This is a genomic window from Microbacterium sp. Bi121, from assembly GCF_918698005.1.
Taxonomy (GTDB): Bacteria; Actinomycetota; Actinomycetes; order Actinomycetales; family Microbacteriaceae; genus Microbacterium.
On record NZ_CAKKLJ010000008.1, the window covers coordinates 54,006 to 110,576 of the forward strand.

The window sequence follows — 56,571 nt, forward strand, 5'->3', positions numbered from 1 at the left end:
CGGAGTACACCTTCACCGGGACGTTCACCAGCCCGAACGTCAGGGCGCCCTTCCAGATCGACCTCATGAGACCAGTAGACACTGCCGAGGGCTCTGGGTGCCAGAGGTTAGTCTTTCGACATGCCGAGCGCGCCGCAGCAGGTCGAGGTCGACGGCAGGCGCCTGCGCCTGACGAACCTCGACAAGGTGATGTACCCCGAGACGGGCACGACCAAGGGCGAGGTGATCGCGTATTACACGCGAGTGGCCCCGCTGATGCTGCCCCTGCTCGCCGATCGCCCTGTCACGCGCAAGCGGTGGGTGGAGGGCGTCGGTACGGTGGATGCCCCGGCTGAGGCGTTCTTCGCGAAGCAGATCGAGCGCGGCGCGCCCACTTGGGTGCGGCATCTGCCGATCGAGCACTCGGGCGGCGCGAAGGAGTACCCGATCGCAGCCGATCTGCCCACGCTCGTGTGGATGGCGCAGATCGCGAGCATCGAGCTGCACGTGCCCCAATGGCGGTTCGGCCAGGACGGCGAGCGCCGGAACCCCGACCGCCTCGTCCTCGACCTCGACCCCGGGCCCGGCGTCGACCTCGCCCAGTGCGCGCATGTCGCCCGTCTCGCCCGCGAGATCCTCGGCGACATCGGCCTCGACCCCGTTCCCGTCACAAGCGGCAGCAAGGGCATCCACCTGTACTGCCACCTGGACGGCACGCAGTCCAGCGATCAGGCGTCGGCGATCGCTCGTGAACTGGCGCGTTCGATCGAGACGGACCATCCCGACCTCGCCACGAGCACCATGTCGAAGTCGGTCCGCGGTGGAAAGGTGTTCATCGATTGGAGCCAGAACAACGGCTCGAAGACGACGATCTCGCCGTACTCGCTGCGCGGCCGAGCCCACCCGACCGCGGCGGCTCCCCGTACCTGGGACGAGCTCGACGATCCGAAGCTCCACCAGCTCGATTTCGGCGAGGTCGCATCGCGCGTGGAAGAAGGCATCGACCCGTTCGCGGGGTTCGGCCCGTCGTCGGCGGATGCCGTGCTCGCCTCCTACCGGTCGAAGAGGGATGCCTCGCGCACACCGGAACCTGTCCCGGAGCGCACCGTCATCACTGGGGCCGGCGCCCTCCCCCGTTTCGTCATCCAGGAGCATCACGCCCGGGCCAAGCACTTCGATCTGCGTATCGAGCGCGACGGCGTGCTCGTCAGCTGGGCCGTACCCAAGGGCGTCCCCGAGACCCCCACCCGCAATCGGCTGGCGGTGATGACCGAACCGCATCCGCTCGAGTACCTGACCTTCCACGGCGAGATCCCGCACGGCGAGTACGGCGCAGGGACCATGACGATCTGGGACTCCGGCACGGTCGAGCTCGAGAAGTGGCGCGACGACGAGGTGATCGGCACGTTCACGGGGTCTGGGCCGCTCGGCCGCGCCCGGCTCGCGCTGATCCGCACGGAGGGCTCCGGCGAGAAGTCGTCGTGGCTGCTGCACCGGATGAAGGCACAGGATGCCGCGCCGAAACATGCCGCGCCGAAGCAGTACGCGGGGCACGCTCCGAAGCGCACATCGCCGCAGAGCACACCGATGCACAGCACGACAGGTGTCGTGAGTCCGATGCTGGCTGAGTCCGGCACGCCCGGCCTCGCCCGCTCGATCCGCGATGCCTGGACCGAGATCAAGTGGGACGGCATCCGCGCGATCGGGACGTGGCAGGACGGCCGCCTGCGACTGCACGCCCGCAGCGGCACCGACATCACCGCCCGCTACCCGGAGCTCACCGCCGACGGGGCGCCCCACTTCGCGGCGAATGAGGCGATCGTCGACGGCGAGATCGTCGCCCTGGATGCCTCCGGCCGGCCGAGCTTCGGGCTCCTCCAGCGCCGCATGCATCTCACGAAGGCGCGCGAGATCGAGCGCGAGGTCGTGCGAACCCCGATCGCGTATCACCTGTTCGATCTGGTCCGCCTGGACGGCCACGACCTCACCGGCGTGCCTCTGCGCGATCGCCGCGCGTTGCTCCAGACGCTCGGCGAGAGCGCGGATCGTCCGGTCATCGTGCCCCCCGTGTTCGATGATCTGGATGCCGCGATGCAGACCAGTCGCGAGCTCGACCTCGAGGGCGTCGTGGTGAAGTCGGCGGGGTCGAAGTATCGTCCAGGCATCCGTTCGGCGGACTGGCTGAAGCTCAAGCACACCCGGACACAGGAGGTCGCGGTCGCCGGCATCCGCCCTGGCAAGGGCAACCGGTCGGGGACGTTCGGCTCCCTGCTCCTCGGCGTCCCGGATGCCGACGGCACGCTCCGCTACGTCGGCAGGGTCGGATCGGGATTCGACGATCGGATGCTGCGCGATCTGCTCGCTCAGCTCACCCCGTTGCGCACCGACGACAACCCGCTGGAGGGCGTACCGGATCTCGATGCCCGCGACGCGCTCTGGGTGCATCCGGAGCTCGTGGGCGAAGTGGAGTTCGCCGGCTGGACGACGGATCGCTCGCTGCGCCATGCCCGCTGGCGCGGCTTGCGCCCGGACAAGGAGATCGCCGACATCCGCGTCGAGTGAGAGCTGCTAGGCGTGCGTCTCCGCGCACTCCGCCTGCCCGTCGGGTTCCAATTGGAATGTGGAGTGCTCGACGTCGAAGTGGTCGGCGAGGCAGCCCTGGAGCTGTTCGAGGAGTGCGCCCGCACGTCCCTCGGCGAACACGGCCTGATCGACGCCGACGTGCGCGGAGAAGACCGGCGCTCCCCTGGTGAGCTGCCACACGTGCACGTCGTGGACGCTGGTGACTCCGTCGAAGCCGAGCAGGTGATCGCGGATCTCGCTGACATGGGTGTCCTTCGGCGCGGACTCCGCCAGCACCGAGAACACCTCTCGCAGCAGGGTGATCGCCCGCGGAATGATCATGACGGCGATGAACAGGGAGGCGATGGCATCCGCCGGCATCCATCCGGTCGTGACGATGATGATGGCGGCGACGATCACGGCCGCCGAGCCGATCATGTCGCCGAGCACCTCGAGGTACGCGCCCCGCACGTTGATGTTCGTCCTCTGCGCGGAGCTGAGCAGCCACATCGCGATCGCGTTCGCCGCGAGACCGATGACGGCGACGACGAGCATGAGCGGGCCGGCCACCTCGGTGTCGGCGGGCTCGACGAGGCGCCGGACACCCTCGATTCCGACGCTCACCGAGAGCACGATGAGGATGATGGCGTTGACCAGGGCTCCGAGCACTTCGGCACGCTGATAGCCGAACGTGCGGCGGTCATCGGCGGGGCGGGCGGCGACCGTGCTGGCGATGAGCGCGATCACGAGCGCCGAGGCGTCGGTGAACATGTGCGCGGCGTCCGCGAGCAGCGCCAGCGACCCGGTGAGGATCGCGCCGACGATCTGCACGAGCATGACCGTTGCGGTCAGGCACAGCGAGATCGTCAGCAGGCGGCGGCTGCCTGAGCCTCTGATCCCGTGCGCGTGGTCGTGCATGTATCCAGGCTACGAGCGAAACCACGCGTCAGAGGCGTTTTCGCCTAGTCGGGAAGGGTAACGATTCTCACTAGCATCCGCTCTCCCGTCCGATGACGGGATGCCGTATCACTTCGGTCGGTTCTGGCGCTGAATAACCGACGAAAGTGATACAGCACGCGTCCGGTCGCGGCGCCTCAGAGGGTCTTCAGCAGCGGCACGAATACCTCGAAGGCGCGGGCCCGATGCGACTGCGACTGCTTCTCCTCGCTGGACAGCTCAGCGGTGGTGCGCTCGGCACCCTCCGCCTGTCCGTCCGGGATGAAGATCGGGTCGTAGCCGAATCCACCCGCACCGGCGGCGGAGTGCGCGAGTCGGCCCGGCCAGACGCCCTCGACGGTCTGCTCCACGCCCGCAGGCGTCACGAGCGCGATCGTCGAGACGAACTGAGCCGTGCGATGCGGATCGGCGATGTCGGCGAGCTGATCGAGCAGCAGCTCGAGGTTCGCCGTCGCGTCCTTCTTCTGCCCCGCCCAGTAGGCGGAGAAGATGCCCGGCGATCCGCCGAGCACGTCCACGCAGATCCCCGAATCATCGGCCATGGCAGGGAGCCCGGTGTGGGCGGCGGCCGCACGAGCCTTGATCAGAGCGTTCTCCGCGAACGTGACACCGTCTTCGACCGGCTCAGGACCGTCGTATCCGACGACCTCGAGATCCGGGCGGGTCATCGCCACGATCTGCTGGAACTCAGAGACCTTGTGCGGATTGTGCGTGGCGAGAACGACCTTCATCGTCACTCGCCTGCGAGCGCTGCGAGCTGGTGCTCCTTCAACGTCGCGCATCCGGCGACGCCGAGCTCGAGCAGAGCATCGAGTTCGCGCTTGTCGAACGGCGCTCCCTCGGCGGTGCCCTGCACCTCGACGAACAGCCCACGACCGGTGACGACGATGTTCATGTCGGTCTCGGCGCGGACGTCCTCGACGTACGGCAGGTCGAGCATCGGCTCGCCGTCGATGATTCCCACTGACACCGCGGCGACGGAGTCGATCAGGGGCGTGGCGTTCTTGCCGATGAACTTCTTGGCACGGCCCCACTCGATCGCATCAGCCAGAGCGACGTAGGCGCCGGTGATCGCCGCCGTGCGTGTTCCGCCGTCGGCCTGCAGGACGTCGCAGTCGATGACGATCGTGTTCTCGCCGAGTGCCTTCGTGTCGACGACGGCGCGCAGCGCGCGGCCGATCAGGCGCGAGATCTCGTGCGTGCGTCCGCCGATCCGACCCTTGACGCTCTCACGGTCGTTGCGGCTGTTCGTCGCCCGCGGCAGCATCGCGTACTCCGCCGTGACCCAGCCCTTGCCCTTGCCTGTGAGCCAGCGAGGCACGCCGTTGGTGAAGGATGCCGTGCACAGCACCTTCGTGCCGCCGAAGCTGATGAGGGCCGATCCCTCGGCGTTCGCGCTCCAGCCGCGTTCGATCGTGATCTCGCGGAGCTGGTCCGTAGCGCGGCCATCCGCGCGGACGATGTCAGACATGGGTTTCCTTCGGGTCGGATGCCGTGTTCTCGGCGAGTTCGGAGAGATCGGGGAGGGTGATGACGCCGGTCTGCACGTGCTGCACGTCGCGGACCTCTGTGCCCATCAGACGGTTGGCGAGCGCGGTGAACTCCTCGGTGGACTCCCCCGTCGCCTCGTACACGTACGTGGCTCGCGCGTCAGCAGGTGCGAGCAGGTCGCCGCGCATCAGTTGCCGGTAGACGTCACCGGCGGTCTCGTCGTCGCTCGAGACCAGCGACACGCCCTCGCCCATCACGTAGCTGATCGCCCCGCGCAGGAACGGGTAGTGCGTGCATCCGAGCACGAGCGTGTCGACGTCGGCATCGCGCAGCGGCGCGAGATACTCCTCGGCGGTGGCCATGACTTCTGGTGTACCGGTGACGCCGGCCTCGACGAACTCGACGAAACGAGGGCAGGCCGCACTGAACACCTCCAGCTGCTCGTTGACCTCGAGCATGTCCTGATAGGCCCGCGAACCGATCGTGCCGACCGTGCCGATCACGCCGACGCGGCCGTTGCGGGTCGTCGAGACGGCGCGGCGCACCGCGGGGCCGATGACCTCGACGACGGGCACGTCGTAGCGCTCGCGCGCGTCGCGCAGCATGGCGGCGGATGCCGTGTTGCAGGCGATCACGAGCATCTTGACGCCCTGGTCGACGAGCGTGTCGAGCACCTCGAGCGAGTAGCGGCGCACGTCGGCGATGGGCTTGGGGCCGTACGGCGAATGCAGGGTGTCGCCGATGTAGACGAAGGATTCGCGCGGCAGCTGGGCACGGATCGCGCGGGCCACGGTGAGTCCGCCGACACCGGAGTCGAAGATGCCGATCGGTGCCGCGTTCATGACTCACCAGCCTACCCTTCCCGGCGCTCGGCGGCCGGAGCGGCGCCAGTAGGCTGAGTGGATGACCTCGTCGACGGCGCTGCTCACCGACCGCTACGAACTCACCATGCTGGGCGCGGCCCTGCGTGACGGAACCGCCGCTCGCCCCAGCGTGTTCGAGCTGTTCGCCCGCCGGCTGTCCGGCGGACGTCGTTTCGGCGTCGTGGCCGGAACGGGGCGCCTGCTGTCGCTGCTGCGCGATTTCCGCTTCGGCGAAGACGAGCTGCGATTCCTGCGGGACAAGAACGTCGTGGATGCCGACACGCTCACGTATCTGGAGAACTACCGGTTCACCGGATCGATCCGCGGCTACCGCGAGGGCGAGCTGTACTTCCCCGGCTCCCCCCTCCTCACCGTCGAGGGCACCTTCGCCGACGCCGTGGTGCTGGAGACGATCGCATTGAGCGTCCTGAACCACGACTCGGCGGTCGCGACAGCGGCATCCCGCATGAGCATCGCCGCCGGCGAGCGCCCGCTCGCGGAGATGGGCTCACGACGTGCAGCCGAGCACTCGGCGGTGGCCGCCGCCCGCGCTGCGTACATCGCCGGCTTCGGCGCCACCAGCAACCTCGAGGCCGGGCGGCTGTGGGGCATCCCGACGATGGGCACCGCCGCCCACTCCTGGACTCTCCTGCACGACTCCGAAGAGGCCGCGTTCCGCGCTCAGATCGACAGTCTCGGCACCGGCACGACACTGCTCGTGGATACCTATGACATCCGCGAGGGCGTCGCCACCGCTGTGCGCGTCGCCGGCACCGACCTCGGCGGCGTCCGGCTCGACTCCGGCGATCTCCCGACGGTCGCCGCTGCCGTGCGCACCCAGTTGGACGAGCTGGGCGCTGTGAACACGAAGATCACCGTGACGAGCGACCTCGACGAGTACGCGATCGCGGCTCTTGCGGCATCCCCCGTCGACTTCTACGGCGTCGGGACGTCCGTCGTCACCGGCTCCGGATATCCGACGGCCGGGATGGTCTACAAACTCGTCGCCAGGCAGGATGCCGGCGGCGGCTGGGTCAGCGTCGCCAAGGCTTCGACGGACAAGGGTTCGAAGGGCGGCCGCAAGGCCGCGTTCCGCATGCTGCAGGGCGGGGCTGCCACGGCCGAGACCATCGTCGTCTCCGACGGGTTCGAAGCTCTGGGTTCGGCGGCGGAGCACCCGGACTCCCGGCCGCTCCAGGTCGCGCTGGTCGAAGCAGGAGACATCGACACCTCGTATGAAGGGGCGTCAGGGACGGCATCCGCTCGAGAGCACCACCTGCGCGTGCGCGAGGAGCTGCCCGTGCGCGCACTCGCGCTCAGCAAGTCCGACCCGGCGATCCCGACGGTCTTCGTCGATCAGGGGTGATGGGCGTCAGCCGACCATCGACTCGTAGATCTCCTTGCACGTCGGGCAGATCGGGAACTTCTCCGGGTCGCGACCAGGCGTCCACTTCTTGCCGCACAGCGCTCGCACCGGCTTGCCGGTGATCGCCGACTCGAGGATCTTGTCCTTCTTGACGTAGTGCGAGAAGCGCTCGTGGTCGCCCGGCTCGAGATTCTCTTCCTTGAGAAGTTCTTCCAGTTCGCGATCAAGCGTTGCCACGCCGCCCTGATCGGGGCTGTCCAGCGGAGTACTCATGCGCTGAGTCTAATCGCCGGGCGCGCCGTCGGGGTGGTCTCAAGCGGTCTCGACGAACTCCATGAGACGCGTCCCGCCGCGATCCCAGACGAGTCCGCCGATCGCGGCTCCGGCGGCGAGGAGCACGATGCCTGACGCCGTCCCCACCCAGAAGGTGGCGGGGTTGTACGAATCGTCCTCGATCACCGTCATGACGAACAGCCAGATGGTCGGAGCGCTCAGCACCAGGGCGCCGATGAAACCGATCGCCGGTGCGTATCCAGCACGGGATGCCGAACGCTGCGGCTGCTGGAACGGACTGTCACCAGGGCGCGAGACCGCGTAAGGCGAGGTGACCGACAGGATGCTGGAGACCCCGAGACCACCCAGGAAGAGGTTTGCAGCAAGACCGATCATCGGCATCAGCAGATACCAGCTGTCGACCAGGGCCAGGCTGACAGGGATCGCGATGGCGAGCACCGGGATCGCGACGAGCGCGATCGGGACGAGGCGGCCGAGCCGGTCGGCAGCACCGCGGATGCCGCTCGCGACGTGGACCCAGAGCGCTGTGGAGTCGTACGCGGCATCGTTGTGGGGTAGCCAGCCGAAGAAGAGCGCCATGACCGGAACCGGCACGAGGGCCGCGATGTACAGCGGAACCCCTGCCACCAGCAGCGGGAAGACGGTCAGCACACCGGCGATCGGCACGATCACGAAGTTGACGATGTAGCGGCGATCACGGAACCAGTACACGAGGCTCCGCGCGGCGATCGCACCGAACGCGTTCGCCGGCAGCAGCCCGAACCATCCGAGACCGGACCGCTCGCGGGCCATCGTCGGCCGATCAGTGGTCGTCAGCAGCCGCCGCACGAGCCAGGTCCAGCACATCCAGAGCGCGATCACGGTCGCGACAGAGATGAGGCCGCTCAGCCACGCTCCCGACTCGTCGCCGGCCGCGACGGCCAGGGCGAATCCGGGGACTGCGGCGAGCGGCGTGGATGCGATGACGTTGGCCGCCGCGGCGACGGCGTCCGGTACACGGCCGTCCCACTCCAGGGATCCGAGGAACACCGCTGCGGGGAAGGCGACGACGATCACGGCGAGCACGAACAGAGCGGTGAGTTCTCGGGAACGTCGTTCCGGCAGCAGCAGGGCGCTGATCGCCATGCCGATGCGCGCGGCGACAGCGAGGGAGATGACGCCGAACACGGCGGTGATCACGGCGCCCCAGACCGGTGTGCCCAGTGCGACGAGCGTGACGACGAAGCACGCGGCGACGGCGATGAGGGCGAATGAGGGCACGCTCACCATCGACGCGAAGCCGAGGATCCACGGCATCGCACGATCGTCGACGCCGAACACGCGGAACCGTCGCGGGTCGAGCTGATCGGCCGTGCCGGTGAGGATCGGACCGACGAGGAATCCCAGCACCGCCGCGGCGCTGCCCAGCACGATCACGGTCCTGGCTGCGGTCAGCGGGGCATCGGACAGGCTCAGCAGGGCGACGCAGACGACCGCGGTCGCCGCCACGAGCGCAGCCAGCCCGATGATCGTGCGCACCACTCGGTCGCCCCGCAGGGCGCCGAGCATGAGCGCGATCCTCAGTCGGAGAACGTGTGCAACCACTCGAGCCCCTCCACCTCGCCGGTGCCGCCGGACAGCTCGACGAAACGCGATTCGAGCGTCTGTCCAGCGCGCACCTCGTCGATCGTGCCCTCGGCGAGCACGTCTCCACCCACGATGATCGCGACGCGCGAGCACACGCGCTCGACGAGATCCATGCCGTGGCTGGAGAGGATGACCGTGCCGCCGTGGTCGACATAGGCGCGGAGGATGTCGAGGATCACGGCCGAGGAGACCGGGTCGACGGACTCGAACGGCTCATCGAGGATGAGCACCCGCGGCGAGTGGATCATGGCTCCGGCGAGCATGATCTTCTTCGTCATGCCTGCCGAGTAGTCGGACACGACACGACCGACGGATCCGGCGAGATCGAATGCGCGCATGAGGTCGGCCGAGCGCTTCTCGATGACGTCCGCAGAGAGCCCGCGGAGCAGGCCGTAGTAGTGCAGCAGCTGCCTGCCGGTCAGGCGGTCGAAGGTGCGCAGCCGGTCGGGCAGGACACCCATGACGCGCTTGGCGCTGAGCGGATTCTTCGCCTGGTCGATGCCGCACACCTCGATGTCACCGGCATCGGCTCGCAGGAGCCCGGCCAGGATCGACAGGGTCGTCGTCTTCCCTGCGCCGTTCGGACCGACGATGCCGTAGAACGAGCCGGCCGGGACCGTGAGGTCGATGCCGTTCACCGCGCGGTGGTCGCCGAAGTCCTTCACCAGACCGCGGACGACGATCGCATCGGATGCCGCGGGCGCATGCACATCGGTGACGACGGCTTCCGCGGCTGCGGCTGCGTCGATGTCCTGCTCGCGCTCCTTCGCCTGCTCCGGCTCGTTCTCCGGTTCCGGGGTCGGGTCGTTCTCCGATTCCGGGGTCGGGTCGGGCTCCGGCTCGGGCTCGGGAACGGGCTCCGGGTCGGGCTCGGGAACGGGCTTCTGCTTCGGTTCGGGTCGGAAGAGCGGCTCTGGCTCGGCGTCGACGATCGGCTCGGGGATCGCGACCGAGTCCGGGTCGAGGAGATCGGCGATCAGTTCCTCAGGGGCGGCATCCGGGGCTGCGTCGATCACCTCGCCGGCAGTGACGGCATCCGCCGCCTGCTCCTTGGCGCGCAGAGCAGCTTCCTGCTTCGCCGCCTTCGCTGCCTCTCGCTCAGCCTTCACCGCCGCAGCCTTGGTCGCTTTGGTGGCTGCGGCCTTCGCGGCGGCCGCCTTCGCGGCCGCGGACTTCGCCGCTGCGGTCTTGGACGCGGCGCTCTTCGTCTCCGACCGCGCAGCGGCATTGCGCGCGGCGGCCGCCTTCACGGCCGAGGTCTTGTCAGGGGTCGCCTTCGCCGTACTCGTGCGTGCTGCGGGTTGTCGCTTCGGACGCGCGGCGACGATCCGCACAGTCGAGGTGCGCGTCGTGGTCTTGTCTTCAGCGGGAGCGCTCGGGGCGGCATCCGGGCCTTCGAAGTCGTCATCCACTGGTGCAGTCACCGTCCTAAGGTATCAACGGGCAGTGGACTTTCCCCGGGCCACGCGAAACAATCGACGCAGGGGTCCACCACGATCCATGCGACCTGTGGATCCGGTGTGTACCTCATCACGAAATGGCAACGGCGGTGCCTCACCCCGGGGCTTCCCAGCGGGCATCGCTAGCATGAACGTCGGCACGAAGAAGTGTCCGGCCGGTGAACCGGCCATGAACACAGATTCTTTTTTAGGAGTATTCGTGACTCTTCAGACCGTCATCCTCGCCGCCGGCATGGGCTCGCGCCTCGGGCGCGCGCTTCCGAAGCCGCTGACCCAGCTCAGCGACGGCCGCTCGATCATGCAGCAGCAGCACGAGAACATCCGCGCAGCCTTCGGCAGCGACGCACGCGTCACCGCCGTCGTCGGCTACCGCGCCGAGACCATCATCGAGGCGTTCCCGCACGTCAACTACGTGCACAACGAGCGCTACGACGAGACCAACACGTCCAAGAGCCTGTTGCGCGCCCTCGGCGCGACGGGCAAGGGCGGCGTGCTCTGGATGAACGGCGACGTCGTCTTCGACCCGCGCATCCTCGGGCGCGCGATCGAGTACATCGAGCGCGACCAGTCGTTCGTCGCCGTCAACACCTCGAAGGTGAGCGACGAAGAGGTCAAGTACACCGTCACCGCCGAGGGCTTCATCAAGGAGCTGTCGAAGTCGGTGAAGGCCGGCCTCGGCGAGGCGATCGGCATCAACTACATCTCCTCCACGTACAAGAAGGCGTTCATGCGCCAGCTGTCGCGGGTCGACGATCAGGAGTACTTCGAGGGCGGCCTCGAGCTGGCGATCGCCGAGGACGGCCTGCTGCTCGAGCCGATGGACGTCTCCGACCTGTACGCGGTCGAGGTCGACTTCGCCGAGGATCTCGAGCAGGCGAACCTCTTCGTCTGAACCGCCGGAGCAAACGCGCGAAACCCCGACACCGATCTCATCGAAGGTGTCGGGCTTTCGGCATTCTTCCGGACCGCCTGCATAGGATCTGCCCATGGCCAAGAAGGTGCACAAGATCCACTCCCTCCCGGACGACTCCGCTTGGGACAAAGGAGTGCCGCCCGCCGGCTCGGAGGAGCATCCGCTGACCGTACGCGGACTGGACAAGGTGCTGGCCATCCAGCGTCCGCTCGTGCTCGCACACATCCGCAGCATCCGCCTGCGCAATCCGGATGCCACACCGGATCGCCTGGTTCGCATTCTCGAGCGCCGCTATCTGGCTGCCGTCACGACAGGTGGAGCTGCGGTCGGCGCCACCGCCGTCGTCCCAGGCATCGGCACCGGCGTCACACTGGCGCTGTCGGGTGTCGAGACTCTCGGCTTCCTCGAGTCCACCGCGCTGTTCGCCCAGTCGCTCGCAGAAGTCCACGGCATCGCGATCGAGAATCCCGACCGCGCACGCGCGCTCGTCATGACGCTGATGCTCGGCAAAGAGGGTGTCGACCTCGTCGGCCAGCTGGCCAATCAGGCGACGGGCAAAGGATCGAGCAGGTCGTCGTACTGGGGCGAGATCGTGACGAAGTCGCTCCCCCGAGCAGCCGTCGGCCCCGTCGTCGATCAGCTCAAGACCCGGTTCGTGAAGCATTTCGCCGCAGCGGGTGGCGCCTCGTTCCTCGGCAAGGCGATGCCGTTCGGCATCGGCGCGGCGGTGGGCGGCGCGGGCAACCACATGCTGGGGCGTCGCGTACTGACGACGTCGCGTCGCGCGTTCGGGGTGGCTCCTGCGGTTCTTCCCGCCGATCTCGAACCCGTCGAAGGATCGAAGAAGCTCGAGCTGCGGATGCTGAACGGCGCTCGCTACGCCGGCTCTGCGGTCGCCGGCGTCGCGGGCGTCGTCGCACGGAGCGCTGGCACGGTCGCGCGGAGCGCAAGCCGGGTGGGCGAGAAGGTCGGCGAGGTGACGCGTCGCAGGCGCAAGGATCACGAACTCGACCCGCCCTCCACGGACAGGACCTCCTGACACCTTGTCAACCGATCAGTGAAGGGGCTTCTCCAGCGAGGGTCCGACGTCGACGGTCGTTCCTACCGTTGCTCGCATGCTGCGACCGATCGATCCATCAGAGTCTCCTCCGCCTGCGGCGTACCGCGTGCCCTGGATGGTCCGCCGCGCCGATCCTGCTCACCCCGTCGTGATCAACGGCAGCGCGGAGAGCGCTGACTTCGTACGCGTGCTGCTGGATGACCCCAGCCGCGAGAACACCCAACTGTGGGGTCAAGTGCTGCCGTCTGAGGACATCGAACTGTGTCTGTGCGGGGCGGACCTCGACGACGCCGTCGTGACCATCGCCTGGTTCCGCCCGGCCGACGGGCTCGAGTACGTGTGGCGGTTCGTCGTGTGACGGCAACGACTGCACGCGCTGCGACGCGAGGCGACGCCGCACCTCAACGGAACCCGCCAAAGGATCCCCCGACCCGTTGTGCGAGGCATCCAACGCGAGGCGTGCGCGCGGCGCTAGGGTGGAATCCGTGACGGACACCCCTGACCTCTCCACGACCGCCAGTAAGATCGCCGACCTCCACGCCCGCCTGAACGAGGCGGTCACAGAGCCCGAGAAGATCGCGCAGGAGAAGCAGCACGCCAAGGGCAAGATGACCGCCCGAGAGCGCATCGAACTGCTCGTGGACCCTGGCAGCTTCGTCGAGTTCGACGAGTACGTCCGCCACCGCACCACGGCGTTCGGCATGGGCCGCAACCGCCCCTACGGCGACTCCGTGGTCACCGGAATCGGCACGATCCACGGCCGTACGGTCGCTGTCTACTCACAGGACTTCACGACTTTCGGCGGCTCGCTCGGCGAGGTCTCGGGCGACAAGATCATCAAGATCATGGAGTTCGCCCTCACCAGCGGCATGCCAGTGATCGGCATCCTCGACTCGGGCGGAGCCCGCATCCAGGAGGGCGTGCTGGCCCTCAGCAAGTACGGCGAGATCTTCAAGCTGAACACGCGCTCGTCCGGCGTCATCCCGCAGATCTCGATCATCATGGGCCCGGCTGCCGGCGGCGCCGTGTACGGGCCGGCGCTCACCGACTTCGTCATCATGGTCGACAAGACCAGCCAGATGTTCGTCACCGGCCCCGATGTCATCAAGACCGTCACCGGTGAGGATGTCGGAATGGAGGAGCTCGGCGGAGCCCTCACCCACAACACGCGCTCCGGCGTGGCGCACTACCTCGCAGACGACGAGGACGATGCGATCGACTACGCGCGCACGCTGCTGGGCTTCCTGCCCGACAACAACATGGCCGAGATCCCCGGCTACGAGTCAGGCTTCGAATGGGAGACGACGGATGCCGATCGCACCCTGAACACGATCATCCCGGACTCCGCGAACCAGCCCTACGACATCCACACTGTCATCGACCACGTGATCGACGACGACTTCCTCGAGGTGCAGCCGCTCTTCGCTCCGAATATCGTGATCGGCTTCGGCCGCATCGAGGGGCGCTCGGTCGGCATCATCGCCAATCAGCCCTCGCAGATGGCCGGCACGCTGAACATCGAGGCTGGCGAGAAGGCCAGCCGCTTCGTGCGCTTCTGCGACGCGTTCTCCATCCCGATCGTCACGCTCGTCGACGTTCCCGGTTACCTCCCCGGGACCGACCAGGAATGGACCGGCGTCATCCGCCGCGGCGCCAAGCTCATCTACGCCTACGCCGAGGCCACCGTGCCGCTGGTCACCGTGATCCTGCGCAAGGCGTACGGCGGCGCGTACATCGTCATGGGCTCCAAGCAACTCGGCGCCGACGTCAACCTCGCGTGGCCGACCGCCGAGATCGCCGTCATGGGCGGCCAGGGCGCCGTGAACATCCTGTACCGCAACGAGATCCGCAAGGCCGAGGAGGCCGGCGAGGACGTCGCCGCTGTCCGCACGCGCCTCGCGAACGAGTACACCTACAGCGTGACGTCTCCGTTCCTGGCGGCTGAGCGCGGCGAGATCGACGGCGTCATCGAGCCGGCGAACACGCGCGTGTCGATCGCGAAAGCGCTGCGAGCACTCCGCGGCAAGCGTGCCGAGCTGCCGCCCAAGAAGCACGGGAACATCCCGCTGTGACCGACGAGCACGCGGCTCCCGACCTTCGCATCGTCCGCGGCACTTCGAACGAGGAGGAGCTCGCCGCGCTGATCGCGGTGGTCACCGACGCGTACGAGCGCGAAGCGACGGCTGCCGTCGCCGATGAGCCGCGCGTCTCGGCGTGGCAGCGCACGCAGCGCCCGATCCGCAAACCCATGCGTCGGGACATCCCCTGGGGACGCTTCTCAGGCTGAACTATTCACCTGAATCCTTGTCCCCCGAAATACCTACAGACAAAGTTCTTGCACACCGACCAGACTGATACCAACGCTTCGCGTTCGATCGGTCTCTCTGCCCCAGGGTAGGCAGACGGTGATCGATCTCCGGCGGTCAGTTTTCGGGTAACTGCACCGCATCGGCGAGGGGCGGGCGGCTTCGCCGCCCCTCGCCCTCTCTCTCAGGGCGTCGCGTCCACGCTTCGTTCCCGCGGGATCTCGTGCCACAGGCCGACAGCGTCGTCGTCGGACGAATCTCCCGTCCCCGACCGCCCCACCACCGTCACGGCGGTGTGAGCATCTCGCGCGGCGCGGATGATGACGCGCTCGACATCGGCCTGCCCGAGCACATCGGCGAGCTCGTTGCGGATCTCGTCGCGCCGCGCCTCGCCGAGCTCGTCGAGCCCACCCTCGTCGAACACGGTCACTGCGATGCCGCGCAGACGCACGTCGCGGATGGCGGAGCGGACGGCGTCGTTCAGAAGACTCGCACCGCGCAGCTCATCACGCAGGCGCCCTTCGGCGAGCCGCGCCTCCAGCCGCTCCTCCTCTCTGAGTCGTCCTCGCGAGGCGATCGTGCTCGTCAGCACCGGCCCGGCGGCACCGAGCGCGTACTGCACGCGGATGCGACGCTCGCGCTGACGGACGAGCTGCGTCGCGTGCCACGCCGATACGGCTCGCTGAATGTCTGCCAGGTGCTCGGTGTCGCGCACTGCCCGATCCCAGAAGAGCACCAGCAGCTGGGCGACGACGGCCCAGGTGATCGATCCCACCAGACCCAGCTCCAGTGCCACGAAGAATCCGAGATAGACGCTCGACACCGCCATGAGCACGGCCAGCACCAGCCACCCGATCACCGGCCTCCTGCGCACGATGCACACCACGGCGAGCAGCCCGACGCCGCCGATGTACCAGGTCGCGAACGGCGCCGTGCGATGGATCGGCTGCAGCGACGAGCTGACCAGCACGGGGATGGCGATCCCCGCGAGCAGAGCGATGATCCCCCACCAGGCCGGCAGTCGCGGCGCGTTCGGCCCCTCGACGAGCACGGACGCGACCATCACGACGACGTACAGCAGGATCGACGCCACCATGAGCAGCGGTGCGGCCGGTTGCACGGTCCACCACACGGCACGAGCCGCGAAGTAGATCGCGAATCCGACGGCCAGTGCCGTCGCCACACTTCGCACGGAGCGGTTCACACCTGCTCCCAACCGAGGATCACACGCGTACCCGTCGAATCGGAGTCGATGGTCGCGGTGCCGGCGACGCCCGCCATACGCGCGATGATCGACGCACGGATGCCGAGCCGGTCCTCCCCGATCGCATCCAAGTCGAACCCTGGACCGGTGTCGATGATCGTCACCGTGAGCCCGTCATCGCCGCGTCCCTCGGCGATCACATGCAGACCCCGGCCGTTCGCGTGCGCCATCGCGTTGCCGATCGCCTGCCGTGCCGCGAGCACCATTGCCCGCGCGGCCCTCCCGGGGATGAGGCCACCGGTGCCACGCTCCTCCACGATCGCGTCGGCTCCCAGTTCCGAGAGCGCGCGACGCAGCTCAGCGACGATCTGGGCCGCACCCACCGGATCATCGCTGCCCTCCTGCGCGACCGCAGCCTCGGTGTTGGCGAGGCGGGTGAGCGCTTCCCTGGCCATAGCGACAGCGAGGTCTCTGGCACGATCCGAGTCCGCGCGCTCGGCCGCGATCAGCGCCGCGAGGACGCTGTCATGCATCAGGGCGGCCATCGCGACCTTCTCCTCTTCGGCTGCTGCCCCTGCGGCCGCCGCCGCGTACGACGCGACAGCCATGCTGCGGGCCTCGTCGACGCCGGTTGCGACGGAACGGAACATCCATCCGAGCGAAACGATGACGACGCCGAGGATGATGGTGAACGTCACGTCGAACGCCGTCGACGTCCAGTACGTCCCCGTGAACTCGCCCTCGACGAGTCGCACGTATCCGTACACGAGCGGCACGCCGAACGCCCAGATCACCTGGATCCAGACGGGGAAGGCGAGCATCGCCGCGACCACGCCGACGTTGACGAGGAAGAAGATCCAGGGCTGGCTGACCGTCGCGGCATGGGAGTCGATCACGAGCGGCCAGGCTGCGAGCGCGACCACGTAGACGACCGCGAAGACACCGCTCACCACGCGAACGCCGCGGCCGAGGACGCAGGCCACGAGCATCGCCGCGAGCGGCACGTACACGACCAGCAGCAGCACGACCTGCACTGTGGACGCCTGTTCGGTCTGACCGCCGAACGCCGCGAACAGCGCCTGTACACCGAGGATCGCCGATCCGATCGCGACCACAGTCGCGAGGATCCGCTCCATGCGCTTGCCGGTGAAGCGCTCGAACTCCTTGCCCGCCGTGCCACCGGGTGAGGGGATCTGTCCCCAGGCCGCACGCAGCGCGGTGTCAGCCGGCACTCACGGCTCCATCGGAGGCGACGATGCCGTCTTCCATCGCCCGGCGCAGCAGGTCGACTTTGGTCGGAGCAGGACGCCCCACCTCCACGTACTTCACCCGCACACGGGTGATGTTCTCCTTCGCCGTGGAATACGCGACTCCGAGGCGTTCGGCGACCGCCTTGAGCGGCAGCCCCGTGGCGTACAGCCTGAGCACGTCGCGCTCGCGCACCGACAGCTGAGCATCGGCGAACTCGCGGTCCCCTTCGACGGCGCTCGCCCACTCGACGTTGTTGAGAGCCTCCCCGATCGCGACGGTGCGGATGGCGTCGAGCACGTCATCCAGAGACGACGACTTGCTGACGACGCCCGCGGCGCCGGCCACGAGGGCCTCGCGCACGGCTGCCGGTCGATCGGCCACGCTGTGGATCACGACGCTCGCGCCGTCCGCGACCAGCGCCGTGACGTTCTCGGTGACGGTCGTGCCGTCGCCGAGCGTAAGATCCAGCACGACCACATCGGCCGGGGTCGCTCCGGTACCGGCCCGCCAGTCCAGATAGGACCCCACGGTACTCCCCGAGAACACGACCGTGCTCTCGCCGGCACGCTCGCAGGCGAGCTCCAGTCCGAGGCGGACGGACTCGTGATCGTCGATCAATGCGACCCTGCTCATGTCCTCAGCCTATCGATCTGCTGAGTGTTCAGCGGGTGAGCAGTGCAACCGTCTCGAAGTGATGCGAGTGCGGGAAGAGGTCGAAGGCGTCCAGCGAGGCGACTTCCCAGCCCAGCTCGCGGAAGGTTCCGAGGTCGCGGGCGAGCGCGACGGGGTCGCAGGCGACGTAGGCGACGGCATCCGGGCGCAGCGCGTTCACGCCTTCGACCACCGCTCGTCCTGCGCCTGCGCGGGGCGGGTCCAGGACGACAGTGCCGGCGCGCGCACCCTCGGGAAGTCCGGCGAGGTACCGATCGACTCGGGCAGTGACGGCGGTCGCATCGACATCGGCGAGGTTCTCCTGCGCGTGGTCGGTGGCCCGCCGACTCGACTCGACCGTCACGATGTCGGTCGCGCCGACCGCCGCCAGCGAGGACGCCAGCAGGCCCACCCCGCCGTACAGGTCGAAGTGGACCTGCTCCGGATCGATGCGACCGGAGAGCATCGTGCGGACGGCGCCGTCCAGTGTGGCGGCGGCGCGCGGATGCACCTGCCAGAAACCGTCGGCATCCACGCGGAACGGGCGCTCCCCCACCCGTTCGACGATCACCGGTGCGGCGGGTCGCTTGCCGCGCTCGGGGCGGCGCAGCACGTGCACCGCGCCGTCAGCGGACTCGACGAGATCGACGCGCCCCGGCTTGAGGTTGCGCAGCGCGAGCGCCTCGGCTGCGATACGCGGGCGAGCGAGCGGGTGGGAGGAGACGCCGATGACCCGATGGCTGCGAGCGGCATAGGGGCCCACGACCCCGTCGGCGTCGACGTGCAGTGACAGTCGGGTGCGCCAGCCTGTGCCGTCGGTGTCATCCACGCCGGACACTTCGGGCGCCTCGAGCCCCGGGCCTGCGAACTTGTCGAGCGCCTCGGCGAGGACTCGGCGCTTCAGCACCCGCTGATGGTCGAGGGCGATGTGTCCGAGATCCGCGCCGCCGGCGCGGTCGTCGGGGTCGCGGGAGACATCGGCCTCCGGCCACACGTGCGTGCGGCGGTGGGGTGAGGCATCCAGCACCTCGACGGTCTCGGCCCGCCAGAACGACGACTTCGTGGTATCCGTGACCCTGGCACGGACCCGCTCGCCGGGGATGGCATCCGCGACGAAGACGACGCGACCCTCGTGGCGGGCGATGAAGGTGCCGCCGTGCGCGATGCCGGTGATGTCGAGATCGATCAGGTCGGATGCTGAGGAGGCCATCCCTCGAGGATACGGTTCACGCGGCGGCACCGTGTCGTCGGCATGTCGTCGGGATACGGTGGAGTCCATGCAGGTCTGCCTCGCGTCCACGTCGCCCGCCCGCCTCATGCTTCTCCGCCAGGCCGGAATCGAACCGATCACGCGCGCCCCGGAGACGGACGAGGACGCGCTGACCGCGCAGGCCGCCTCCGAACGAGGCGCCGACCTCCCTCCGGACGACCTCGTGCTGCTCCTCGCCCGAGCGAAGGCAGCCGATGTCGTGCATCGCCTGGCCGCCGAGGATCCGAGCTTCGACGGAATCGTGATCGGCGGCGACTCGATGTTCGCGCTGGGCGGCCGCGTCTACGGCAAGCCGTACACGGCTGAGGAGGCGACGAGGCGCTGGCGCGAGATGCGCGGCGCCACCGGCATCCTGCACTCCGGCCACTCCGTGTTCCGGCTTCAGCCGGGGCTGCCCCCTCGTGAGGCGACCGCCGTCGCCGACGCCGCCGTGACGTTCGCGGACGACATCTCCGACGAGGAGATCGCGGCCTACGTCGCATCCGGCGAGCCGCTCCACGTGGCCGGCGCCTTCACCGTCGACAGCCTCGGCGGCGCGTTCATCACCCGCGTCGACGGCGATCCGTCGACAGTCGTCGGCATGTCCTTGTCGACGATCAGAGCGCTGGTCCGCGACCTCGGCGTTTCCTGGCCAGACCTGTGGTCGTAGACATCCCGTCACGTTCTCACGGGTTTCTTGTGGAGAGTGCTCAAAAATCTGAGCCCTGATCTCGCTAGGCTGGCACTCATGCCAATCGAGAAGGTGCTCATCGCCAACCGCGGTGAGATCGCCGTACGAATCATCCGTGCCGCTCGCGATTCCGGGATTCTCTCGGTCGCCGTCTACGCAGACCAGGATCGTGATGCACTGCACACGCGCCTTGCGGACGAGGCGTACGCGCTCGACGGCGACACGAGCGCGAGCACCTACCTGCAGATCGAGAAGATCCTCTCGATCGCGCGGCGCTCCGGTGCCGACGCTGTGCACCCCGGCTACGGCTTCCTCGCCGAGAACGCCGAGTTCGCCCGCGCGGTGATCGGCGCCGGCATCACCTGGATCGGCCCGTCCCCCGAGGCGATCGAGGCGCTCGGCGACAAGGTCACCGCCCGTCACGTGGCGGAGAAGGTCGGAGCCCCGCTGGCACCAGGCACCCCCGGCCCCGTGGAGAACGCGGACGAAGTCGTCGCCTTCGCGAAGGAGCACGGCCTGCCGATCGCGATCAAGGCCGCGTACGGCGGCGGCGGACGCGGCCTGAAGGTCGCCCGCGAGTTCGACGAGGTCGCCGAGCTGTTCGAATCCGCCACGCGCGAGGCCGTCGCGGCCTTCGGCCGCGGCGAGTGCTTCGTCGAGAAGTACCTCGACAAGCCGCGCCACGTCGAGACCCAATGCCTGGCGGATGCCGAGGGCAACGTCGTCGTGATCTCGACGCGCGACTGCTCGCTGCAGCGCCGTCACCAGAAGCTCGTGGAAGAGGCGCCGGCCCCGTTCCTGACCGACGAGCAGAACAAGCAGCTGTACGCGGCATCCAAGGCCATCCTCAAGGAGGTCGGCTATGTCGGAGCCGGGACCTGCGAGTTCCTGATCGGCGCCGACGGCACCGTCTCGTTCCTCGAGGTCAACACCCGCCTGCAGGTCGAGCACCCGGTCTCCGAGGAGATCACCGGGATCGACCTCGTCCGCGAGCAGTTCCGCATCGCAGCGGGCGGCACCATCGACTACGACGACCCGACGCCCAGCGGCCACTCGTTCGAGTTCCGCATCAACGGCGAGGACCCCGGTCGCGGGTTCCTGCCCCAGCCCGGCCCAGTCCACGTCTTCAAGACGTTCGGCGGTCCCGGCATCCGCCTCGACTCGGGCGTCACCGCCGGTGACTCGGTCTCCGGCGCGTTCGACTCGCTGCTGGCCAAGATCATCGTGACCGGCAAGGACCGCGCCGAGGCGCTCGAGCGCGCTCGTCGCGCCCTTGACGAGTTCGAGGTCGCCGGCCTTCCAACTGTGCTTCCCTTCCACCGCAAGGTCGTGCGCGACCCCGCCTTCACGGCCGAGAACGACGAGTTCGGCGTCTTCACCCGGTGGATCGAGACCGAGTTCGACAACGACATCCCCGCCTGGGATGGCGAGCTCGAGGCCCCCGCTGCCGCCGCCAGCCGCCACACGGTGGTCGTCGAGGTCGCCGGCAAGCGCCTCGAGGTGAGCCTCCCCGACCGCGTCACGGTCGCCGCAGGCACCGCAGGCCGACCGGCCGCCGTGCCCCCGTCGCGCCGCAGCCACGCGACGACCGCCTCAGCGGGAGCATCCGGTGATGCTGTGAAGTCGCCCATGCAGGCCACGGTCGTCAAGATCGCGGTCGAGGACGGGCAGCAGGTCGTCAAGGGCGACCTCGTCGTCGTGCTCGAGGCGATGAAGATGGAGCAGCCGCTGCAAGCGCACAAGGACGGCGTCATCGGCAACATCAACGCCGCATCCGGCGCCACGGTCGCCGCCGGCCACCAGCTCCTGACGATCTCCTGACCCGTCCACCCGCACCGATACCCCGCTTTATTGCCGAGACCCCGTCCTGCTGACGCGAACAGGACGGGGTCTCGGTGCGAAGACGGGGTCTCGGCGGACGGAAGTCAGGAGATGTTCACCAGATGCATCGCTCGGCTCGCATCCGTGATGCTGCTCGACAGCGACGGGTACGCGGCGAACACGCGCGAGACCTGGTCGACAGTCAGCCGACGCTCGACGGCGACGGCGATCGGGTAGATGAGCTCTGAGGCCTTGGGCGCGACGATCACGCCGCCGATCACGGTGCCCGAGCCCTTGCGGGCGATGATCTTCACGAAGCCGTCCTTGATGCCCATCATCTTCGCGCGCGGGTTCGCGGCGAGAGGGAGCTTGTAGACGAGGCCGTCCGCCGCGCCGTTCTCGACGTCCTTCTCGCCGACGCCGACCGTGGCGATCTCGGGTGCCGTGAAGATGTTCGACGTGATCTTCACCTTGTCGAGCGGGATGACGATGTCGCCGAGCGCGTGGAACACGGCCGTGCGGCCCTGCATGGATGCTACGGATGCCAGCGGGAAGAAGTTCGTGCAGTCGCCGACCGCGTAGATGTTGGGCACAGAGGCACGAGCGACCTTGTTGACGCGGACGTGGCCGGACTCGGTGAGCTCGACCCCGGCCTCCTCCAGCCCGATGCCGGCGGTGTTCGGGATCGACCCGACCGCCATCAAGCAGTGGCTGCCCTCGACCGTGCGGCCGTCGGCGAGCGTGACGAGCACGCCGTTCTCAGTCCGCACGACGCTGTCGGCACGGGCCTTGGAGAGCACGGTCATGCCGCCGCGCTTGAAGACCTTCTCCAGAACGCGAGCGGCATCCGGGTCCTCGCCTGGGAGCACCTGGTCGCGGCTGGAGACGAGCGTCACCTTCGCGCCGAGGTTCATGTACGCCGAGGCGAACTCGGCGCCGGTGACGCCGGAGCCGACCACGATGAGATGCTCGGGCAGCGCCTTCATGTCGTACAGCTGGGTCCAGGTGAGGATGCGCTCACCATCGGGCTTGGCACTGTCGAGTTCACGCGGCGATGCTCCGACCGAGACGACGATGGTGTCGGCCTCGACGCGGTCGAAGTCCGTGCCGCCGGGGCCGGTGGAGACGATGATCGCGTTCGGTCCCTCGAGCCGGCCGTGACCGGAGAGGATGCGGACGCCGGATTCGAGCAGGGTCGAGCGCATGTCCTCGGACTGCTGACCGGCGAGAGCCAGGAGCCGCTTGTTGACGGCGGCGAGGTTGATCGCGATCTCTGGCTTGAGCGGCTTGCCGTGCGCGCCCTTGGCGTAGAACTGCACGCCGAGGTCGCTCGCCTCGGCGATCGCGACGGCCGCGTCAGCTGTGGCGATGAGGCTCTTCGACGGAACGACGTCCGTGAGCACGGCCGATCCGCCGACTCCGACTCGCTCCACGAGCGTCACCTCAGCACCGAGCTGAGCGGCGGCGAGCGCCGCCTCGTATCCGCCGGGACCGCCACCGAGGACGGCAACGCGCTGAGTGCGCTCAAAAGGAGTCGAAGACATGCCTTCCATTCTTCCGCAATCCTCGCTGACATGCCGTCGCCTTCCTTAGAGTGGATCCATGACCGACATTCATGACAATCCCCTCGACGCTCCGGACGCAGACCCGTCCGCGATCGCAGCCGAAGCCGCAGCAGACATCGCGCGGCTCACCGGTGTCGAGACGCACGACATCGCGCTCACACTCGGCAGCGGATGGGGCAAGGCGGCCGAACTCATCGGCGAGACCGTCGCCACGATCCCCGCCACGGAGGTCACCGGGTTCTCCAAGCCGGCGCTAGAGGGCCACGTCGGAACGCTCCGCAGCATCCGCACCCCTGGCGGCAAGAACGTGCTCGTCATCGGCGCCCGCACGCACTACTACGAGGGCCACGGCGTCCGCCGCGTCGTGCACAGCGTCCGCACCGCCGCGGCGACCGGGGCCAAGATCATGGTGCTCACGAACGGCGCCGGCGGCATCCGCGAGACGTGGAAGCCGGGCCAGCCCGTCCTCATCAGCGATCACCTCAACCTCACCGCCGATTCGCCGCTCGAGGGCGCGACGTTCGTCGACCTCACCGACCTGTACTCGAAGCGCCTGCGCGACGTCGCGCACAGCATCGACCCGTCACTCGACGAGGGTGTGTACACGCAATTCCGCGGCCCGCACTACGAGACCCCGGCCGAAGTGCAGATGGCCAAGGCCATCGGCGGCCACATCGTCGGCATGTCGACCGCGCTCGAGGCCATCGCCGCCCGCGAGGCCGGCATGGAGATCCTGGGCTTCTCGCTCATCACGAACCTCGCCGCCGGAATCCAGAAGACCCCGCTCAGTCACGGTGAGGTCATCGAGGCCGGCAAGGCCGCCGAGCCGGTGATCTCCGCTCTGCTCGCCCGGGTGGTGGAGGCGCTGTGAGCGCCGAGGCGGTGGACGCACGGCTCGCGCAGGCGCGGGCCTGGATGCGTCAGGATCCGGATGCCGAGACCCGCGACGAGCTCGCCGTGGTCATCACACGCGCGGCATCAGGGGACGCGGCAGCAGTCGCCGATCTCGACGACCGCTTCGGTGCGCGTCTGGAGTTCGGGACGGCCGGCCTGCGCGGAGAGCTCGGTGCCGGCAGCAACCGCATGAACCGCGTGCTCGTGGCGCAGGCGGCGGCGGGCTTCGCCGCCTATCTGCGTGAGCGTGCGGGCGACTCCACCGCGTCGGTCGTGATCGGCTACGACGGTCGCCGCAACTCTCGGCGTTTCGCGCTGGACTCCGCCGAGCTCTTCGCCGGTGCGGGCCTGCGCGCGATCCTGCTCCCCCGGCTGCTGCCGACGCCCGTGCTGGCGTTCGCCGTGCGCCACCTCGACGCTGACGCCGGTGTGATGGTCACCGCGAGCCACAACCCGCCGAACGACAACGGCTACAAGGTCTACCTCGGCGGCGCGGACTCCGGTTCGCAGATCGTCTCCCCCGTCGACGCCGAGATCGCCGCGCGCATCCAGCAGGTGGCGGATGCCGGTGACATCGGCACCCTCCCCCGCTCGACCGCGTACGAACTCGCCGGCGAGGACGTCGTCGAGGCCTATGTCAGCGCGACCGCGGCCGTAGCCCCTGCGCCGGAGTCCGCCAAGGGCATGACGTGGGTCTACACGGCGATGCACGGCGTCGGGTGGGAGACGTTCGCGCGGATCCTGGACGCCGCTGGCTACCCGCGCCCCAAGACCGTGGGCGAGCAGCTGAACCCCGATGCGATGTTCCGCACCGTTTCTTTCCCGAACCCGGAAGAGCCCGGCGCGATGGACCTGGCGTTCGCCGCCGGGCGACGCACCGGCGCGGACTTCATTCTGGCGAACGATCCGGATGCCGACCGCCTGGCCGTCGCGATCCCCGATGAGGCTGCGGAGGGCGGCTGGCGCCGCCTGAGCGGCAACGAGATCGGGCTGCTGCTGGGTGCGCGCGCCGCGCGCGCCGCCGAGGGCACACCGGGCGCTTCGCTCGCCTGCTCCCTCGTCTCCTCCCCAGGCCTCGGTGCGATCGCCGCGCACCACGGGCTCGATTTCCACGAGACGCTGACCGGGTTCAAATGGATCTCGCGAGCTCCGGGCATGGTTTTCGGCTACGAGGAGGCCCTCGGCTACCTCGTCAATCCCGAGACAGTGCGCGACAAGGACGGCATCTCAGCCGCGATCGCCGTGCTGGGTCTCGCTGCCGAAGCACGCGAGCGCGACGAGACGCTGGCGAGCCTCCTCGCCGACCTCGGCGAGACGTACGGGCACTTCGCGAGCGGGCAGGTGTCGGTTCGCGTCGACGACCTCTCGATCATCGGCAAGGTGATGCTCGCGCTGCGCACTCTCCCGCCCACGCGCATCGGCGAGACGCCGATCGCGTCCGCCGAGGACCTGATGGAGGCAGCGCCCGGCCAGCCCTCCGGCGATGTGCTGCGGTACACGCTGGCGGACGGCTCGCGCGTGATCGTGCGCCCTAGCGGCACAGAGCCCAAGCTGAAGTTCTACCTCGACGCCCAGGCCGCCTCCGTCGATCAGGCGAAGGCGACGGTCGAAGCGCTCGAGGCCGGTGTGCGGACGCTGCTGGAAGAGCGCTCCTGATCCTCGCCCTCGTCGGCGTCACCGCACTGGCGGCAGGGGTCATCCAGCGTGTCACCGGCCTGGCCTTCGTGCTCGTTCTCATCGGTCCGATCGTGCTCGTGTACGGTCCGGTCGAAGGCGTGACGCTGGCCGTGCTGCTCGCCGTGATCGCCTCGGCGATGGCGCTGCCGTCGGCATGGCGGGATATCGACTGGGGACGAGCTCTCTGGCTGCTCGGAGCCGGGCTGGTCGCGGCACCCTTCGGCGCTCTGCTCGCCAGGCTGCTGCCGGAGCCCGCCCTGCTGTTCGCGATCGCGGCGATGGCGATCATCGCTCTGCTCGGGCCACGGGCGAGTGGTCCCGCCGCTGCCGCGCTACGCGGTCGCCGAGGCGCGATCGCCGCGGGTGCCATCGCCGGATTCATGCACAGTTCGAGCGGGCTGTCCGGTCCGGCACTGGCCGCCTATGCAATTGCCGACCACTGGGAGCAGCGACGCTTCGCCGCGAGCGCTCAGGTGATATTCCTCGGATACGGTGCGACCTCAGTGCTGTTGCGCGGGCTCCCGGACACCCCCGCGTGGGAGGTGCTCGTACTCGGCGTGTGCACGGCGATCGGCATCATCGGCGGCTCGGTGCTCACTCGCGTCGTCCCCGTCCCGCTGGCTCGAGCGGTGATGCTGTGGTGCGCATGGATCGGAGCCCTGGTGGTGCTGGTGCGTGCGGTCGTCGCCGTCGCGCAATGAGCCCCCGGTAGCATCTCTCGAAAGGGAGGCCGCGATGCCGATCAGACAGGTCGTGATCAGCGCACACGACGGTATGCACGCACGTCCTGTCGCTGACCTGGCGCGTCTGGCGCTCGCTCATCCCGATCCGGTCACCCTGACGACAGCATCCGGAGCGACCGTCGACGTCGGCAGCGTCCTCGCCGTCATGGACCTCGCCCTCGGCCCCGGCGATGCGGTGCGGCTCGAGACCGCCGAGTCTGCGACTGCAGACAGCGTCCTCGATGCGATGGCCGGAATTCTCGATCCGCGCAGCTGATCGTTCGCGCGGCTCTTCCCTGCCCGCGCTGCAGAAATGTCGGCCGCGTGAACAGGATTCGGCAGCGCGAACCAGGATTGAGCCGCGGTAACAGGATCCAGCAGCGCGGACCGATCGCACTCAGCCGTCGATGACGGCGACGAGCTCGTCGAGGAACGCCTCGAACGTCGTCCCACGGCGGACGATCCGCTGCACGCTGTCGCGCTCGCTGAACACCTCGACGAGCTGCTCGAACACGGTCTGGAACGCGGTGCGATCGCTTTCGCTGAAGGCCGCGAGCGCGACGACCTGCACGCGCCCGTCCCCCCAGGCCACCGAGCCATCGGCGACACCGATCGCGATCGCGGTGCGTTCGGCGGTCATCTGCAGCGCGTGCGGCACGGCCAGGGCGTCGGTGAACGCCGTCGACGACATCCGTTCACGGACGATCGTGTTCTCCACGTAGTCGTCGCCGATGAGCCCGGATGCCGTGAGCATGCCGCCCAGGCGCCGGATCACGGACTCCTCGCCCTCGTCGGGCAACGGGTGCAGGTACGCATCGGGAGAGAAGTACCGTGAGAGCTCCTCGCGCAGCCGGTTCAGGCGGCGTCCGCGGCGGATGCGCGCGGCGGTCTGCGTCACGCGCTCGACATCGGCGTCCGTGAGGAACGGCTGGATGCGCACGTACCGCTCGCCGCTCGCCCCGGGGTCGATCGTGGTGAGCACGAGGTCGGTGTCGATGCTCTTCCAGTCCGGGTCGACGGTCGTGACGACGCCGGTGACCTCGACCGATGACCCGAGCGACCGGTCGACGCTCGAGCGCAGCAGTTCGTGCAGTTCGTAGTAGCCGGGGCAGACGATCGTGGCGGTGAGGATCGACTCCGCCTTGCGGCTGCGCTCCAGGCGCCCGCCGATGTGCATCGCGATGTACGCGATCTCGTCGTCGTGGATCGGGGCGCCGAGGCGGTCGTGCAGCCCGCTGGCGATGGAGACGGCGACCTCGAAGATCATCGGATACGACGACTTCAGCGAGCGGGTGAGCGGGTTGCGCGTCCATGCCTGCTCCTCGGCGCGGCGCAGCAGGTTCTGCACGTGGAGCGCGAGCCGGAGGATGAACTTCTCATCGACGAGATCGACCTGATAGTCGGCTGCGGCCTGCACGATCTCCGCCCTGACCGCCGCCTCGATCCCGGGATCCACGCCGCTGCGCACGGCACCGGCAGCGGCATCCTGTCCTGGCGCGATCGCGCGCGTGAGCACCAGCGTCGCGAGATGCGCGCTGTCGCCCTCGCCCAGCGTGACACCGAAGTGCTCCGCCGCGAGGTCGCGGATCACGCCGCCGAGCTTGGGGATCTCCTCCCACGTGCCGGCGACGGGCGTCTCGAGAGCGCGACCGGCGGAGACCCGGTCGGCTGCGATCGCGATGTGCAGCAGCACATCCGAGATCGCCAGCTCGTTGACGTAGTACCCGAGCGCGCCGAGCTCGCGGACGAGCGCGGTCTTGAACGGGCCGACGGCGTGCGCGGCGACGGTCGTGCCCGTGAGAGCCCGTCGGATGCTCTCGGGGTGGAAAGACCCGGCATCCATCTCGTCGTGCGCGAGACGGCTCAGCAGGCGGCGCTGGGCGACCTCCGCACCGCGCAGCCGCACGGTCTCGCGGTCGCGCTCCAGACGCAGTTCCATTCCGTCGAGCAGCCCGCGCACCCGGGCTAGATCCGACTCCAGGGTCGCCTCGCTGACGTGCATGCGATCGGCGGTCTCGTAGACATCGATGCCGTCCGAGGCGTCGAGCAGCAGGCGCACGAGGGCGTGCAGGCGGTCACGCGGTGCCGATTCGCCCGTCAGCCTGGCGCGCAGCGCGTCATGCGCACCGGACCCTGCCCGGTAGCCGGCCGGCCCGGACTCGACGGCGTCGGCCTCGGCGGTGCGGGCGTTGAGCGCTGCGACATACGAGCGGATGCTGCGCGGTGTCACGCCCAGCACATCGGCCAGGCTCGCGGCTGTCGCCCACTCGTCCTGCCGGAGCAGGGTCTGCAGGAGCCGGTCCTGACGCTGTCGCGACATGGTCTCCATGATGCCAGCACCGCGCCGTTCGGAGGGCGAAAGGCGATGTTCCGCAGGGGCGGAAAGGAACATGGTGGCACCCCTCTCAGCCGTTTCCCAGAATGGGAGAAGCCTCGGTGAAGTGCGAAGGGTGAGGTGGCATCGATGAGGATCCTTGTGGTGTGCGGCGCCGGCGCGTCCAGCACCTTCGTCGCCCAGCGACTGCGGCACGCGGCATCCGCGGCCGGTCGTGACTGGGAGGCGACGGCCGGCACGGAGAGCACGATCGCGTCCGCGTTCGCGGACCTCGTCCTCGTCGGCCCGCATCTGGCCGACGGGATCGACGCCATCCGCGCCGCGGCGCAGGTTCCCGTCGTCGTGCTGCCGGAAGACGTCTTCGGAGACCGCGACGGCACGCGAACCCTGGCGCTCGTCGAGGCCGCGCTGACTGATTCCCCCCTGGCTGATTCCCCCCTGACTGATTCCCCACCGTCCACCGCGAAAGGAACATCATGACCGAGATCTCCCGCACCGTCCGCATCGGCTCCTCGCACGGGCTCCACGCCCGCCCCGCGAAGCTCTTCGCGCAGGCTGCGAAGGAGGCCGGCATCCCCGTCACGATCGCGAAGGGCGACGGCAGGCCGGTCAACGCCGCCAGCATCCTCGGCGTCATCGCCCTCGCGGTCGAGCACGGCGACTACGTCACGCTCACGGCCGATGGCGACGGCGCGGAGACCGTGATCGACACGCTCACCGAGCTCCTGACGACCGACCACGACCAGGAGTCGTGATGGCCGAGATCCGTGGCGTGGGCATCGGGCAGGGCGTCGCCCAGGGGCCCGTGGTCCGCATGGCCGAGGCGCTCCCCGCGCCGGAGCAGAGACCCACCACGATCGGTGCTGACGCCGAACGCGCCCGTGCACGCGAGGCGGTCACCGTTGTGGCGGCCGAACTGCAGCAGCGCGCCGAGACCGCCGGCGGATCGGCGCAGGAGGTGCTCGAGGCCCAGGCGATGATCGCCGAGGACCCGACGCTCCAGGACGAGGTCGACACCAGGATCGACGACGGCAGCACAGCCGAATGGGCCGTTCATGACGCGTTCGCCGGATTCCGCGCGACGCTCGAAGCCGTCGGCGGCTACCTCGGCGAGCGCGCCGCCGATCTGGACGACATCGCTCAGCGCGTTCTCGCGCACCTCCGCGGCGTCGATGCACCCGGAGTCCCCGACCCCGGTCACCCCTTCGTCCTCGTCGCGCGTGACCTCGCTCCGGCGGACACGGCGCTGCTGAAGCTCGACCAGGTGCTCGCCCTGATCACGACCGACGGCGGCCCCACGTCGCACACGGCGATCCTCGCCCGCGAGAAGGGCATCGTCGCGATCGTCGGCGCCGCAGACGCCGCAGCGCTCGAGAACGGCACGACCGTGATCGTGGATGCCGCATCCGGCACCGTCACGACCGATCCATCGGCGGACCAGCTCGAGCGCGCAGCCGAGCGGGCTGCGGCCCGCGCAGCCGCCGTCGACGCTCCGCCCTCCCCCGGTTCCCTCGCCGACGGCACGGCGGTCGCCCTGCTCGCGAACCTCGGCAAACCGGCCGATGCGGCCGACGCCGTGGCGCGCGGCGCGGAGGGCGTCGGCCTGTTCCGCACCGAGTTCCTGTTCCTCTCGGCATCCCAGGCGCCGACGGTCGCCGAGCAGCGGACCTCCTACACCGAGCTCCTGGCCGCCTTCCCCGGCAAGAAGGTCGTCGTTCGCATGCTGGATGCCGGTGCCGACAAGCCCCTGGCGTTCCTCAACGACGCGCACGAGGAGAATCCAGCCCTTGGCTTGCGCGGCCTGCGGTCTCTGCGCGCCAGCGAGGACATCCTGCGAGAGCAGCTCACGGCGCTCGCCGAGGCGGATGCTGCGACCTCGGCCGACCTGTGGGTCATGGCGCCGATGGTGACCACGGTCGAGGAGACGAAGTACTTCACCGACCTCGCCCGCGAGTACGGGCTGAAGACGGCAGGCGTCATGGTCGAGGTGCCGGCGAGCGCGCTGCTGGCCGACCGGGTGCTCGCGCACGCGGACTTCGCCTCCATCGGCACGAACGACCTCACCCAGTACACGATGGCGGCAGACCGCATGCTCGGCTCCGTCGCCTCGTTCCAGAACCCGTGGCACCCTGCGGTGCTGCGTCTGGTGGGTGAGGTCGGCTCGGCCGGAGCGCGAACCGGCAAGCCGGTCGGCGTCTGCGGCGAGGCCGCAGCCGATCCGCTGCTCGCGCTGGTCCTCGTCGGTCTCGGCATCACGAGCCTGTCCATGGCTCCTGCTGCGCTGGCCGACGTGCGGCTCGCGCTCTCCGAACGCACCCTCGACGAGGCGCGCAGCCTCGCCGAGATCGCACTGGCTGCGGACGACGCAGCCGGTGCACGCAACGCCGTGGCAGAAGCCGTCACGGCCCTACCCTCACACCAGAAAGAGACGACATCATGACGACGACGTCAACGGCCGCCCCGAATCGTGGCGGCATCCGCGTGGGCGTGCAGAAGTTCGGCACGTTCCTGTCCGGCATGGTCATGCCGAACATCGCGGCCTTCATCGCGTGGGGTTTCATCACCGCGCTTTTCATCCCTGACGGCTGGCTGGGCAGCAACAGCCCCGTCGAATCCTGGCGCTGGGCGGATTCCGCCATCCTCGGCGGCGGGACCATCGGCGATGTCGACTACCCCGGCCTCGTCGGCCCGATCATCACGTACCTGCTGCCGATCCTGATCGCCTTCACCGGTGGTCGGATGGTGCACGGACACCGTGGCGGTGTCGTCGGCGCCGTCGCCGCGATGGGTGTCATCAGCGGCGCTGCCGGCACCGTGATGTTCCTCGGCGCCATGATCGCCGGCCCCCTCACCGCCCTCGTCCTGAAGTGGGTCGAGAAGCCGTGGCAGGGCAGGATCAAGCCGGGCTTCGAGATGCTGGTCGACAACTTCTCAGCAGGTTTCGTGGCGTTCTTCATGGCGCTGGCGTCGTTCTTCTGGCTGGCGCCGATCATGCGGTGGCTCACCGACATCCTCGGCGGCGCCGTCGGATGGCTCGTCGAGACCGGCCTGCTTCCGCTGGCGAGCATCATCGTCGAGCCGGCCAAGGTGCTGTTCCTGAACAACGCGATCAACCACGGCGTGTTCACTCCGCTCGGCACCGAGCAGGTGCAGGATGTCGGACGCAGCCTGCTCTTCCTGGTCGAGGCCAACCCCGGCCCCGGTGCGGGACTCCTGCTGGCGATCACCGTCTTCGGCGTCGGCGTCGCCCGCGCGACCGCTCCCGGTGCGTTCATCATCCAGTTCCTCGGCGGCATCCACGAGGTCTACTTCCCGTACGTGCTGGCCAAGCCCATGCTCATCCTCGGCCTGATGGCCGGTGGCGCGACCGGTGTCGCGACGAACATGATCTTCCAGTCCGGCCTCGTAGCCCCCGCCGCTCCTGGGTCGATCTTCGCAGTCCTCATCCAGACCGCACCGGGCAGCCACCTCGGCGTCATCTGCTCGGTCGTGTTCTCCGCAGCTGTGACGTTCGCGATCTGCGCACCGATCCTGCTCGCTTCGCGCAAGCGGGATATCGCGGCAGAAGCGGCCACCGGCGACCCTCTCGCAGCCGCGATCGCGAAGACCGAGGCGAACAAGGGCAAGTCGTCCAGCACGCTCTCGAACCTCGCGGCCACGGCAACCGCCACCGGTGCGGCGGCCACGGCAGTGGCGACCGCACCGATCCAGAACATCGTGTTCGCGTGCGACGCGGGCATGGGGTCGTCCGCGATGGGTGCGAGCGTGCTGCGCAACAAGCTCAAGAAGGCGGGCATCGAGGACGTCACCGTCACCAACGCGGCCATCGCGAACCTCGACGGCACGGCCGACCTGGTGATCACCCAGCAGCAGCTCACCGACCGGGCGAAGGGCAAGTCCGCGAACTCGATCCATGTCTCCGTCGACAACTTCATGAATGCGCCGCAGTATGAAGAGGTCGTCGAGATGGTGCGCGAGCAGAAGGAATCCGGCGAGTAATCCCTTTCGGTGGGCGGATGCCGCGGCATCCGCCCACCGATTCCATCGACAGCAAACGAAGGAGACATGATGGGCGTTCTCACGATCGGCCAGGTCCGCATCCACTCGGGAAGCGCGACGCAGGAGCAGGCGCTGCAGGAGGCGACGGACATCCTCGTCGCCGCTGGCGCCGTCACCCCCGCCTACGTCGACGCGATGCGTCAGCGCGAGGAGACGGTGTCGACCTTCATGGGAGCGGGCCTCGCCATCCCGCACGGCACGAACGAGACCAAGGATGCGATCCTCGCCTCCGGTCTGTCCGTCGTCCGGTACGACGGCGGCGTCGACTGGGCGGGTGACGACGTGAACTTCGTGATCGGCATCGCCGGACGTGGCGACGAGCACCTCGAGATCCTCTCGCAGATCGCGATCCTGTTCTCCGACGAGGACGACGTCGCGAAGCTCAACGCCGCCCAGACCCCGGATGAACTGTTCGCGCTCCTGTCGGCGGTGAACGAAGGATGAAGGCCGTCCACTTCGGCGCCGGGAACATCGGGCGCGGCTTCGTCGGTCTTCTGCTGCACGAGGGCGGCTACGAGCTGGTCTTCTCCGACGTCGCCGGCGCGCTGGTGGACGCCATCAACGCAACTGACTCCTACACGGTCCACGAGGCGGGTCCCGGCGGGGTCGACCGGGTCGTGACCGGGTACCGCGCGGTGAACAGCGCGGAGAACCCGGATGCCGTGGCAGACCAAGTCGCCACCGCCGACGTCGTCACGTGCGCTGTCGGACCGACGGTGCTGCGTTTCATCGCCCCCGCGATCGCCGCCGGGCTCGCCCGCCGCGACCCCGCACTGCCGAAGCTGCAGATCATGGCGTGCGAGAACGCGATCGGCGCCACAGATCAACTGCGTGCAGAGATCGAGAAGCTCGATCCGGCCGCCGCCGATCGCGCCGTCTTCGCGAACACCGCCGTCGACCGCATCGTCCCCGCCCAGCCAGAGGGCTCAGGCGTCGACGTCACGGTCGAGCCGTACTACGAGTGGGCGATCGAGTCCGGTCCCTTCGGCGAGGATCTGCCGAACATCCCCGGTGCGCACTTCGTCGACGACCTGGCGCCGTTCATCGAGCGCAAGCTCTTCACCGTCAACACCGGTCACGCCGCGACCGCCTACTTCGGCGCGCAGGCCGGCATCGAGCGGATCTCCGATGCCCTCGCCTCCCCCTCGATCGCCGCCCGCGTCAGCGCTGCGCTCGAGGAGACCAGTGCGATGCTCTCGGCCGTGCACGGGCTGGACCCCGACGAGCTCGCCGCATACCGTGCGAAGATCCTCGACCGGTTCCGCAACCCGGAGCTCGTCGACACCGTGCAGCGCGTCGGCCGGCAGCCGTTGCGCAAGCTGTCCAGGCACGAGCGCTTCATCGGCCCGGCCTCGCAGGCGGCGGAACACGGACTGTCGACGTCGGCCCTCGTCGCTGCGATCGCCGCCACCGTCGCGTTCGACGATCCGGCCGACGAGCAGTCCGTCGAACTGCAGCGGATGCTGCGGTCCGACGACGCGGATACGCTGACGGCGACTGTCACCGGTCTCGAGCCGGAGCACCCCCTCTTCGGCGCCGTGCACGACGTCTTCGCGGCACGGCAGCAGGAGCTGCGCACGCTCTGACAGAATCTCCCCATGAGCAGGTACGCCGTCATCGGCGCTGGCCCATCAGGGCTGGCAGCAGCGCGGGCGCTGCAGAAGCAGGGCATCGACGTCGAGGGCTTCGAGGCGTCGCACGGCGTCGGCGGCCTCTGGGACATCACGAACCCGCGCAGCTCGATGTACGAGTCGGCTCACCTGATCTCGTCTCGCACGACCACGGAGTTCGCCGAGTTCCCGATGCGGTCGGACGTCGACTACCCGAGTCACGCGGTTCTGCTCGAGTACTTCCGTTCCTACGCCGATCACTTCGGCCTGACGCCGCTGTTCCGCTTCGACACCAGGGTGACCCGGCTCGAGCCGCAGGGCTGCGGGTGGGATCTCACCGCGATGGGCCCTGACGGCGAGCAGACCCGCTGGTACGCCGGAGTCATCCTGGCGAACGGCACCCTGTCGGAGCCGAACTCTCCGACGTTCGCCGGAGAGTTCAGCGGCGAGATCAGGCACACGCACTTCTACAAGAGTGCGCGCGAGCTCGACGGCAAACGCGTGCTCATCGTCGGGGCGGGCAATTCGGGGTGCGACATCGCCGTGGATGCCGTGCACCACGCGGCATCCGTCGACATGAGCGTGCGCCGGGGATACTATTTCGTCCCGCGGTACCTGTTCGGCCGCCCGAGCGACACCCTCAACCAGGGGCGTCCCCTGCCTGCACGCTTGAAACAGGCCGTGGACTCACGCGTGCTGAAGGCCTTCACCGGCGACCCTGTCAGGTTCGGGTTCCCGAAGCCCGACTACCGGATCTACGAATCCCACCCGATCGTGAACACCATGGTGCTGAACCACCTCGGCCAGGGCGACCTGCGCATCCGAGGCGATGTCGAACGATTCGACGGCGAGACCGTGCACTTCCGGGGCGGCGGCTCAGGCGACTTCGACCTCGTTCTGCTGGCGACCGGCTACACGCTCGATTACCCGTTCGTGAATCGCGCGCACCTGTCGTGGCATTCCGCGTCGCCGCGGCTGTTCCTCAACATCTTCCCCGCGTCGTTCAACGGGCTGTACGTGATGGGCATGGTCGAGGCCTCGGGTCTGGGCTGGCAAGGGCGCTACGAGCAGGCCGAGCTGCTGGCGGCTTATCTCGACGCGGTGGAGAACGATCCGGGCCGTGCCCAGCGCTTCCGCGAACGGGTCACGCGCAGCCCCTGGCCGGACGTCACAGGCGGCTACCGCTATCTCGCCCTGGATCGCATGGCGTACTACGTCAACAAGGACGCGTACCGCGGCGCGGTGAAGGCTGAGCGCCGGACGATGGAGGCGCCGTGAACGTCGACGACATCGTCCTGAGCTTCACACCGGTGTCTCTCACGCTGCTGAACGTCGTCCTCGGGCTGATCATGCTCGGGATAGCTCTGGACACGGCGCCCGGCGACTTCCGCGTGGTGGCGAAGCATCCCAAGCCCTTCATCATCGCGATCCTCGCCCAGCTGCTCCTGCTGCCCGTGGTGACCTTCGCTCTGACGCTCGTGCTGCCGGTGACGGCATCCATGGCGATGGGCATGATCCTCGTGGCGTGCTGTCCGCCGGGGAACATCTCGCAGGTGCTCACGCACCGTTCCGGGGGCAACGTGGCGCTGTCGGTGTCGATGACCGCTGTGGGAAACCTGCTCTACATCGTTGCGATGCCGCTGAGCATCGCATTCTGGGGCTCACTGCACCCCTCCGCGAGCACCGTGCTGGAGAAAGTGTCGCTCGATCCGGTGAAGATGCTTCTCGAGATCGTCCTGATCATCGGGCTTCCGTTCGCCGTCGGTCTGTTCGTGCGCGCCAAGCTGCCGCGGATCGCCGAGAAGGCGCATCCCTTCGTCAAGTGGTTCAGTCTGCTCGCCCTGGTCGGCTTCATCACCGTGGCGCTGGTGGGCAACTGGTCGGTGTTCGTCAGCGTGCTCGGAATCATCGTCCTCGTGGTGACCGTGCACGACGCCGTCGCGCTCGCGCTCGGCTACGGCACGGCAGTGGCCGGGGGCCTGGGCACGCGGGAGCGCAAGGCGATGACGTTCGAGGTCGGCATCCGCAACGCCGGGCTGGGCCTCGGCATCGTCTTCGCCTTCTTCGACGGACTCGGCGGCATGGCCATCGTCGCCGGGTGGTGGGGCATCTGGGACATCGTCGCCGGGCTCATCGTCGCGAGCCTGTGGGCGCGGCACACCCGGCGCCGCACCGGCTCCCCCGCCGGAGACGCCAGCGGGCGCAGCACCCTGGAGACATCCTCGTGAGGCGCGTCCTCATCACGGGCGGGAGCGGGTTCCTCGGCGCCCACGTCGCCGGCATGCTGGCTGCACGCGAAGACGTCGAGCTCGTCGTGTCGGCGGATCTGCGCGAAGAGCCGGAACGCGAAGGCATCCGCTCGGTGCGGATGTACTCGGTGCGGATGGATGTGACGGATGCTGAGAACATCGCGCGCGTGCTCGGCGAGTATCGCATCGACACCGTCGTGCACCTCGCCGCGATCGTGAACCCCGGCGCCGACGTCGACCTCGAGTACCGGGTCGACGTCACCGGCACGGCGAACGTGCTCGCGGCGTGCGTCGGCACCGGTGTGGTGCGCATCGTCGTGTCGAGTTCGGGTGCGGCGTACGGCTACCACCCCGACAGCCCGGAATGGATCGACGAGACTCAGCCGCTGCGCGGCAACGATGTGTTCCCGTACTCGCGCCACAAGCGCCTCGTAGAGGAGATGCTGGCCGAGCACCGCCGCACGCATCCCGAACTCGAGCAGGTGATCTTCCGGATCGGCACGATCCTCGGCCCCGATGTGCGCAATCAGATCACGGCACTGTGGGATGGCCGGCGCATCCTGCGGATCACGGGCTCCGACTCCCCGTTCGTGTTCGCCTGGGTCGACGACGTCGCCGCAGCGTTCGCCCGCGCCGCGACCGACGGGCCACCAGGAATCTACAATGTGGCCGGCGACGGCAGTTTGACGGTGCCGCAGATCGCTGCTCGGTTGGGCAAGCCGCTGCTCACCATCCCCGCGTGGGCGCTGGTTATCGCGCTCAGCGTGGGCCGGATGCTGCGGCTGACGCCGCACGGCCCGGAGAAGGTCGTCTTCCTGCGCTATCGGCCGGTGCTGGCGAACGGACGGCTGAAGACGGAGTTCGGCTTCACGCCGTCACGCACGAGCGCGGAGGCGTTCGAGGAGTACCTGACGACGCATCCGGGGGTGGGACGGGCGTAGCGTGGGCGGCGTGAAGAAGAAGCGGTCCGTCCTGCGCTGGACCCTGTGGGGCCTTGTCGCGGTCCTCGTCCTCGCGATCGGCGGCACACTCGTCTGGACGCAGGTCGGGGTCATGCCCGCCGAAGAGGGGCCGCTGGAGAGCGCGCGGAACAACGCGAGCATCACGATCGAGGACGCACCGGAGGGCATCGTCCTCACCCCGGCCGACGGCGACTCGGATGCCGGTCTGGTCTTCATCCCCGGAGCCAAGGTCGATCCGTGGGCCTACGTCGCCATGCTGCAGGGCGTCGCCGAAGAGGGGAAGACCGTGGTCATCACGCGCCCGTGGCTGAACCTCGCCTTCTTCGATCCGCGCGGCCTCGACGCGTTCACGAGCGCGGCGCCGGAGGTCGACACCTGGGCGGTGGGCGGCCATTCGCTCGGCGGCGTGCGAGCGTGCCAGCTGGCCCCGGATGCCGGTGCGCTGGTGCTGTTCGGCTCATACTGCTCGAACGATCTCTCAGGCTCCGACCTTGATGTACTGAGCCTGGCGGGGAGCGAGGACGGCCTGTCGACGCCCGAGAAGATCGCCGACGCCCGGCACCTGCTCCCGGCTGACGCCGACCTCGTCGAGATCGACGGCGCCTCGCACGCGTCGTTCGGCGACTACGGTCCGCAGAGCGGCGACGGCACCCCGACGATCTCCGACGGCGAGATGCACAGCACGGTCACGGAACTGCTCGTCCCGTTCCTGCAGGGATGACCTGCGCGGTCGGTCAGCGGCTCTGGAAGCCCTCGGCGATCATCTCGACGAGCTCCTCGCGCTCCTCGACAGGCAGGAACGTCGCGGCGGCCGCGTTGAACTGGAACGTCTCCAGGTCGTCGAGGTCGTACCCGAAGGCGTCGACGAGCAGGGCGAGCTCACGGGTGAGCGAGGTGCCGCTCATCGTGCGGTTGTCGACGTTCACGGTGACGGCGAAGCCCAACTGATAGAGCAGATCGAACGGGTGGTCGGCGAGTTCGGTGCCCCAGGCCTCGATCGCGCCGGTGTGCACGTTCGACGAGGGCGAGAGCTCGAGCGGAACTTCCCTGTCGCGAACCCAACGGGCGAGATCGCCGAACTTGACCTGGACCTCTTCGCCGTCGCGCCCCATGACCTCGAGGTCGGAGACGATGCGCACGCCGTGGCCGAGGCGCAGAGCACGACCATCCAGCAGCGCACTGCGGATCGAGGCCAAGCCAGCGGCCTCACCGGCATGAACGGTGACGGGCATGAAGTTCGCCGCCAGCAGCTCGAAGGCCTCACGGTGATCGGAGGCCGGGAACCCGTCCTCCGGGCCCGCGATGTCGAAGCCGACAACGCCGTCGTCGCGGTGATCGAGCGCGAGCTCGGCGATCTCGAGGGCGCGGTCGTTCTGTCGCATGGCGCTGAGGATCTGACCGACCCGGATGCTGCGACCGGAGCGGTCAGCGGCATCCTCGCCCTCCTCGATCCCCTGCTGCACGGCGTCGACGGCGTCGTCGAGCGACAGGCCGCCTGCCAGGTGCTGCTCCGGCGCCCACCGCATCTCGCCGTAGATCACGCCGTCGTCGGCGAGGTCCTCGACGAACTCCCGCGCGATGCGGGTCAGTCCCTCGGCCGTCTGCATGACTCCGACCGTGAAGTCGAACGTCTTCAGATACTTCACGAGGGATCCGGAGTCGGCCTGCGCGGTGAACCAGTCGCCGAGCGCATCGCCGGAGCCTGCGGGCAGCTCGAGTCCGATCTCCTCGGCGAGCTCGACCACTGTAGCGGGGCGCACAGCGCCGTCGAGGTGGTCGTGCAGCGAGATCTTGGGCAGCGAGCGCAGCGAAACGCCCTGGATCTTCACGTCACCGTCAGGTGCGATCGACATGGAACCTCGTCCTCTCAGAAGCGGAGCGCGCTCTCACGCGCGCTACAGCCTACGCGGTGATGCGCTCGCGGACGAGGGGCCCGATCTCGGGCGCGGTGTCGCCCAGCGTCCAGGCGCCTTCGAGGGCTTCGAGCGCCCGGGGGAAGCGTGCCTCGTCCTCGGCGGAGAGCGTGAACAGCGCCTGTCCTGCGCTCACCCGATCGCCGGGCTTTACGTGCAGGTCGATGCCGGCGGCGTGCACGACCTGGTCCTCGGCGCGTGCGCGCCCTGCTCCCAGGCGCCACGCCGCGATGCCGAACGGAAGGGCCTCCATGCCGGTGACGATCCCGTCCGCTTCGGCCGTGACGACGTGCGTCTCACGAGCGGTGGGGAGCGGAGCATCCGGATCGCCGTCCTGGGCGCGGATCATCGCCTTCCAGGTGTCCATGGCGCGACCGTCGTCCAGCGCGCCCTCGACGTCGGCATCCGGCTGACCGGCCAGCGTGAGCATCTCGCGTGCGAGCGCAATCGTGAGCTCTCGGATGTCGGCCGGCCCGCCGCCGGCGAGGACCTCGACGGACTCGCGCACCTCGTTGGCGTTGCCGATCGCGAGTCCGAGCGGCACGTTCATGTCGGTCAGCAGCGCCGTGGTGGCCACCCCCGAGTCCGTTCCGAGCGCGACCATCGTCTGAGCCAGCTCGCGCGCGCGATCGATGTCCTGCATGAAGGCGCCGGAGCCGAACTTCACGTCCAGGACCAGTGCGTCAGTGCCCTCGGCGATCTTCTTCGACATGATGCTCGACGCGATCAGCGGGATCGCCTCGACCGTGCCGGTGACGTCGCGGAGCGCGTACAGCTTCTTGTCCGCCGGGGCGAGACCGGAGCCTGCCGCGCAGATCACAGCGCCGACATCGCCGCGCATCTGCTCGAACATCTCCTGGTTCGACAGCGCAGCGCGCCATCCGGGGATCGCCTCGAGCTTGTCGAGGGTGCCACCCGTGTGGCCGAGTCCTCGACCGGAAAGCTGCGGCACGGCGACGCCGAAGGATGCCACGAGCGGGGCGAGCGGCAGAGTGATCTTGTCGCCGACGCCGCCGGTGGAGTGCTTGTCGACCGTGCGCTTGCCCAGGCCGGCGAAGTCCATCCGCTCCCCCGACGCGATCATGGCATCCGTGAGCACCTGGATCTCGGAGCGCTCCATGCCCCGCTGGAAGATCGCCATGGCGAAGGACGCCATCTGCGCGTCCGAGACGTAGCCGCGGGTGTAGGCGTCGACCATCCACCGCAGGGCGGGCTCGGGGACCGCTCCCCCGTCGCGCTTCGCGCGGATCACGTCGATCGCGTCGTACGGTTCCGGTGCGCTCATCGGGCGTCCTCCAGGTCGCGCGGCCCGAATGCGTCGGGCAGCACCTCGTCGATGGTCCGGATGCCGGACACGGTCTCGAGCAGCATCTCGGGCATGGAGTGCTCGAACAGCAGCTGACGGCAGCGCCCGCACGGCATGATGGTCTGCCCGTCGCCGTTCACGCACACGAAGGCGACGAGCTTGCCGCCGCCCGACATGTGCAGGTCGCCGACCAGCGCGCACTCGGCGCAGAGAGTCACCCCGTACGAGGCGTTCTCGACATTGCAGCCGGCGACGATGCGTCCGTCTGCGACGAGCGCCGCAGCCCCCACCTTGTAGCGGGAGTACGGGGCGTAGGCCTTGTGCATGGCCTCGGTCGCGACGTGACGAAGCTCGTCCCAATCGATGTCTGTCATGGCTCCTCTAGCTCTTGATGTAGGGTTCGCCGTCCGCGGCTGGTGCCCGCGAGCGGCCGACGAGTCCGGCGACGGCGAAGATGGTGACGATGTACGGAAGCATGAGCATGAACTGGCTCGGAACCGGGGAGCCGATCACCGAGAGCACGCCCTGCAGGTTCGTCGCGAAGCCGAACAGAAGGGCTGCGAGCGTCGCGCGGATCGGGTCCCACTTTCCGAAGATCACGGCGGCGAGCGCGATGAACCCGGCTCCTGCGGTCATCTCCTGATTGAACCTCGGGACCGACACCAGCGTGTAGAACGCACCGCCGAGGCCCGCGACGGCACCGGCCAGAAGCACGGCGCGGTAGCGGGTCGCGGCCACCTTGATGCCGACCGTGTCGGCGGCCTGGGGGTGTTCGCCGACCGACCGCAGCCGGAGTCCCCAGCGGGTGCGGTACAGACCGAACCACACCAGCGCCACCACGACGTACATCAGGTAGACGATGAACGACTGGCGGAACAGGATCGGTCCGATCACGGGAATCTCGCTGAGCCCCGGGATCGCGACGGCGTTGAACGTCTCCGGGCTGTTGAGCGTCTCGGTGTTCGGCGCGAGCACCTGTCGGAACAGGAACGTCGTCAGACCGATCACGAGCACGTTCAGCACCACGCCGACGATCACCTGGTCGACGAAGTACGTGATCGTGAAGACACCGAGGACGAGGGCGACGAGCATGCCGGCGACCATGGCGGCCACGAGGCCCGCCCAGGGCGTGCCCGCCAGCGACGCGGCCACGGCGGCCGAGAACGCGCCGGCGAGCAGCTGCGCCTCGATCGCGATGTTCACGACGCCGGCTCGCTCGCCGATCACGCCGCCCAGTGCGCCGAAGATCAGTGGCGTGGCCAGTGCCAGCGCACCGCCGAGGAGCCCGATCATGGGCAGCGTGCTGCCGGCGGCGGCCCACGCGAGGAAGCCGATCATCAGGACGGCGACCCAGACGATGACGAGCCACAACGGGATGCCGCGCCGTGCCCGCACGCGGATCACGGCGAACACCGTCGCTGCGGCGAGGAGGACGACGGCGATCCACGCCGTGGCCGTCGCCGGAAGCACGACGTCCGGAACCGTGAAGAACGCCTCGCCTGCAGACAGGCGGAACGTCGTCTCGCCCTCGCGCGGTGCCAGCAGCGGCAGGAGCGCGAACAGCACCGTGAAGATCGCGAAGATCACCGGCGCCTTCCATGAGACGACGGTCACGCGACGCTGCTCATCGCTGACGACGGGTTCGGCCGTGACGGTCATGCGGACACCTCCTCGGCGATCTGCGCCGCATTCTTCTTCGGCTTCTTGGGCTTCTTGCGCGCCCCTGGTTGAGGCAGGCCGAACATGGCGCGCACCAGAGGCGGTGCGGCGATGAACAGCACGATCAGCGACTGGACGACGAGGACGATCTCGATCGGGATGCCCTCCGAGGACTGCATCGTGAATCCGCCGGTCTTGAACGCGCCGAACAGGAGGCCGGCGGCGAGGATGCCGAGCGGCGTCGAGCGGCCGAGCAGAGCGACGGTGATGGCGTCGAAGCCGATGCCGGCGTCGATCGCTCCGCCGAATCCGCTGGTCTCGGTGCCGAGGATCTGGCTGATGCCGGCGATGCCGACCAGCGCGCCGGCGATGAGCATGACCACCAGGTACATGCGCCCGACGTCGATACCCGCGACGCGCGCGGCTGCGGGGTTCTCACCGACGGCGCGGAAGCGGAAGCCGAGCGAGGAGCGCTCCAGCAGCCACCAGGTGAAGGCGACCGCGACGAGCGCCAGCAGGAACCCGGCGTGCAGCTTGTACTGCGGGCCGAGCAGCTGCGGCAGCACGGCGCTGTCCGGCATCGGTGCGGTCTTCGGATTGCTCGAGCCCGGCGCCTGCAGGATTCCCTGCGTCGCCAGCATCCATGCGAGCAGGTAGAAGGCGATGTGGTTGAGCATGATCGTCGTGATCACCTCGTGCGCACCGGTGCGCGCCTTGAGGAGTCCGGCGATACCGGCCCAGATCGCACCGGCGACCATGCCGGCCACGACGGCGGCGATCAGGTGCAGCGGGAACGGAAGATCCCACTGCGTCGCGACGTAGCCTCCGGCAGCGGCCGCCATGAGCATCTGCCCCTGGCCACCGATGTTGAACAGACCCGCGCGGAACGCCAGACCGACGCCGAGGCCGGCCGCGATCAGCGGCGTGGCGAACTTGAGGGTCTCGGTGAGCGGATGGATGCCGATCGCGAAGCTGTCGGCGTTGAAGTTGTAGATCGCGCCGCGGAACAGAGCGGCATACGCCCCGGCGACGGCATCCCAGATCGCACCGATCATGTCCATCGGCCTGGCGAAGAAGTAGCCGGAGGTGGCCTGGACCTGCTCGTTCGTCGCGGCGATCATGATCGATCCGACGACGACGGCGATGAGGACGGCCAGCACCGAGATGATGCCGTTGCCGCGCACGATCGCCTGCATGGCGAGCCGCCAGCGAGTCGGCGCGACCTTGGTGTCCGGCGCGGCGAGAGGGGTCTGGGGCTGCGTGGCGCTCATGCGCTGGTCTCCTCGCTCGCGGCGGTCGCCGACATGCCGGCCATCATCAGGCCGAGGCGGTCGCGGGGGGTGTCACCGGGGACGATGCCGACGACCTGGCCGCGATACATCACCAGGATGCGGTCGGCGAGGGCGGTGACCTCGTCGAGCTCTGTGGAGATGACGATCACAGGAACTCCGGCGTCGCGGGTGTCGATCAGGCGCTTGTGGATGAACTCGATGGACCCCACGTCGACGCCGCGGGTGGGCTGCGCTGCGACGAACAGCGACAGATCGCGACTCAGCTCGCGTGCGAGCACCACCTTCTGCTGGTTGCCGCCGGACAGCCGCCCGGCCGCCTGCGACGGACCCTGGGTGCGGATGTCGAACTCGGTGATCTTCTCGCGGGCGAACGCATCGAGGGCGCTGCGGCGAACGGTGCCGACGCTGACGAACGGTTCACCGTGCGAGCGGTCGAGCATGAGGTTCTCGGCGATGGTGAACTCCTTCACCAGTCCGTCGACGCTGCGGTCCTCCGGGACGAACCCGACGCCGGCGTCGAGGATCTCGCGGACCGAGCGCCCGAGCAGCTCCTCGCCGTCCAGGCGGATGCTGCCCCTGACCTGATCCTGAAGGCCGATGATGGCCTCGGTGAGCTCGGTCTGGCCGTTGCCCTGCACACCGGCGATCGCGAGGATCTCGCCTCCGCGCACCTCGAACGACGCCTCGTCGACGAGGACGGTCCCGGTGCGGTCGGTGACGGTGAGCCCCTCGACGACGAGCGAGTTCGTTCGTACGTTGGGCGCGTCCTTGTGCACGGTCAGCTCGACGGCCCGGCCGACCATGAGGGAGGCGAGCTCTTCGTTGGAAGCCGAAGGCGATGCTTCGCCGACGACCTTGCCGAGCCGGATGACCGTGATGCGGTCCGCGACCTCGCGCACCTCGCGGAGCTTGTGGGTGATGAAGACGATCGATGTGCCCTGCGACTTGAGCTGCCGCATGGTGTTCATCAGCTCATCGGTCTCCTGCGGCGTGAGGACCGCGGTCGGCTCGTCGAACACGAGGACCTTGGCGTCGCGGGAAAGCGCTTTGATGATCTCGACGCGCTGCTGGACGCCCACGGGGAGATCTTCGACGACCGCATCGGGGTCGACGGCGAATCCGAAGCGGTCGGAGATCTCGCGCACGCGCTTTCGTGCGGCTGCCAGGTCGAGGCGGCCTCCGAACTTCGTCTGCTCGTGTCCGAGCATCACGTTCTCGGCGACGGTGAAGACGGGGATCAGCATGAAGTGCTGGTGCACCATGCCGATGCCGGCGGCCATCGCATCGCCAGGGCCGGAGAAGTGCTGCACCTCGTCATCGAGGAGGATGTCGCCCTCGTCGGCCTGGTACAGGCCGTAGAGGACGTTCATGAGCGTCGACTTGCCTGCGCCGTTCTCGCCCAGAAGGCAATGGATCTCACCTTCTTCAACGGTGAGATCGATGTGGTCGTTCGCTGTCAGCGCGCCGAATCTCTTCGTGATGCCGCGCAGTTCAAGCTTCATGTGGTCGATCCTATTCAGCAGACCCGGGTCTGCGGGAGTGGCCGGACAGAACGAGACGGGGAGGCCGACGCGCGCCGGCCTCCCCGTCTCTTTGCGTCACTCGCTGAGGTAGGACGTGACGGTCACCTTGCCGTCGATGATGTCCTGCTGGAGCTGCGTGACCTCGTCCTGCAGGCCGGAGTCGACCTTGTCGGCGAAGTTGTGCAGGTCGGCGATGCCCACGCCGTCGTTCTCGAGCGTGCCGATGTAGGCCTCGGCGTCGAACTCGTCCTTGCCGCTGGCGAGGACCGCCTGGTAGGTCGACAGGTCCATCGCCTTGAGGACCGAGGTGAGGACGACGTCAGCCGTGCTCGGGTCGGTCACGAACAGGTCTGCGTCAGCGCCGATGAGGGCGATGTCCTTGCCGGACTCCTTGATCGCCTGCTGCGCCGACTGGTAGATCGGCCCGCCGACGGGGAGGATGACGTCGACGCCCTGGTCGAGGATGTTCACGGCGACCTGCTTGGCGTCCTGGTTGGCCTCGAAGCCACCCGTGAACGAGCCGGTCTTGCCGTCCCAGCCGACGACCTGGACGTCGGCGTCCTTGACCTCGTTGTAGTGGTTCACGCCCTGGAGGAAGCCGTCCATGAAGATCGTGACGGTCGGGAACTCCATGCCGCCGAAGGTGCCGACCTTGCCGGTCTTCGAGTAGCCCGCGGACAGGTAGCCCGCGAGGAACGCCGCCTGGGCGGTGTCGTACAGCAGCGGCTTGACGTTCTCGGCGTCCTTCTTGCCGTCGAAGTCGTTGTCGGCCGCGTCGTCGACGAGGATGAAGTCGACGTCGGGGTTGGCCGTGGCTGCCTCGACGGTGGCGGCCGAGAGAGCGAAGCCGACGGCGACGATCGCGTTGCAGCCCTCGCCGACGAGGTTGGTCACGTTCGGGCCGTACTCGGTCTCGGCGTTGGACTGCACGTCCTTGAGCTCGACACCGAGCTCGTCTGCGGCCTTCTGCGCGCCCTCGAACGAGAGCTGGTTGAACGACTTGTCGTCGAATCCGCCCATATCGGAGACGATGCAGGGCAGGAAGTCGAGCTTCTCGCCGCCGGCGTTGCCGCCGTCGTTCTCCTCGGGAGCGGCCCCACAGCCTGCGAGTGCGACGGCGACGCCGGTCGCCACGAGCGCGGCGAGAGCGCGCTTTCGGGTGGAAATGGTCACGTAAGCCTCCACGACTACTGGCCTGCGCCGATCGCAGGGTCCGTCTGGATAAATTACCCAGTATTACGGCGAACGCAGTGGTCGAGACGGTTAATGGTTATGAACTCGCAATAGACCCGGTCGGGGCTGCTACAGAACGTCGCCTCGACCGGTCAGCTTGAGCGATTCCACGACGCCCTTCACGCGCTGTGCGTGCTCGGCCGTGGTGACGAGCAGCGCATCCTCGGTGTCGACGACGACGATGTCCTGGACGCCGATCAGGCTGATGACCCGGGAGGTCTGACTGACCAGGATCCCGGTGGCGGCATCCGACAGCACGCGCGCCTTCGGACCGAGCACGGCGAGGTCGTTCTTGCGGCCGCCGGAGATGAGCTTGGTCAGTGAGGCGAAGTCCCCCACGTCGTCCCAGTCGAAGTGCCCGGGGATGACGGCCAGGCGCCCCTTGTCCGCCGCCGGCTCGGCGACGGCGTAGTCGATCGCGATCTTCTTCAGCCGCGGCCAGACCCGGTCGACGACCGGCCCTCGGCGCTCGCGGTCGTCCCACGCCTCTGCGAGTTCGAGCAGACCCGCATGCAGCTCCGGCTCGTTCGCCGCGAGCTCGTCGAGGAGCACGCTGGCCCTGGAGATGAACATGCCGGCGTTCCAGAGGAACGAACGGTCGGCGTAGTACTCCTTGGCGGTTTCGAGATCGGGCTTCTCGACGAAGCGCTGCACGGTCGCCGCCTCGGGCGCTCCGTCGACCACGATCTCTTCGCCCTTCTGGATGTATCCGAATCCGACCGAGGGCTCCGACGGCTGGATGCCGATCGTGCAGATGTAACCGGCGCGCGCGACGGCGACGGCCTGCTGCACGGCGAACTCGAACGTGCGGGTGCCGCGGATGACGTGATCGGCGGCGAACGAGCCGATGATGACGTCGGGGTCGCGCCGATGCAGGATCGCGGCGGCGAGGCCGATGGCAGCCGCCGACTCGCGCGGCTCCGACTCGAGGAAGACGTTCATGTCGGGGATGCCGGGGAGCTCGGCCTCCACGGCGGCGCGGTGGGCGCGACCGGTGACGACGGAGATGCGGTCGGGGCCGGTCATGGGCTCGAGGCGGTCCCACGTGTCGCGGAGCAGGGAGTTGCCGGAGCCGGTCAGGTCGTGCAGGAACTTCGGCGCGTCCGCCCGAGAGAGCGGCCACAGCCGACTGCCGATACCGCCGGCGGGGATCACTGCATAGAAGTCGTCGAACGGCGCCATGGATCTAACCTATCCGCCGGGGCTGCGGCGCATCGGCGGATTCTCTTGGCTGTTCAGCACGATAGCCAGGCCGAATCGTGACGATGCATGATGGCAATGATGAGGCCGGGCCTTAGGGTCGCCTTCGTCGCACCCAGCGTTCTGACAGGAATAGGATGGGTCCCGATCGGGCATGCCCTGCGGTCGGTTCGGACCCAGTGCTCCCGGCCTCGCATCGATCAGGGAGGACGACCGTGTCCGCAGGCACTCGCTTGACACCGTCGATTTCGGAAACCACGTCCAAGACCCCGCGCGGCACTCTGTACCGCGGCCGTGAGGGCATGTGGTCGTGGGTGCTTCACCGCATCACCGGAGTCGCCATCTTCTTCTTCCTTCTGGTGCACGTGCTCGACACGGCACTCATCCGGGTCTCCCCCGAGGCGTACAACGCGGTGATCGGCACCTACAAGAACCCGATCATGGCCCTCGGCGAGGTCGTGCTCGTCGCGGCGATCGTGTTCCACGCGATGAACGGACTCCGCATCATCCTCGTCGACTTCTGGTCGAAGGGCGCTCGCTTCCAGCGTCAGCTGTTCTGGGGCGTCCTGGCCGTGTGGCTCGTCCTCATGGCCGGATTCACCTCGCGTCATCTTGCTCTGGCGTTCGCCGGATTCGGAGGGGGTCACTGATGTCCGCCCAGACCGTCGCCGCACCGGCCCGCCGCCGCAGCGGCATCAACCTCGAGAAGTGGGGCTGGGTGTTCATGCGAGCATCCGGCGTCGTGCTGATCGTCCTCATCTTCGGCCACCTGTTCGTGAACCTGATGGTCGGTGAGGGCATCCACGCCCTCGATTTCGCCTTCATCGCAGGAAAGTTCGCCACACCGTTCTGGCAGTGGTGGGACGTGCTCATGCTCTGGCTCGCCTTCATCCACGGCGGCAACGGCATGCGCACGATCGTCAACGACTACGTCACCAACGAGAAGGTGCGCAAGGCCCTCGTCTGGGCGATCGGTCTGGCCGCAGGGCTGCTGATCATCCTCGGCACCCTGGTCGTCTTCACGTTCGACCCGTGCCTGGGCGACCCGTCGACCGCCGAGCTTGTGAAGCTGTGCGCGGCCTGACGCCCGCCACGTGGACTGAGAAGAGAGCAACGAGAAGTGACTACTGAGACTCAGGATTCCGTCGTTCGCGACGGTGTGCACTACCACCAGTTCGACGTCGTGATCGTCGGCGCCGGCGGCGCAGGAATGCGGGCGGCCATCGAGGCCGGCCCCGGTGCGAAGACCGCGGTGATCTCCAAGCTCTACCCGACGCGCTCGCACACCGGTGCGGCGCAGGGCGGCATGGCTGCGGCACTCGCGAACGTCGAGGAGGACAGCTGGGAGTGGCACACCTTCGACACCGTCAAGGGCGGCGACTACCTGGTCGACCAGGACGCGGCTGAGATCCTGGCCAAGGAGGCCATCGACGCCGTCATCGATCTCGAGAACATGGGCCTGCCGTTCAACCGCACGCCAGAGGGCAAGATCGATCAGCGTCGCTTCGGCGGCCACACGGCCGAGCACGGCAAGACCCCCGTCCGCCGCGCCTGCTACGCCGCCGACCGCACTGGCCACATGATCCTGCAGACGCTGTTCCAGAACTGCGTCAAGCTCGGCATCAACTTCTTCAACGAGTTCTACGTGCTCGACCTGATCACGGTGAAGGACGACGCGGGCAAGATCCAGGTCGCCGGCGTCGTCGCCTACGAGCTGGCCTCCGGCGAACTGCATGTCTTCCAGTCCAAGGCCGTGGTCTTCGCGACCGGCGGCTTCGGGAAGATCTACAAGACCACTTCGAACGCGCACACCCTCACCGGTGACGGGGTCGGCATCATCTGGCGCAAGAACCTGCCGCTGGAGGACATGGAGTTCTTCCAGTTCCATCCGACTGGTCTCGCCGGCCTCGGCATCCTACTCACAGAGGGTGCCCGCGGTGAGGGCGCGATCCTGCGCAACGAGTCCGGTGAACGCTTCATGGAGCGCTACGCCCCCACGATCAAGGACCTCGCCCCTCGCGATATCGTCGCGCGCTCCATGGTGCAGGAAGTCCTCGACGGGCGCGGCGCGGGTCCGCACAAGGACTACGTGTACCTCGACTGCACGCACCTCGGTGCCGAAGTCCTCGAGACCAAGCTCCCCGACATCACCGAGTTCGCACGCACGTACCTGGGCGTCGACCCTGTGACCGACCCCGTCCCCGTCATGCCGACGGCGCACTACGCCATGGGCGGCATCCCGACGAACAACAACGCCGAGGTGCTCGCCGACAACGACACCGTCGTTCCCGGCCTGTACGCGGCCGGCGAGTGCGCCTGCGTCTCGGTGCACGGCTCCAACCGCCTCGGCACCAACTCGCTGCTCGACATCAACGTCTTCGGCAAGCGCGCCGGCAACAACGCCGTCGCATACGCCAAGACGGCCGAGTTCGTACCGCTGCCAGAGAACCCCGCTGCATTCGTGAAGGGCCTGCTCGAGGACATGCGCAGCAGCAACGGCACCGAGCGCGTCGCGGTGCTGCGCAAGAAGCTGCAGGACGAGATGGACCGCGGGGCCCAGGTCTTCCGCACCCATGAGTCGCTCGAGCACGTCCTCGACGTCATCAAGGAGCTGCGCGAACGCTACAAGAACGTCTACATCGACGACAAGGGGCACCGCTTCAACACCGACCTCCTCGAGGCCGTCGAGCTCGGGTTCCTGCTCGACATCGCCGAAGTCGTCGTCTACGCGGCGCAGAACCGCGAGGAGAGCCGCGGCGGCCACATGCGCGACGACTTCCCCAAGCGCGACGACGAGAACTGGATGAAGCACACCATGGCGTACCTGACGGGCGACCCGCACTCGTCGACCCCCGCCGATCACATCAGACTCGACTCGAAGCCGGTCGTCCAGACCCGCTACCAGCCGATGGAGAGGAAGTACTGAGCATGTCGAACGCCGTCGCAGAGGCCCCCGCGGCCGCAGACCCGGCCATCCAGTCCTTCCTGGTCACGTTCATCATCCGCCGGTTCGATCCTGAACAGGATGCCGAGCCGCGCTGGGTGGACTACGACGTCGAACTGTTCTCGACCGACCGCGTCCTGGACGCGCTGCACAAGATCAAGTGGGAGGTCGACGGCTCGCTGTCGTTCCGCCGCTCGTGTGCGCACGGCATCTGCGGATCCGACGCGATGCGCATCAACGGACGCAACCGCCTCGCCTGCAAGACGCTGATCAAGGACCTCGACATCTCGAAGCCGATCTACGTCGAGGCGATCAAGGGTCTGCCGCTCGAGAAGGACCTGATCGTCGACATGGAGCCGTTCTTCGCCTCCTACCGCGAGGTCCAGCCGTTCCTCGTCGCGAGCAGTGTCCCCGAGAAGGGCAAGGAGCGCGTCCAGTCGATCGCCGACCGTGCGATCTTCGACGACACCACCAAGTGCATCCTGTGCGCCGCGTGCACCTCGTCGTGCCCGGTGTTCTGGACCGACGGCCAGTACTTCGGTCCTGCCGCGATCGTCAACGCGCACCGTTTCATCTTCGACTCGCGCGACGACAACGCCGAGGTCCGTCTGGACATCCTCAACGACAAGGAGGGCGTGTGGCGCTGCCGTACGACCTTCAACTGCTCCGAGGCATGCCCGCGTGGCATCGAGGTGACCAAGGCGATCGCCGAGGTCAAGCAGGCGGTTCTGCGCGGACGCCCGTAGGAGGATCCCCGTGCCGTTGCGCGAGCGCCTGGAAGGGCCGCTCGAGCGTGCGGCTGAGCTGAAGGATCGAACGCTCGCCGCGTTCCCTGTGCGCGTATGGCGTGGTTTTCTGCGCGGGAACGGATTCCTGCTGTCCGCGGGCATGAGCTACTACGTCCTGTTCTCGCTGTTCGCGGTCATCTACGTCAGCTTCGCCGGCGTCGGTCTGTGGATGGGCGCGAGTCCGCGGGCGATCGACATGCTCATCGACCTGGCGAACAGCTACCTCCCCGGCCTCATCGGCGACCCCGGCCTCTTCGAGCGCGCCGACGTCGTCGACATCGCGCAGCGGAGCACAGGCCTGCTGACCATCACCGGTGCGGTCGCGGTCGGATTCGCGGCGTGGACGGCCATCTCGGCCGTGACGTTCACCCGCCGAGCGATCCGAGACATCTTCGGTCTGCCGTTCGACACGCGCTCGTATTGGCTGCTCAAGCTGCGCGACCTGTTCGCCGGCATCCTGTTCGGTCTCGCGCTGCTGCTGGGCGCCGCGCTCAGCGTCCTGAGCATCTGGGCGCTGGAGTCGATCTTCGAGCTCTTCGGCTGGCCGGAGGACTCGTGGGTACTCTCGGGTGCCGGGCGTGCGCTCTGGATGGCGAGCGCGTTCGTCGTGGATGCCGGCGCCCTGGCGGCCCTGGTACGGTTCCTGGTCGGAGCGGACCTGCGATGGCGCTTCATCTGGCCCGCGTCGCTGCTCGGCGGCGGCGCGATGGTGGTTCTTCAGCTGGCCGCCGGTCTGCTGCTGACTCGCGTGCCGACGAACCCGCTGCTCGCCTCGTTCGCGGTGATCATCGGACTGCTGCTGTGGTGCCGCCTGCTGGCGAGCGTCGTACTCGTCGCGGCATCCTGGATCGCCGTCACCGCCGCCGACCACGACCATCCGCTGGAACTCGAGGACGAGCAGGCCGCTCGCCTCGCCGAGCAGGAGGCACTGGTCCTCGCCGCACGTGTGCAGCTGCGCCGGGCACGGGACGCGTACGATGAGGCGCCCTGGTATCGCCGCTGGTTCGCGTCCCGTGGGGTGCGGAGAGCCGAGGACACCCTCGCGATCGCGATCGAGGGAGCAGAGGCCGAGGATGTCACCGGCCCTCGTTAGGCTGATCACATGCCTCACCTGCGTATCGCCTCGGTCAATGTCAACGGGATCAGGGCGGCAGCCCGCAACGGGATGAGCGGATGGCTGGATGCCGCCGACGTCGACATCCTGACGCTGCAGGAGGTCCGCGGGCAGGATGAGCATCTCGAGGCCGCGCTGCCCGGCTGGTCGATCATCCACGACGAGGCGACGGCCAAGGGCCGCGCCGGCGTCGCGATCGCCAGCCGCACGCCCGCGCTCGCGTCGCGGACGACGTTCGGTGCCGAGGACTTCGACTCGAAGGGCCGCTGGATCGAGGGTGATTTCCTGATCGGCGACCGTCCTCTCACCGTGGTGAGCGCCTACGTGCACAGCGGAGAGGCCGACACTCCGAAGCAGGAGGAGAAGTGGAAGTTCCTCGATGCCTTCGGGCAGCGCCTCGTCGAGCTCAGCCAGAACGAAGCGCTGGCTCTGGTCACAGGCGATCTGAACGTCGGCCACCGCGAGCTCGACATCAAGAACTGGCGCGGCAATCGCAAGAAGGCCGGGTTCCTCCCCCGCGAGCGGGCGTACTTCGATCGATTCCTCGGGGATGCCGGCGCCGAGGTGACCGGCGTCGACGGCACCGTGGGCACCGGACTCGGGTGGATCGACATCGGCCGTCGATTCCACGGCGAGGTCGAGGGGCCGTACACGTGGTGGTCCATGCGCGGCCAGGCGTTCGACAACGACTCCGGCTGGCGCATCGACTACCACCTGGCCACCCCGGCCCTCGCCGACCGGGCGCGGGACTACCGAGTGGCGCGCGCAGCGACCTACGGCGAGCGGTGGAGCGATCACGCGCCCGTGATCGTCGACTACTCCTACTGACGAGGCGTCCCGCGCCGCCCCATAGGATTGACGGGTGACCAAACCTCGCCTTTACTCTGGAATGCAGCCATCAGCCGATTCGCTTCAGATCGGCAACTACATCGGCGCGCTCCTGCAGTGGCGTGATCTGCAGACGTCGTACGACGCCTACTTCTCGGTCGTCGATCTGCACGCCCTGACCGTCGCCCAGGACCCCAAGGAACTCCGCGAGAAGACGCGTCGCACGGCGGCCCAGTACATCGCCGCCGGCATCGAGCCCTCGCAGTCGACTCTGTACGTGCAGTCGCACGTGCGGGCGCATGCCGAGCTCGCCTGGATCCTCTCCACGATCACCGGTTTCGGCGAGGCGGGGCGCATGACGCAGTTCAAGGACAAGTCGGCACGCTACGGACAGGACGCCACCAGCGTCGGCCTCTTCACCTACCCGGTGCTGATGGCCGCGGACATCCTGCTGTACCAGACCGATGTCGTTCCCGTCGGCGACGACCAGAAGCAGCACGTCGAACTCACGCGCGATCTCGCCGAGCGGTTCAACTCGCGCTTCGGCGAGACGTTCGTCGTGCCGATGCCTGTGATCCAGAAGGACACCGCGCGGATCTACGACCTGCAGAACCCGACCTCGAAGATGTCCAAATCGGCAGAGAGCGACGCCGGTGTGCTGTGGATGCTGGATGATCCGGCCAAGTCCGCGAAGAAGATCATGCGCGCCGTCACCGACAACGAGGGATCCGTGCGCTTCGATCGGGAGAACAAGCCGGGTGTCTCGAATCTGCTGACGATCTACGCGGCGCTCAGCGGGCGCCAGGTCGCGTCGATCGAGGACGAATACGCCGGTCGCGGCTACGGCGACTTCAAGAAGGGCCTCGCCGAGGTCGTGGTCTCGGAGTTCGAGCCGGTGCGCAACCGTGCCCTCGAGCTGCTCGACGACCCGGCAGAGCTCGACCGGATCCTCGCCGCCAATGCCGCCCGCGCTGATGCCGTCGCCGATGCGACGCTCGCGGACGTGTACGACAAGGTCGGACTGCTGCGCCGAGTGTGAGGCCGTACGGTCGCGCATCCTAGGATGGGTGCGTGACCGACCCGCAGCTTCCGCCGCCCGCACCTTACACGCCGGTGCCGCCCGCGCCCGCCTATCAGACCCCGCCCGGTGCCTATCCCGCGCCCGTCGGCGGTTATGGGGCTCCCGCAGGTACCTACCAGCCGCCGCAGACGGCGGCCGCCGGCTCGGTCGCACTGGGCGTGATCGCGTTCGTGCTGTCGGTCGTCGCCGGCGTCGTGGCCCCGATCATCGGGGGCATCGGCGGCTATCAGATCGGTTACGGCCTTCCCTCCGTGATGCAGTACGTCGACCCTTCCACCTCTGACCTCTCGTTCCTCTCCCCCGTGCGCGATCAAGTGCTCGTGGGCGAGATCGGTTTCTGGGTCGGTACGGTCTCGGGCCTGACGGCGATCGTGCTCGGCATCATCGCGATCGCGAAGCGTCGCGGTCGCGTCTGGGGCATCGTCTCGCTCATCCTGGCCGGGATCGGCCCCGTGCTCTTCTTCCTGGTGCTGAGCATCATGCTGGGCATCGGCGCCGGTGCGGGAGCGGTCACGTATTACGGCGCCTGACCGGCGCTCCGGCGCCTCGGCGTTCCTCGTTCAGCGCGGCGCGTGATGCTTCTGCTGAGCGGCGAGCAGTCCCTCGGCGACGAGGAGCTCCACGGCGTCGGCGGCATCCGACACAAGGGTCGGCAGCGTCTCCCGCTCGGCCTTGCCGAACGGTGAGAGGACCCAGTCCGCGGCATCCTGGCGTCCAGGAGGACGCCCGACGCCGACACGCACACGCGGGAAGTCCGCGGTGCCGATGGCGCGGGCGACATCGCGCACACCGTTGTGACCGCCGTGACCGCCGCCCGTCTTGAGCTTGAGGGTGTCGTACGGGATGTCGAGCTCGTCGTGGACGATGACGGTGCGCTCCGGCGGCACCGAGTAGAACCGGGCCAGGGCGGCGACCGGCGTGCCGGAGACGTTCATGAACGAGTTGGGCTTGGCCAGGACGATCTTGTCGGCGCCGGGGCGCAGCCAGGTCTCCACGACTCGGGCTCCGCCCTTGTGCTCGCGGAACCCCTCGCCCCTGCGGCCGGCGAGCTCGTCGACGACCATCTGCCCGATGTTGTGGCGGGTCGTCTCGTACCGCGGGCCCGGGTTTCCCAGCCCAACGATCAGCCAGGTGTCGGCCATGCGCCCCTCATCTCATCGTCACAGCGGGTCGGGAGTCTCAACAGGTCAGAATACGACGGAGGGGACGCGATCTGATCGCGTCCCCTCCGTGAAAGCAGTGGATTACTCTGCTGCGGCCTCTTCGGCGGGAGCCTCTGCGGCAGCCTCGCCCTCGGCGGCCTCGGTCTCTTCCTCAGCCTCGGGTGCGGCCTCTTCGATCGGAACATAGATCGCGACGACGAGAGTCTCGGGGTCGGCGAGAAGCGTGGCGCCCTTGGGCAGCTTGACGTCGGCAGCCGTGATGTGCTGGCCCTCTTCCAGGCCCTCGACGGAGACCTCGACGTGCTCGGGGATGTGCGTGGCCTCGACCTCGACGGCGATCGAGGTGGCGTCGAGGTTGGCGACGGTGCCGGCGAAGGGCTCGCCCGTGACGACGACGGGAACGTCCACCTGGATCTTCTCGCCCTTGCGCACGACGAGAAGATCGATGTGCTCGATGATCTGGCGCACCGGGTCCTTCTGGACGTCCTTGACGAGCGCGAGCTGGTCCTTGCCGTCGATGTCGAGCTCGAGCAGCGCGTTGGCGCGGCGGATGATGAGCGAGACCTGGTGGCCGGGCAGTGCGACGTGCACGGGCTCGGTGCCGTGGCCGTAGATGACGGCGGGGATCTTGCCGGCGGCGCGGAGGCGGCGGGCGAAGCCCTTGCCGAACTGCTCGCGGACCTCGGCGTGGACCTTGGTGTCCTCAGACA

At 68.4% G+C, this 56,571-nt stretch carries 55 protein-coding genes (2 of these 55 running past the window's edge); 31 read left to right on the plus strand and 24 right to left on the minus strand.

The window, feature by feature from the left end; genetic code table 11:
• Positions 1-67, minus strand: partial view of a Ku protein gene (locus tag LQZ87_RS13225; RefSeq protein ID WP_230103911.1) — the 5' portion only. It extends 743 nt beyond the left edge of the window; the window shows 67 of its 810 coding nt (coding positions 1-67); its start codon is at positions 65-67; its stop codon lies beyond the left edge, outside the window.
• A 53-nt stretch (positions 68-120) separates the two neighbouring features.
• Here LQZ87_RS13225 and LQZ87_RS13230 point away from each other — a divergent pair, with 53 nt between their 5' ends.
• Positions 121-2,541: an ATP-dependent DNA ligase gene (locus tag LQZ87_RS13230; protein WP_230103912.1), complete on the plus strand. Its 2,421-nt coding sequence runs from the start codon at positions 121-123 to the stop codon at positions 2,539-2,541.
• A 6-nt stretch (positions 2,542-2,547) separates the two neighbouring features.
• Here the strand turns inward: LQZ87_RS13230 and LQZ87_RS13235 are convergent, their stop codons facing one another.
• The 4 genes from LQZ87_RS13235 to murI form a co-directional block, all read right to left on the minus strand.
• Entirely contained in the window at positions 2,548-3,459 is a 912-nt protein-coding gene (locus LQZ87_RS13235; RefSeq protein ID WP_230103913.1) for a cation diffusion facilitator family transporter, read from the minus strand.
• A gap of 176 nt (positions 3,460-3,635) precedes the next feature.
• Positions 3,636-4,229 (minus strand): RdgB/HAM1 family non-canonical purine NTP pyrophosphatase, encoded by a 594-nt coding sequence (gene rdgB, locus LQZ87_RS13240; RefSeq protein ID WP_230103914.1) that lies wholly within the window; start codon positions 4,227-4,229, stop codon positions 3,636-3,638.
• A 2-nt stretch (positions 4,230-4,231) separates the two neighbouring features.
• Complete coding sequence (rph, locus tag LQZ87_RS13245) at positions 4,232-4,969, minus strand: ribonuclease PH (RefSeq protein WP_230103915.1); 738 nt, start codon at positions 4,967-4,969, stop codon at positions 4,232-4,234.
• Positions 4,962-5,831, minus strand: a complete 870-nt coding sequence (gene murI, locus LQZ87_RS13250; RefSeq protein ID WP_230103916.1) for a glutamate racemase — start codon at positions 5,829-5,831, stop codon at positions 4,962-4,964. Before murI ends, rph begins: the two co-directional genes overlap by 8 nt.
• A 61-nt stretch (positions 5,832-5,892) precedes the next feature.
• Between murI and LQZ87_RS13255 the strand changes: the two genes are divergently transcribed.
• Positions 5,893-7,218, plus strand: a complete 1,326-nt coding sequence (locus LQZ87_RS13255; RefSeq protein WP_230103917.1) for a nicotinate phosphoribosyltransferase — start codon at positions 5,893-5,895, stop codon at positions 7,216-7,218.
• A gap of 6 nt (positions 7,219-7,224) precedes the next feature.
• Here the strand turns inward: LQZ87_RS13255 and LQZ87_RS13260 are convergent, their stop codons facing one another.
• From LQZ87_RS13260 to LQZ87_RS13270, 3 genes are read right to left on the minus strand one after another with little or no spacing between them, the layout of a single operon-like run.
• Complete coding sequence (locus LQZ87_RS13260; protein ID WP_175985570.1) at positions 7,225-7,491, minus strand: DUF3039 domain-containing protein; 267 nt, start codon at positions 7,489-7,491, stop codon at positions 7,225-7,227.
• 39 nt (positions 7,492-7,530) lie between these two features.
• Positions 7,531-9,060: a hypothetical protein gene (locus LQZ87_RS13265; protein ID WP_230103918.1), complete on the minus strand. Its 1,530-nt coding sequence runs from the start codon at positions 9,058-9,060 to the stop codon at positions 7,531-7,533.
• 11 nt (positions 9,061-9,071) lie between these two features.
• On the minus strand, positions 9,072-10,562 hold the full coding sequence (locus LQZ87_RS13270) for an ABC transporter ATP-binding protein (protein ID WP_363317990.1): 1,491 nt from the start codon (positions 10,560-10,562) through the stop codon (positions 9,072-9,074).
• 235 nt (positions 10,563-10,797) lie between these two features.
• On the opposite strand from LQZ87_RS13270, the gene LQZ87_RS13275 reads away from it, so the two are divergent.
• The 5 genes from LQZ87_RS13275 (at position 10,798) to LQZ87_RS13295 (ending at position 14,858) form a co-directional block, all read left to right on the plus strand.
• Positions 10,798-11,490, plus strand: a complete 693-nt coding sequence (locus LQZ87_RS13275; protein ID WP_230103919.1) for an NTP transferase domain-containing protein — start codon at positions 10,798-10,800, stop codon at positions 11,488-11,490.
• 94 nt (positions 11,491-11,584) lie between these two features.
• Positions 11,585-12,550, plus strand: coding sequence for a hypothetical protein (locus LQZ87_RS13280; protein ID WP_230103920.1), 966 nt, complete (start codon positions 11,585-11,587; stop codon positions 12,548-12,550).
• Between the two features lie 76 nt (positions 12,551-12,626).
• On the plus strand, positions 12,627-12,929 hold the full coding sequence (locus tag LQZ87_RS13285; protein ID WP_230103921.1) for a hypothetical protein: 303 nt from the start codon (positions 12,627-12,629) through the stop codon (positions 12,927-12,929).
• Positions 12,930-13,047: 118 nt separating this feature from the next.
• Positions 13,048-14,643, plus strand: a complete 1,596-nt coding sequence (locus LQZ87_RS13290) for an acyl-CoA carboxylase subunit beta (protein ID WP_230103922.1) — start codon at positions 13,048-13,050, stop codon at positions 14,641-14,643.
• Positions 14,640-14,858: an acyl-CoA carboxylase subunit epsilon gene (locus tag LQZ87_RS13295; RefSeq protein WP_230103923.1), complete on the plus strand. Its 219-nt coding sequence runs from the start codon at positions 14,640-14,642 to the stop codon at positions 14,856-14,858. The genes LQZ87_RS13290 and LQZ87_RS13295 overlap by 4 nt, the downstream gene beginning before the upstream one ends.
• A 203-nt stretch (positions 14,859-15,061) precedes the next feature.
• On the opposite strand, the gene LQZ87_RS13300 is transcribed toward LQZ87_RS13295, so the two are convergent.
• The 4 genes from LQZ87_RS13300 to LQZ87_RS13315 are packed head-to-tail and all read right to left on the minus strand — an operon-like array spanning position 15,062 to position 19,193.
• On the minus strand, positions 15,062-16,081 hold the full coding sequence (locus LQZ87_RS13300) for a hypothetical protein (protein ID WP_230103924.1): 1,020 nt from the start codon (positions 16,079-16,081) through the stop codon (positions 15,062-15,064).
• Positions 16,078-17,313 (minus strand): ATP-binding protein, encoded by a 1,236-nt coding sequence (locus tag LQZ87_RS13305; protein WP_230103925.1) that lies wholly within the window; start codon positions 17,311-17,313, stop codon positions 16,078-16,080. Before LQZ87_RS13305 ends, LQZ87_RS13300 begins: the two co-directional genes overlap by 4 nt.
• A complete protein-coding gene (locus tag LQZ87_RS13310) occupies positions 17,303-17,965 on the minus strand; it encodes a response regulator transcription factor (RefSeq protein ID WP_230103926.1) in 663 nt (220 codons plus the stop codon). The genes LQZ87_RS13305 and LQZ87_RS13310 overlap by 11 nt, the downstream gene beginning before the upstream one ends.
• Positions 17,966-17,993: 28 nt before the next feature.
• Entirely contained in the window at positions 17,994-19,193 is a 1,200-nt protein-coding gene (locus tag LQZ87_RS13315; protein WP_230103927.1) for a TRAM domain-containing protein, read from the minus strand.
• A gap of 67 nt (positions 19,194-19,260) precedes the next feature.
• On the opposite strand from LQZ87_RS13315, the gene LQZ87_RS13320 reads away from it, so the two are divergent.
• Together LQZ87_RS13320 and LQZ87_RS13325 are read left to right on the plus strand one after the other, a co-directional pair.
• Positions 19,261-19,902 carry a Maf family protein gene (locus tag LQZ87_RS13320; protein ID WP_230103928.1) on the plus strand — a complete coding sequence of 214 codons (642 nt, stop codon included), beginning with the start codon at positions 19,261-19,263 and terminating at the stop codon, positions 19,900-19,902.
• Between the two features lie 78 nt (positions 19,903-19,980).
• Entirely contained in the window at positions 19,981-21,744 is a 1,764-nt protein-coding gene (locus LQZ87_RS13325; protein WP_230103929.1) for a biotin carboxylase N-terminal domain-containing protein, read from the plus strand.
• A gap of 104 nt (positions 21,745-21,848) precedes the next feature.
• On the opposite strand, the gene LQZ87_RS13330 is transcribed toward LQZ87_RS13325, so the two are convergent.
• Positions 21,849-23,297, minus strand: coding sequence for an NAD(P)H-quinone dehydrogenase (locus tag LQZ87_RS13330; protein WP_230103930.1), 1,449 nt, complete (start codon positions 23,295-23,297; stop codon positions 21,849-21,851).
• Positions 23,298-23,346: 49 nt separating this feature from the next.
• On the opposite strand from LQZ87_RS13330, the gene LQZ87_RS13335 reads away from it, so the two are divergent.
• Genes LQZ87_RS13335 through LQZ87_RS13350 form a run of 4 tightly spaced genes read left to right on the plus strand, consistent with a single transcriptional unit; the run spans position 23,347 to position 26,879 of the window.
• On the plus strand, positions 23,347-24,180 hold the full coding sequence (locus LQZ87_RS13335) for a purine-nucleoside phosphorylase (RefSeq protein ID WP_230103931.1): 834 nt from the start codon (positions 23,347-23,349) through the stop codon (positions 24,178-24,180).
• 44 nt (positions 24,181-24,224) lie between these two features.
• Positions 24,225-25,859 carry a phospho-sugar mutase gene (locus LQZ87_RS13340; RefSeq protein WP_230103965.1) on the plus strand — a complete coding sequence of 545 codons (1,635 nt, stop codon included), beginning with the start codon at positions 24,225-24,227 and terminating at the stop codon, positions 25,857-25,859.
• 26 nt (positions 25,860-25,885) lie between these two features.
• On the plus strand, positions 25,886-26,581 hold the full coding sequence (locus LQZ87_RS13345) for a TSUP family transporter (protein WP_290368277.1): 696 nt from the start codon (positions 25,886-25,888) through the stop codon (positions 26,579-26,581).
• A 34-nt stretch (positions 26,582-26,615) separates the two neighbouring features.
• Positions 26,616-26,879 (plus strand): HPr family phosphocarrier protein, encoded by a 264-nt coding sequence (locus LQZ87_RS13350; protein ID WP_230103933.1) that lies wholly within the window; start codon positions 26,616-26,618, stop codon positions 26,877-26,879.
• A gap of 120 nt (positions 26,880-26,999) precedes the next feature.
• On the opposite strand, the gene LQZ87_RS13355 is transcribed toward LQZ87_RS13350, so the two are convergent.
• Positions 27,000-28,922 (minus strand): PRD domain-containing protein, encoded by a 1,923-nt coding sequence (locus tag LQZ87_RS13355; protein ID WP_230103934.1) that lies wholly within the window; start codon positions 28,920-28,922, stop codon positions 27,000-27,002.
• A 144-nt stretch (positions 28,923-29,066) separates the two neighbouring features.
• Here LQZ87_RS13355 and LQZ87_RS13360 point away from each other — a divergent pair, with 144 nt between their 5' ends.
• The 10 genes from LQZ87_RS13360 (at position 29,067) to LQZ87_RS13405 (ending at position 38,538) form a co-directional block, all read left to right on the plus strand.
• Positions 29,067-29,417, plus strand: a complete 351-nt coding sequence (locus LQZ87_RS13360; protein ID WP_230103935.1) for a hypothetical protein — start codon at positions 29,067-29,069, stop codon at positions 29,415-29,417.
• Positions 29,414-29,692: an HPr family phosphocarrier protein gene (locus tag LQZ87_RS13365; protein ID WP_230103936.1), complete on the plus strand. Its 279-nt coding sequence runs from the start codon at positions 29,414-29,416 to the stop codon at positions 29,690-29,692. Before LQZ87_RS13360 ends, LQZ87_RS13365 begins: the two co-directional genes overlap by 4 nt.
• Positions 29,692-31,377 carry a phosphoenolpyruvate--protein phosphotransferase gene (gene ptsP / locus LQZ87_RS13370; RefSeq protein ID WP_230103937.1) on the plus strand — a complete coding sequence of 562 codons (1,686 nt, stop codon included), beginning with the start codon at positions 29,692-29,694 and terminating at the stop codon, positions 31,375-31,377. The genes LQZ87_RS13365 and ptsP overlap by 1 nt, the downstream gene beginning before the upstream one ends.
• Positions 31,374-32,936 (plus strand): PTS mannitol transporter subunit IICB, encoded by a 1,563-nt coding sequence (locus tag LQZ87_RS13375; RefSeq protein WP_230103938.1) that lies wholly within the window; start codon positions 31,374-31,376, stop codon positions 32,934-32,936. Before ptsP ends, LQZ87_RS13375 begins: the two co-directional genes overlap by 4 nt.
• A gap of 69 nt (positions 32,937-33,005) precedes the next feature.
• A complete protein-coding gene (locus LQZ87_RS13380) occupies positions 33,006-33,440 on the plus strand; it encodes a PTS sugar transporter subunit IIA (protein WP_230103966.1) in 435 nt (144 codons plus the stop codon).
• Positions 33,437-34,582, plus strand: coding sequence for a mannitol-1-phosphate 5-dehydrogenase (locus LQZ87_RS13385; RefSeq protein WP_230103939.1), 1,146 nt, complete (start codon positions 33,437-33,439; stop codon positions 34,580-34,582). Before LQZ87_RS13380 ends, LQZ87_RS13385 begins: the two co-directional genes overlap by 4 nt.
• A gap of 12 nt (positions 34,583-34,594) precedes the next feature.
• Positions 34,595-35,884, plus strand: coding sequence for an NAD(P)/FAD-dependent oxidoreductase (locus LQZ87_RS13390; RefSeq protein WP_230103940.1), 1,290 nt, complete (start codon positions 34,595-34,597; stop codon positions 35,882-35,884).
• Positions 35,881-36,834 carry a bile acid:sodium symporter family protein gene (locus LQZ87_RS13395; RefSeq protein ID WP_230103941.1) on the plus strand — a complete coding sequence of 318 codons (954 nt, stop codon included), beginning with the start codon at positions 35,881-35,883 and terminating at the stop codon, positions 36,832-36,834. The genes LQZ87_RS13390 and LQZ87_RS13395 overlap by 4 nt, the downstream gene beginning before the upstream one ends.
• Complete coding sequence (locus LQZ87_RS13400; protein ID WP_230103942.1) at positions 36,831-37,796, plus strand: NAD-dependent epimerase/dehydratase family protein; 966 nt, start codon at positions 36,831-36,833, stop codon at positions 37,794-37,796. The genes LQZ87_RS13395 and LQZ87_RS13400 overlap by 4 nt, the downstream gene beginning before the upstream one ends.
• A 10-nt stretch (positions 37,797-37,806) precedes the next feature.
• The gene (locus LQZ87_RS13405) at positions 37,807-38,538 is read left to right on the plus strand and encodes an alpha/beta hydrolase (protein WP_230103943.1); all 732 of its coding nucleotides are present in this window, start codon (positions 37,807-37,809) and stop codon (positions 38,536-38,538) included.
• Between the two features lie 13 nt (positions 38,539-38,551).
• Here LQZ87_RS13405 and LQZ87_RS13410 read toward each other — a convergent pair whose 3' ends face one another.
• The 8 genes from LQZ87_RS13410 to LQZ87_RS13445 all read right to left on the minus strand — a co-directional run bounded on the left by LQZ87_RS13410 (position 38,552) and on the right by LQZ87_RS13445 (position 47,925).
• Entirely contained in the window at positions 38,552-39,670 is a 1,119-nt protein-coding gene (locus tag LQZ87_RS13410; protein WP_230103944.1) for an adenosine deaminase, read from the minus strand.
• Between the two features lie 49 nt (positions 39,671-39,719).
• Positions 39,720-41,015, minus strand: coding sequence for a thymidine phosphorylase (locus LQZ87_RS13415; RefSeq protein ID WP_230103945.1), 1,296 nt, complete (start codon positions 41,013-41,015; stop codon positions 39,720-39,722).
• Positions 41,012-41,410, minus strand: coding sequence for a cytidine deaminase (locus LQZ87_RS13420; protein ID WP_230103946.1), 399 nt, complete (start codon positions 41,408-41,410; stop codon positions 41,012-41,014). Before LQZ87_RS13420 ends, LQZ87_RS13415 begins: the two co-directional genes overlap by 4 nt.
• A 7-nt stretch (positions 41,411-41,417) precedes the next feature.
• The gene (locus LQZ87_RS13425) at positions 41,418-42,695 is read right to left on the minus strand and encodes an ABC transporter permease (RefSeq protein ID WP_230103947.1); all 1,278 of its coding nucleotides are present in this window, start codon (positions 42,693-42,695) and stop codon (positions 41,418-41,420) included.
• Positions 42,692-43,966: an ABC transporter permease gene (locus LQZ87_RS13430; protein ID WP_230103948.1), complete on the minus strand. Its 1,275-nt coding sequence runs from the start codon at positions 43,964-43,966 to the stop codon at positions 42,692-42,694. The genes LQZ87_RS13425 and LQZ87_RS13430 overlap by 4 nt, the downstream gene beginning before the upstream one ends.
• The gene (locus tag LQZ87_RS13435; protein WP_230103949.1) at positions 43,963-45,489 is read right to left on the minus strand and encodes an ABC transporter ATP-binding protein; all 1,527 of its coding nucleotides are present in this window, start codon (positions 45,487-45,489) and stop codon (positions 43,963-43,965) included. Before LQZ87_RS13435 ends, LQZ87_RS13430 begins: the two co-directional genes overlap by 4 nt.
• A 96-nt stretch (positions 45,490-45,585) precedes the next feature.
• On the minus strand, positions 45,586-46,683 hold the full coding sequence (locus LQZ87_RS13440; protein WP_230103950.1) for a BMP family ABC transporter substrate-binding protein: 1,098 nt from the start codon (positions 46,681-46,683) through the stop codon (positions 45,586-45,588).
• A gap of 129 nt (positions 46,684-46,812) precedes the next feature.
• Entirely contained in the window at positions 46,813-47,925 is a 1,113-nt protein-coding gene (locus LQZ87_RS13445; RefSeq protein WP_230103951.1) for a mannose-1-phosphate guanylyltransferase, read from the minus strand.
• Positions 47,926-48,158: 233 nt separating this feature from the next.
• Here LQZ87_RS13445 and sdhC point away from each other — a divergent pair, with 233 nt between their 5' ends.
• From sdhC to LQZ87_RS13485, 8 genes are read left to right on the plus strand one after another with little or no spacing between them, the layout of a single operon-like run.
• Positions 48,159-48,593 carry a succinate dehydrogenase, cytochrome b556 subunit gene (gene sdhC / locus LQZ87_RS13450; RefSeq protein ID WP_290368274.1) on the plus strand — a complete coding sequence of 145 codons (435 nt, stop codon included), beginning with the start codon at positions 48,159-48,161 and terminating at the stop codon, positions 48,591-48,593.
• Positions 48,593-49,027 carry a succinate dehydrogenase, hydrophobic membrane anchor protein gene (gene sdhD, locus LQZ87_RS13455; protein ID WP_230103952.1) on the plus strand — a complete coding sequence of 145 codons (435 nt, stop codon included), beginning with the start codon at positions 48,593-48,595 and terminating at the stop codon, positions 49,025-49,027. Before sdhC ends, sdhD begins: the two co-directional genes overlap by 1 nt.
• Before the next feature lie 36 nt (positions 49,028-49,063).
• Positions 49,064-50,869, plus strand: coding sequence for a succinate dehydrogenase flavoprotein subunit (sdhA, locus tag LQZ87_RS13460; RefSeq protein ID WP_230103953.1), 1,806 nt, complete (start codon positions 49,064-49,066; stop codon positions 50,867-50,869).
• Between the two features lie 2 nt (positions 50,870-50,871).
• Complete coding sequence (locus LQZ87_RS13465) at positions 50,872-51,633, plus strand: succinate dehydrogenase iron-sulfur subunit (RefSeq protein ID WP_230103954.1); 762 nt, start codon at positions 50,872-50,874, stop codon at positions 51,631-51,633.
• A 10-nt stretch (positions 51,634-51,643) separates the two neighbouring features.
• Positions 51,644-52,768, plus strand: a complete 1,125-nt coding sequence (locus LQZ87_RS13470) for a YihY/virulence factor BrkB family protein (protein ID WP_230103955.1) — start codon at positions 51,644-51,646, stop codon at positions 52,766-52,768.
• Positions 52,769-52,777: 9 nt separating this feature from the next.
• The gene (locus LQZ87_RS13475; protein ID WP_230103956.1) at positions 52,778-53,617 is read left to right on the plus strand and encodes an exodeoxyribonuclease III; all 840 of its coding nucleotides are present in this window, start codon (positions 52,778-52,780) and stop codon (positions 53,615-53,617) included.
• A 34-nt stretch (positions 53,618-53,651) separates the two neighbouring features.
• Positions 53,652-54,656: a tryptophan--tRNA ligase gene (trpS, locus tag LQZ87_RS13480; RefSeq protein WP_290368275.1), complete on the plus strand. Its 1,005-nt coding sequence runs from the start codon at positions 53,652-53,654 to the stop codon at positions 54,654-54,656.
• A 32-nt stretch (positions 54,657-54,688) separates the two neighbouring features.
• The gene (locus LQZ87_RS13485; RefSeq protein ID WP_230103958.1) at positions 54,689-55,228 is read left to right on the plus strand and encodes a hypothetical protein; all 540 of its coding nucleotides are present in this window, start codon (positions 54,689-54,691) and stop codon (positions 55,226-55,228) included.
• Between the two features lie 30 nt (positions 55,229-55,258).
• Here the strand turns inward: LQZ87_RS13485 and pth are convergent, their stop codons facing one another.
• Together pth and LQZ87_RS13495 are read right to left on the minus strand one after the other, a co-directional pair.
• Entirely contained in the window at positions 55,259-55,840 is a 582-nt protein-coding gene (pth, locus tag LQZ87_RS13490) for an aminoacyl-tRNA hydrolase (protein WP_230103959.1), read from the minus strand.
• Positions 55,841-55,942: 102 nt separating this feature from the next.
• Positions 55,943-56,571: the 3' portion of a 50S ribosomal protein L25/general stress protein Ctc gene (locus LQZ87_RS13495; RefSeq protein WP_230103960.1), read on the minus strand. 1 nt of this gene lie beyond the right edge of the window; only the last 629 of its 630 coding nucleotides appear in the window; the start codon is cut by the window's right edge — 2 of its three bases fall inside, at positions 56,570-56,571; it ends in the stop codon at positions 55,943-55,945.

Coding starts and splice junctions, on each gene's coding strand:
- LQZ87_RS13230 (WP_230103912.1), top strand. CDS start 121: ATGCCGAGCGCGCCGCAGCAGGTCGAGGTCGACGGCAGGCGCCTGCGC.
- LQZ87_RS13235 (WP_230103913.1), bottom strand. CDS start 3,459: ATGCACGACCACGCGCACGGGATCAGAGGCTCAGGCAGCCGCCGCCTG.
- rdgB (WP_230103914.1), bottom strand. CDS start 4,229: ATGAAGGTCGTTCTCGCCACGCACAATCCGCACAAGGTCTCTGAGTTC.
- rph (WP_230103915.1), bottom strand. CDS start 4,969: ATGTCTGACATCGTCCGCGCGGATGGCCGCGCTACGGACCAGCTCCGC.
- murI (WP_230103916.1), bottom strand. CDS start 5,831: ATGAACGCGGCACCGATCGGCATCTTCGACTCCGGTGTCGGCGGACTC.
- LQZ87_RS13255 (WP_230103917.1), top strand. CDS start 5,893: ATGACCTCGTCGACGGCGCTGCTCACCGACCGCTACGAACTCACCATG.
- LQZ87_RS13260 (WP_175985570.1), bottom strand. CDS start 7,491: ATGAGTACTCCGCTGGACAGCCCCGATCAGGGCGGCGTGGCAACGCTT.
- LQZ87_RS13265 (WP_230103918.1), bottom strand. CDS start 9,060: ATGCTCGGCGCCCTGCGGGGCGACCGAGTGGTGCGCACGATCATCGGG.
- LQZ87_RS13280 (WP_230103920.1), top strand. CDS start 11,585: ATGGCCAAGAAGGTGCACAAGATCCACTCCCTCCCGGACGACTCCGCT.
- LQZ87_RS13285 (WP_230103921.1), top strand. CDS start 12,627: ATGCTGCGACCGATCGATCCATCAGAGTCTCCTCCGCCTGCGGCGTAC.
- LQZ87_RS13310 (WP_230103926.1), bottom strand. CDS start 17,965: ATGAGCAGGGTCGCATTGATCGACGATCACGAGTCCGTCCGCCTCGGA.
- LQZ87_RS13315 (WP_230103927.1), bottom strand. CDS start 19,193: ATGGCCTCCTCAGCATCCGACCTGATCGATCTCGACATCACCGGCATC.
- LQZ87_RS13320 (WP_230103928.1), top strand. CDS start 19,261: ATGCAGGTCTGCCTCGCGTCCACGTCGCCCGCCCGCCTCATGCTTCTC.
- LQZ87_RS13325 (WP_230103929.1), top strand. CDS start 19,981: ATGCCAATCGAGAAGGTGCTCATCGCCAACCGCGGTGAGATCGCCGTA.
- LQZ87_RS13330 (WP_230103930.1), bottom strand. CDS start 23,297: ATGGAAGGCATGTCTTCGACTCCTTTTGAGCGCACTCAGCGCGTTGCC.
- LQZ87_RS13335 (WP_230103931.1), top strand. CDS start 23,347: ATGACCGACATTCATGACAATCCCCTCGACGCTCCGGACGCAGACCCG.
- LQZ87_RS13340 (WP_230103965.1), top strand. CDS start 24,225: ATGCGTCAGGATCCGGATGCCGAGACCCGCGACGAGCTCGCCGTGGTC.
- LQZ87_RS13350 (WP_230103933.1), top strand. CDS start 26,616: ATGCCGATCAGACAGGTCGTGATCAGCGCACACGACGGTATGCACGCA.
- LQZ87_RS13355 (WP_230103934.1), bottom strand. CDS start 28,922: ATGTCGCGACAGCGTCAGGACCGGCTCCTGCAGACCCTGCTCCGGCAG.
- LQZ87_RS13360 (WP_230103935.1), top strand. CDS start 29,067: ATGAGGATCCTTGTGGTGTGCGGCGCCGGCGCGTCCAGCACCTTCGTC.
- LQZ87_RS13365 (WP_230103936.1), top strand. CDS start 29,414: ATGACCGAGATCTCCCGCACCGTCCGCATCGGCTCCTCGCACGGGCTC.
- ptsP (WP_230103937.1), top strand. CDS start 29,692: ATGGCCGAGATCCGTGGCGTGGGCATCGGGCAGGGCGTCGCCCAGGGG.
- LQZ87_RS13375 (WP_230103938.1), top strand. CDS start 31,374: ATGACGACGACGTCAACGGCCGCCCCGAATCGTGGCGGCATCCGCGTG.
- LQZ87_RS13380 (WP_230103966.1), top strand. CDS start 33,006: ATGGGCGTTCTCACGATCGGCCAGGTCCGCATCCACTCGGGAAGCGCG.
- LQZ87_RS13385 (WP_230103939.1), top strand. CDS start 33,437: ATGAAGGCCGTCCACTTCGGCGCCGGGAACATCGGGCGCGGCTTCGTC.
- LQZ87_RS13390 (WP_230103940.1), top strand. CDS start 34,595: ATGAGCAGGTACGCCGTCATCGGCGCTGGCCCATCAGGGCTGGCAGCA.
- LQZ87_RS13410 (WP_230103944.1), bottom strand. CDS start 39,670: ATGTCGATCGCACCTGACGGTGACGTGAAGATCCAGGGCGTTTCGCTG.
- LQZ87_RS13415 (WP_230103945.1), bottom strand. CDS start 41,015: ATGAGCGCACCGGAACCGTACGACGCGATCGACGTGATCCGCGCGAAG.
- LQZ87_RS13420 (WP_230103946.1), bottom strand. CDS start 41,410: ATGACAGACATCGATTGGGACGAGCTTCGTCACGTCGCGACCGAGGCC.
- LQZ87_RS13425 (WP_230103947.1), bottom strand. CDS start 42,695: ATGACCGTCACGGCCGAACCCGTCGTCAGCGATGAGCAGCGTCGCGTG.
- LQZ87_RS13430 (WP_230103948.1), bottom strand. CDS start 43,966: ATGAGCGCCACGCAGCCCCAGACCCCTCTCGCCGCGCCGGACACCAAG.
- LQZ87_RS13435 (WP_230103949.1), bottom strand. CDS start 45,489: ATGAAGCTTGAACTGCGCGGCATCACGAAGAGATTCGGCGCGCTGACA.
- LQZ87_RS13445 (WP_230103951.1), bottom strand. CDS start 47,925: ATGGCGCCGTTCGACGACTTCTATGCAGTGATCCCCGCCGGCGGTATC.
- sdhD (WP_230103952.1), top strand. CDS start 48,593: ATGTCCGCCCAGACCGTCGCCGCACCGGCCCGCCGCCGCAGCGGCATC.
- LQZ87_RS13465 (WP_230103954.1), top strand. CDS start 50,872: ATGTCGAACGCCGTCGCAGAGGCCCCCGCGGCCGCAGACCCGGCCATC.
- LQZ87_RS13475 (WP_230103956.1), top strand. CDS start 52,778: ATGCCTCACCTGCGTATCGCCTCGGTCAATGTCAACGGGATCAGGGCG.
- pth (WP_230103959.1), bottom strand. CDS start 55,840: ATGGCCGACACCTGGCTGATCGTTGGGCTGGGAAACCCGGGCCCGCGG.